General features: G+C 69.2%; 36 protein-coding genes, 1 pseudogene and 7 CRISPR repeat arrays (1 of these 44 running past the window's edge). Of the genes and pseudogenes, 9 read left to right on the top strand and 28 right to left on the bottom strand.

Annotated elements, in window-relative coordinates:
- On the bottom strand, positions 1–91 hold the start of the coding sequence (locus ACF1BN_RS36435) for a hypothetical protein (RefSeq protein WP_392335895.1). It extends 572 nt beyond the left edge of the window; the window shows 91 of its 663 coding nt (coding positions 1–91); it begins with the start codon at positions 89–91; its stop codon lies beyond the left edge, outside the window.
- A gap of 562 nt (positions 92–653) precedes the next feature.
- Between ACF1BN_RS36435 and ACF1BN_RS36430 the strand changes: the two genes are divergently transcribed.
- From ACF1BN_RS36430 to ACF1BN_RS36420, 3 genes are all read left to right on the top strand, one after another.
- Positions 654–1,001: a hypothetical protein gene (locus tag ACF1BN_RS36430; RefSeq protein WP_392335894.1), complete on the top strand. Its 348-nt coding sequence runs from the start codon at positions 654–656 to the stop codon at positions 999–1,001.
- Positions 1,002–1,972: 971 nt separating this feature from the next.
- Complete coding sequence (locus ACF1BN_RS36425; protein WP_392335893.1) at positions 1,973–2,704, top strand: RNA polymerase sigma factor; 732 nt, start codon at positions 1,973–1,975, stop codon at positions 2,702–2,704.
- Positions 2,705–2,707: 3 nt separating this feature from the next.
- Positions 2,708–3,943 carry a caspase domain-containing protein gene (locus ACF1BN_RS36420; RefSeq protein ID WP_392335892.1) on the top strand — a complete coding sequence of 412 codons (1,236 nt, stop codon included), beginning with the start codon at positions 2,708–2,710 and terminating at the stop codon, positions 3,941–3,943.
- A gap of 610 nt (positions 3,944–4,553) precedes the next feature.
- Here ACF1BN_RS36420 and ACF1BN_RS36415 read toward each other — a convergent pair.
- From ACF1BN_RS36415 to ACF1BN_RS36370, 10 genes are all read right to left on the bottom strand, one after another.
- A complete protein-coding gene (locus ACF1BN_RS36415; protein ID WP_392335891.1) occupies positions 4,554–4,694 on the bottom strand; it encodes a hypothetical protein in 141 nt (46 codons plus the stop codon).
- A 111-nt stretch (positions 4,695–4,805) separates the two neighbouring features.
- Positions 4,806–5,042: a hypothetical protein gene (locus ACF1BN_RS36410; RefSeq protein ID WP_392335890.1), complete on the bottom strand. Its 237-nt coding sequence runs from the start codon at positions 5,040–5,042 to the stop codon at positions 4,806–4,808.
- 180 nt (positions 5,043–5,222) lie between these two features.
- The gene (locus ACF1BN_RS36405; RefSeq protein WP_392335889.1) at positions 5,223–5,660 is read right to left on the bottom strand and encodes a hypothetical protein; all 438 of its coding nucleotides are present in this window, start codon (positions 5,658–5,660) and stop codon (positions 5,223–5,225) included.
- A gap of 415 nt (positions 5,661–6,075) precedes the next feature.
- The gene (locus tag ACF1BN_RS36400; protein ID WP_392335888.1) at positions 6,076–6,480 is read right to left on the bottom strand and encodes a DUF6527 family protein; all 405 of its coding nucleotides are present in this window, start codon (positions 6,478–6,480) and stop codon (positions 6,076–6,078) included.
- The gene (locus ACF1BN_RS36395; RefSeq protein WP_392335887.1) at positions 6,477–7,640 is read right to left on the bottom strand and encodes a ThiF family adenylyltransferase; all 1,164 of its coding nucleotides are present in this window, start codon (positions 7,638–7,640) and stop codon (positions 6,477–6,479) included. Before ACF1BN_RS36395 ends, ACF1BN_RS36400 begins: the two co-directional genes overlap by 4 nt.
- On the bottom strand, positions 7,615–7,875 hold the full coding sequence (locus tag ACF1BN_RS36390) for a multiubiquitin domain-containing protein (RefSeq protein WP_388070803.1): 261 nt from the start codon (positions 7,873–7,875) through the stop codon (positions 7,615–7,617). Before ACF1BN_RS36390 ends, ACF1BN_RS36395 begins: the two co-directional genes overlap by 26 nt.
- Positions 7,876–7,980: 105 nt before the next feature.
- Positions 7,981–8,265, bottom strand: a complete 285-nt coding sequence (locus tag ACF1BN_RS36385) for a DUF3892 domain-containing protein (protein WP_392335886.1) — start codon at positions 8,263–8,265, stop codon at positions 7,981–7,983.
- Positions 8,266–8,403: 138 nt separating this feature from the next.
- Complete coding sequence (locus ACF1BN_RS36380) at positions 8,404–9,429, bottom strand: ImmA/IrrE family metallo-endopeptidase (RefSeq protein ID WP_392335885.1); 1,026 nt, start codon at positions 9,427–9,429, stop codon at positions 8,404–8,406.
- Between the two features lie 23 nt (positions 9,430–9,452).
- The gene (locus tag ACF1BN_RS36375; protein ID WP_392335884.1) at positions 9,453–10,361 is read right to left on the bottom strand and encodes a hypothetical protein; all 909 of its coding nucleotides are present in this window, start codon (positions 10,359–10,361) and stop codon (positions 9,453–9,455) included.
- Between the two features lie 79 nt (positions 10,362–10,440).
- Complete coding sequence (locus tag ACF1BN_RS36370; RefSeq protein WP_392335883.1) at positions 10,441–11,391, bottom strand: hypothetical protein; 951 nt, start codon at positions 11,389–11,391, stop codon at positions 10,441–10,443.
- Between the two features lie 268 nt (positions 11,392–11,659).
- Here ACF1BN_RS36370 and ACF1BN_RS36365 point away from each other — a divergent pair, with 268 nt between their 5' ends.
- Positions 11,660–16,123 (top strand): AAA family ATPase, encoded by a 4,464-nt coding sequence (locus ACF1BN_RS36365; RefSeq protein WP_392335902.1) that lies wholly within the window; start codon positions 11,660–11,662, stop codon positions 16,121–16,123.
- A gap of 56 nt (positions 16,124–16,179) precedes the next feature.
- On the top strand, positions 16,180–16,971 hold the full coding sequence (locus tag ACF1BN_RS36360; protein WP_392335882.1) for a serine peptidase: 792 nt from the start codon (positions 16,180–16,182) through the stop codon (positions 16,969–16,971).
- Positions 16,972–17,177: 206 nt separating this feature from the next.
- On the opposite strand, the gene ACF1BN_RS36355 is transcribed toward ACF1BN_RS36360, so the two are convergent.
- Positions 17,178–19,748: a P-loop NTPase fold protein gene (locus ACF1BN_RS36355; protein ID WP_392335881.1), complete on the bottom strand. Its 2,571-nt coding sequence runs from the start codon at positions 19,746–19,748 to the stop codon at positions 17,178–17,180.
- Positions 19,749–20,498: 750 nt separating this feature from the next.
- On the opposite strand from ACF1BN_RS36355, the gene ACF1BN_RS36350 reads away from it, so the two are divergent.
- On the top strand, positions 20,499–21,383 hold the full coding sequence (locus ACF1BN_RS36350) for a protelomerase family protein (RefSeq protein ID WP_392335880.1): 885 nt from the start codon (positions 20,499–20,501) through the stop codon (positions 21,381–21,383).
- Between the two features lie 209 nt (positions 21,384–21,592).
- Here ACF1BN_RS36350 and ACF1BN_RS36345 read toward each other — a convergent pair whose 3' ends face one another.
- The 8 genes from ACF1BN_RS36345 to ACF1BN_RS36310 form a co-directional block, all read right to left on the bottom strand.
- The gene (locus tag ACF1BN_RS36345) at positions 21,593–23,545 is read right to left on the bottom strand and encodes a DUF3732 domain-containing protein (protein WP_392335879.1); all 1,953 of its coding nucleotides are present in this window, start codon (positions 23,543–23,545) and stop codon (positions 21,593–21,595) included.
- Positions 23,546–23,576: 31 nt separating this feature from the next.
- A complete protein-coding gene (locus ACF1BN_RS36340) occupies positions 23,577–24,062 on the bottom strand; it encodes a three component ABC system middle component (RefSeq protein WP_392335878.1) in 486 nt (161 codons plus the stop codon).
- Complete coding sequence (locus tag ACF1BN_RS36335; RefSeq protein WP_392335877.1) at positions 24,059–25,270, bottom strand: ABC-three component system protein; 1,212 nt, start codon at positions 25,268–25,270, stop codon at positions 24,059–24,061. Before ACF1BN_RS36335 ends, ACF1BN_RS36340 begins: the two co-directional genes overlap by 4 nt.
- A gap of 336 nt (positions 25,271–25,606) precedes the next feature.
- Entirely contained in the window at positions 25,607–27,616 is a 2,010-nt protein-coding gene (locus ACF1BN_RS36330) for a CHAT domain-containing protein (protein ID WP_392335876.1), read from the bottom strand.
- A 396-nt stretch (positions 27,617–28,012) separates the two neighbouring features.
- Positions 28,013–28,636: a hypothetical protein gene (locus ACF1BN_RS36325; RefSeq protein WP_392335875.1), complete on the bottom strand. Its 624-nt coding sequence runs from the start codon at positions 28,634–28,636 to the stop codon at positions 28,013–28,015.
- Positions 28,637–31,715: 3,079 nt separating this feature from the next.
- Positions 31,716–31,967 (bottom strand): hypothetical protein, encoded by a 252-nt coding sequence (locus ACF1BN_RS36320; RefSeq protein ID WP_392335874.1) that lies wholly within the window; start codon positions 31,965–31,967, stop codon positions 31,716–31,718.
- A 68-nt stretch (positions 31,968–32,035) separates the two neighbouring features.
- Entirely contained in the window at positions 32,036–32,404 is a 369-nt protein-coding gene (locus ACF1BN_RS36315; protein ID WP_392335873.1) for a hypothetical protein, read from the bottom strand.
- A gap of 38 nt (positions 32,405–32,442) precedes the next feature.
- Complete coding sequence (locus tag ACF1BN_RS36310; protein ID WP_391085189.1) at positions 32,443–32,634, bottom strand: type II toxin-antitoxin system Phd/YefM family antitoxin; 192 nt, start codon at positions 32,632–32,634, stop codon at positions 32,443–32,445.
- A 957-nt stretch (positions 32,635–33,591) separates the two neighbouring features.
- Positions 33,592–34,535: direct repeats of the CRISPR family, unit length 28 nt; unit sequence GGGCCATCCCCGCGTACGTGGGGAGCAG.
- A gap of 587 nt (positions 34,536–35,122) precedes the next feature.
- Positions 35,123–36,494: direct repeats of the CRISPR family, unit length 29 nt; unit sequence GGGGCCATCCCCGCGTACGCGGGGAGCAG.
- A gap of 1,939 nt (positions 36,495–38,433) precedes the next feature.
- A CRISPR array of direct repeats spans positions 38,434–39,989; the repeat unit is 29 nt; unit sequence GGGACCATCCCCGCGTGCGCGGGGAGCAG.
- Between the two features lie 627 nt (positions 39,990–40,616).
- A CRISPR array of direct repeats spans positions 40,617–42,304; the repeat unit is 28 nt; unit sequence GGGCCATCCCCGCGTGCGCGGGGAGCAG.
- Between the two features lie 426 nt (positions 42,305–42,730).
- Positions 42,731–43,611: a CRISPR direct-repeat array (repeat unit 29 nt; unit sequence GGGGCCATCCCCGCGTGCACGGGGAGCAG).
- Positions 43,612–45,749: 2,138 nt separating this feature from the next.
- A CRISPR array of direct repeats spans positions 45,750–46,961; the repeat unit is 28 nt; unit sequence GGGTCATCCCCGCGCGTGCGGGGAGCAG.
- 545 nt (positions 46,962–47,506) lie between these two features.
- On the opposite strand from ACF1BN_RS36310, the gene ACF1BN_RS36305 reads away from it, so the two are divergent.
- Together ACF1BN_RS36305 and ACF1BN_RS36300 are read left to right on the top strand one after the other, a co-directional pair.
- Positions 47,507–47,761, top strand: coding sequence for a type II toxin-antitoxin system Phd/YefM family antitoxin (locus tag ACF1BN_RS36305; protein ID WP_392335872.1), 255 nt, complete (start codon positions 47,507–47,509; stop codon positions 47,759–47,761).
- Positions 47,758–48,009: a type II toxin-antitoxin system RelE/ParE family toxin gene (locus tag ACF1BN_RS36300; protein ID WP_392335871.1), complete on the top strand. Its 252-nt coding sequence runs from the start codon at positions 47,758–47,760 to the stop codon at positions 48,007–48,009. Before ACF1BN_RS36305 ends, ACF1BN_RS36300 begins: the two co-directional genes overlap by 4 nt.
- Positions 48,010–49,608: 1,599 nt before the next feature.
- A CRISPR array of direct repeats spans positions 49,609–51,040; the repeat unit is 30 nt; unit sequence CGGGGCCATCCCCGCGCGTGCAGGGAGCAG.
- 667 nt (positions 51,041–51,707) lie between these two features.
- On the opposite strand, the gene ACF1BN_RS36295 is transcribed toward ACF1BN_RS36300, so the two are convergent.
- The 8 genes and pseudogenes from ACF1BN_RS36295 to ACF1BN_RS36260 form a co-directional block, all read right to left on the bottom strand.
- Positions 51,708–52,223 (bottom strand): hypothetical protein, encoded by a 516-nt coding sequence (locus ACF1BN_RS36295; protein WP_392335870.1) that lies wholly within the window; start codon positions 52,221–52,223, stop codon positions 51,708–51,710.
- 173 nt (positions 52,224–52,396) lie between these two features.
- Positions 52,397–53,440, bottom strand: coding sequence for a hypothetical protein (locus ACF1BN_RS36290; RefSeq protein WP_392335869.1), 1,044 nt, complete (start codon positions 53,438–53,440; stop codon positions 52,397–52,399).
- Entirely contained in the window at positions 53,361–53,813 is a 453-nt protein-coding gene (locus tag ACF1BN_RS36285) for a GNAT family N-acetyltransferase (protein ID WP_392335868.1), read from the bottom strand. The genes ACF1BN_RS36290 and ACF1BN_RS36285 overlap by 80 nt, the downstream gene beginning before the upstream one ends.
- Positions 53,814–54,301: 488 nt before the next feature.
- Positions 54,302–54,733 carry a DUF4240 domain-containing protein gene (locus ACF1BN_RS36280; RefSeq protein ID WP_392335867.1) on the bottom strand — a complete coding sequence of 144 codons (432 nt, stop codon included), beginning with the start codon at positions 54,731–54,733 and terminating at the stop codon, positions 54,302–54,304.
- A 39-nt stretch (positions 54,734–54,772) separates the two neighbouring features.
- Positions 54,773–55,590 (bottom strand): IS5 family transposase gene (locus ACF1BN_RS36275; protein WP_392335866.1). Its coding sequence is split into 2 segments (ribosomal slippage): positions 54,773–55,233 and positions 55,233–55,590, totalling 819 coding nucleotides; the frame shifts between segments, so codons are not numbered across the junction.
- Between the two features lie 73 nt (positions 55,591–55,663).
- On the bottom strand, positions 55,664–56,104 hold the full coding sequence (locus ACF1BN_RS36270) for a hypothetical protein (protein ID WP_392335865.1): 441 nt from the start codon (positions 56,102–56,104) through the stop codon (positions 55,664–55,666).
- Between the two features lie 124 nt (positions 56,105–56,228).
- Positions 56,229–56,516 (bottom strand): annotated as a pseudogene (locus tag ACF1BN_RS36265) (transposase); the annotation flags it as partial.
- Positions 56,517–56,520: 4 nt separating this feature from the next.
- Positions 56,521–57,075 carry a hypothetical protein gene (locus tag ACF1BN_RS36260; RefSeq protein WP_392335864.1) on the bottom strand — a complete coding sequence of 185 codons (555 nt, stop codon included), beginning with the start codon at positions 57,073–57,075 and terminating at the stop codon, positions 56,521–56,523.
- Positions 57,076–57,149: 74 nt separating this feature from the next.
- Here ACF1BN_RS36260 and ACF1BN_RS36255 point away from each other — a divergent pair, with 74 nt between their 5' ends.
- Positions 57,150–57,581: a hypothetical protein gene (locus tag ACF1BN_RS36255; protein ID WP_392335863.1), complete on the top strand. Its 432-nt coding sequence runs from the start codon at positions 57,150–57,152 to the stop codon at positions 57,579–57,581.
- Positions 57,582–57,671 lie beyond the last annotated feature (90 nt).

The raw sequence follows: 57,671 nt of genomic DNA, 5'->3' as shown, positions 1-57,671 counted from the left end.
CCTGCTGCATGCCGGATTCGTCGAGCCGGGTCGGGAGAAGTCCTGCGTCGCTGCAGGCGATCACATGATTCAGGGCCTTCTGGTAGGCCATGGGCTGGGCGGAGGCGAAGGTCCGTGCCAGACGCGTGCGGTGGGTACGACCGGACATCACGATCCCATCAGGCCCGCAACATCGGATACACCCCACCGCACTGTGTATCCAGCAGGCCGTGGAAGTGAAAGGTCAGATCCGAGCCGGAGTACATCACTGTGGTCCTGGCGGCGGCCGGGTTCACCCAAGGCGGTGGCCCTACGGGGTGGAATGCGCCCACAAGCGCAAAGCCAGTATGCCACCCGGCTCTTCACAGCACCGGCAAACAGCCGGCATTGCGTTGCGGCTGCGAGCCAGGCCGCGCAGCAGGCCGGCCGACGCAGGAGACGTTCACCGCCCCCGCGCCCACAGACGCGGCCGACGCGGCGCAGAAGGAAAAGGCCGTTGGTCTCGGCTGCGTCCTTCGCCTCCATGTGCCGGCTCGATGGGCGGCCCCGAGCGGCGTCTGGCACTCATCTGCGCCGTAGGGGTGACTCAAGTGGTGGAGGGCCAGGGTGGTCGGCGTGTCCATTGATGTGGAGTGCCGTTGCTCGGGCAGGGGGCTGAGCGGAAGGACAGGCGCATGTCGTACGGATACGGTGGCGGTCCCAACTGGCCGATGATCCAGGCACGGCGGCGAGCCGAGGAGGACGCGGCCCGCGCCCACAGTGCGGCAGCGGTCGGCCGTGCCACGGCTGGTCGCTGGCAGGAGGCGTTCGAGACTCTGGCCGGCACGGTTCGGGCGGCGGCCGAGCGTGGTGGTGCCGAGCACCGGGAAGGTGGCCGGTGCTGTTGTGTGGCCTGCTGGGACGCGGTCATCGCCGGCCTGGCTGCCGACGCGGAAGCCCGTACGCAGACCGCGGGAGACGCCGGATCCTTCACGTTCTCGCTCGACGACCTCTTCCACGGCGGATCTCAGCAACGTCCCTGATCTCTCCTCTCCCCCGGCCCGCTCGCGTGGCGCCTGGTCCACCGGCTGGCGGCCGTCTCGCTCCTCCGCGGCGCTGGAGTCAAAGACCGAACCCTGCGCGGCCGACAGCACAGCAGCGGGTCGCTCGGGCTCCGGTGGACTGGTCCACCGTCCGCGGGGCACCCGGCGACCCCCGCAAGCCCCCGTCCCGGCCACGTGTCCACGCTCCGCGCTGCCGCACCGAGAGCACAAGCCGCCCGCGGCATCGACTGCCGGACGGGGCCCCTGCTTCGCGCAGGGGCCCCGTCCGGCTCAGTGGAGCATGGGGGCTTCAACTGCCCTGGATCGGATTTCTGTCAGCGCTGCGAGAGGTAGACCCACGCTGCGGTCACCAACAGCCCTCCGGCCGAGGTCGCAGCGCCCTTGACCGCATGGACCGCCAGGAAGGTGCAGGCCCGCCGAAGACGGCCAGGTACCCGAGCAACCCCGGCGGGGTCCCCTTCCCGGCCGGCGGTGTCATCGGTCGGGGGCTCTTGCGGCGGTCCGGACGTAGCCGGCGAAGTCATCTCCCCGGCACCGGCGCACAGGGGGGCGGCCAGGCTGGAGTCATGAGCAGCCTCGGTCTGCGAAGGCAGATGGACGTGCTTGGTGGCCATCGTTCGCTCCTCTGGTTGGGCCGGCTGCCCGACGGCGCCGGTCGACACCTCATAAGGGCGTATCCGCACCGGAACCCACGCCGGAAAAAACTTCGCGAGTTTCGGTGGAGGCCGTGGGGTAGGGCCGTCAGATGCCCTAAGAAGGGGAACGAGAACCCGTCCATGCCACTGACCTGTCAGGCAGAGGCGCCCGTCGCACCACACCGCTTGAAGGGATCCGCCGATGTCCTGCAGTCAAACCTTCCCCCCGTCCGCGACGACCTCCGTCGTCACCTTCTCCGCCTGAATCCGCAGAGGTCGCCTACACGCTGAAGCCCCCCCGAGACTGGCAGCCCCATGCTGCCCCCCACCGCGACCGGCCCGAGCGCCGAGCAGCCGACAGCAGTCCCGCCCACGACGCCTCAAGGCCAGAAGCACGCTGATGACCTGGCCCTCATCGAGCACCTGGAGCAACTCGGATTCGAAGGGGCCGAGTTCGACGCCTTCGCCGACCGCCTGATCGGACACGGTCAGCGTGTGGTGCAGGCATGGATCAGCAACCGCAAGATCTTCTCCGAGTGCGCACGCCGGGGTATCCGGCTCGGGGATCCGCCCTCGGACTGGTCCGAGGACGAACGCGACGACATCGTCCAGGACACGATCCTCAGGGCGTTCAACCGGTTCAAGCGAAAGGCTCTGCACGCCCGCAACTGGACCCCTGAAGGAGGCGCCAGCCTGAAGACCTACTTCATCGGGACATGTGTGTATGCCTTCGCCGACGAGTACCGGTCCTGGTTGGACCGCCGCAACGCTCGACGTATGGAGATCCGCAATCTGGCACTCCAGCTCGGAGGATCCGCACCGGTCCCGGCGCACCACCGGGTCGGCGCCGTCGCCGTGGACAGGGCCGCGGCACGGGCAGCCCTCAAGGCCCTGCACGATCGCGATCCGCGACTCGCCAAGATCATCGCCCTGGAAGCCGAGGGCTACTCCCACGACGAGATCGCCACGCTCCTCGACGACGGGACAAGCCTCCGGGCCGTCGAAGGAGCCCTTTACCGCCACAGGTGCCGCATCGAGAAAGGATGAGCGTTGACCGGCCCGCGGTACGAAGCCGAAGATACGAAAGAGCAAGACGTCTTCCGTGCACTGCTCGCCCGATCATCCGTCGGTGCGGTCGGCATGTCACCGAGCCGACCGCAGCCGACTACAACTAATCGAACACAGCGGCAGGCCGGTTCCCCCGCGCCTGCTGACAGGGGCGAAGCCGATGTCGAGCTGCTCAAGCGCCGGTTCGACACGATGGTGCACCGCTACCTGTACTCGCGCGTATCCGACAGCGGCGTCTGCGCGGAGCTTGCCGAATCCGTCTTCGTCTCGGCCGCACGACAGATACACCGCGCCCACACGGCTTCCGACGCGTGGGCCGAGCTCCTCATGCGCCTGTCACGACGAGCAGCCGATCGACACGAGCGAAAGACGACAGCCGCCCCTGACAGCGTGCGTGAGCAGAGCCCCCTTGTGGTCGAGGGTGGATCCGAACGCGACACCCTGACTCAGTCCGCTTGTCCGGACCCGCAGCAGTCGCGGGCTGTCGTCGTCGGCGCCAGCAGCAGCGGCGCACCGCTGCCGGGCGTCGAAGCATCCGCGCTGAAACTGGCGGAGCAGTTCTCCCGTCTGGGAGTCCCCCACACCGTCGCCCTGACCGGAGAGGAGGCCACACCGCAGGCCACGATCACTGCCCTGCACACGGCAGCCACCCAGGCCACCGACACTTTGATCTTCTACTTCGCCGGCCACGGAACCACCGACCAGCGTGGCGACCTGTACCTGGGGGGCTCCGGTGAGGCCGCAGGCTCGATCGAGCAGCTGCCCTACTCGCGGATCCGCGACCTGCTGCGCCACAGCTGTGCGAGTCGGACTCTGGTGATCCTCGACGCGTGCGCCAGCGGCAGCGCACTCCCCCGCTTCACCGATCCACCGGAAGCAGAGCAGGCACCGTCCCACGGCCCGCAGGAGGAGTACGTCCTGACCGCCACAGGACGCGACGGATGGGCCCTGGACCGCGACCCGGCAAACCCCGGCAGTCCCTACACGGCCTTCGCTACCGCCCTGCTCCACGTCCTCAGCGACAGGGACGATGACACGAGCCCCTACCTGGACATTCCCACCCTGCACAAGTCACTAGCACATCACCTCACCCAGGAAGCTCTGCCGAAGCCGCTCCTGTTCGCACGAAGCAGCAACCCACAGCCGCTCACCCTCACCATCCAGGACACCGCGTCCACCCACCACTTTCGGTCCAGAAGACCCCAGCCGGAGCCGTGATCACGGCTCCCAGCAGGCCGGCCAGGGGTCGCCTCCGGTGCCGCCACTGGAGGCGACCCCTGGGACTTATTCACCGAGGCATCCCCTCAACCACCTCCGCAGGTCCATCTCGGCGGTGTTCCTGGCCACTGCTCCGGCGCCTTGGGGCGTCTGTCTGAGGCAGCGGACGGGCGCAGCTTGTGGGGCTCTCGTGTGCAACGGTTCCGTCAACCGACTCACGTACCGATCCTGCGGGCTGAGCGGGCTGTTACGGCCGCCCTGGTCAGCGTGAGGTCGAGAAGCGTCAATTGTTTTGCGGACCGGGGCCCGATGGTTCTGGTCTGGTGGGGGCAACGTCTCGATTACGACGTCAGTCCTCCCAGGTGTGGATCAGCGGGGCAGCGCAGCCCGGTCGACGTGCCCTGCGCTGTCCCTCACCAGGATCGGCCGTCCGTGCTCCTGCGATGTCGGGCGGGGTGTCGACGGTTTTCCGTTGCGGGCACTTGGGGCTTCCGATGTGCCTGGCCGTACCGTCTCGTGGGGGCAGGCAGAGCTGCCAGGCAGGTGCAGCATGGTCTATGCCGAGGGACGGTTGCCGGTTGGCCATGGCAGCGATACCTGACAGCATTCATCACCTGTGGGGTGAGGCCATGGCTTCCTGGCGTACCGCGCGGCGGCAGTCCTGCTGGAGGACGGCCTGGATAGCGGAGGAGCGGGGGGAGTCGGGGAGGAAGCGGGCCAGGGTGCAGCGGACCCGGGGGGGCGGGGTCATGGGCGAGCTGGTGGCCGAGGTCAGCCAGATCCGGTCGGTCGGTGGCGTGGCACCACAGGCGGGCGGCCAGGGCGCGGATCCATGAGGACGAGTGTCCTGACATGCTCGGGATCAACGGGACCAGGCGCCGTCGGCAGCGGCCTCATCGACCAGCTCCAGCAGGTGCTGCCAACCCAGGACAGAGGCGCTCTGCCGTTCGGTGTGGAACCCGACGCGGGCTCGCGGGCGTGACCTGGACTGGTCGAAGCACGAGCACGCGTCCTGGCAGGGCCCCCGCCGCCCCAGAGTTGGATCTGACGTGTCGCCCCAGCGGATCACGTAGAGCTTCGGTTCTTCCTCGTCCGTCATGGCGCCAAGATAAGGAGGTTGCTGCAAGCCGTCTCAGGATTGTCCGGACGGGAGCCCAGACGACACCCATCGCCGCGTTCGAACGTCTGACTGGGGAACCTGATGCTGCTGATGGGGAATTACGTGGAGCTCCACAGTCTCAGCACATGGGACCAGGTTCACAGGCGGGACCCAGCCTGTTCAGAGCAGGGCTTGCACTCGTTCGCCCGTGACAGTCGCCCGCGTGCGTCGTTCATCGACGAATCCGTGCCAGTGGTGGTAACCGAGGTGGAGCGTACGCTCCAAATGCTTCCGGCATTCCTCCACGGCAACCGGCCATCCCTGTGGACCGCGCTTGGCGTGCTCGGCCTGCGGAACCTTGATCCACCAGGTGTAGCAGGCGTCATTGTCGCTGCCGAAGGTTCCGTCGTCCTTGCAGCCCTCGTACACGCACCCCAGCACGGCAGCGAAATCGGCCATCGCCTTCCGGCTGTCCGACGCCAGTAGGAACCCGATTCCCTCGGAGTGGTACGGCTCGCTGATCATGGCCTCCGGGTCGTCGGCCGTGATCCACCAGACAACCCAGTCGTAGGTTGCCCATGGATCGGGTCGTTCATCGCGTCCTGTTGTCGATGCCATCAACGTCTGCCCTCTATGCTCCGTCTGATCTTTAACCGCGTGTATGCGGATATGAGGCGTAACGAGGTGGATGTGGCCCAGGGAACTGGCAGCGGTCCGGCCCGTGCCAAAGTCTCCGTCTCGCAAGGCGGGTGCCGGAGCGAGGCTCCGTCCCTGGTCGACCCACGGAGGTACGGGCCCCATCGTGATGCCGGGCGGGGTGTCAGTGGGGGAACGTAGGATCTGCCGATCCTCACGCGAGGCGCCAGAAGCCTGGAATCACGCGAAGGAGGCTACGACAGGGATTCTGGAATCGCAGTACTCTTTCGGCTTCGCTGGGCCCCAGGAAGACCCTCACTTCCATCAATAACAGGGCGGTGGAGCCAGTGGTGAGGAGCACCGCTCACGAGTGGCGACACACGAGGCCTTGGCCGTTTTATGAGTGCCAGAACCTGAGGTGACGGCGGAGTCTGGCCATGCGTCGGTGGCGCTGCTCTCCTCTGTCGTGGGCGGCCAGTAGCCGACGGTCGCGGTCCTGGTTCTGATGGATATCCGCCGGTGTGTAGCGGCTGCTCCAGCGGACGCGGCCGTCGCGGATCCAGTAGTGCGACTGGCACGGGAGGGACCAGTTACCGATCGAGGGGGTGAGGGAGACGTTCTCGCCGTCGTAGGTGAGGGACCACTGGGCCGGGGAGAGCGGCGTGACGACTTCCTGGCCGCATCCGCAGCAGCACAGGTGGCCGCAGGTGCGGTAGGCGATCGAGATGTAGAGGACCCCTGCGTCCATGGCCTGAGGGAAGGTCTCGGTGAAGACGGGGCGCAGGGTGTCGGGTGGGGTCACGGCAGGTCCTCGTTGGCGATCTCGTTGGTGATCAGTGAGTAGGTGGTGTGGGCCTCGTCGGTGGCGTCGGCGTAGATGCCGAGGGAGCGTTTCCAGCGGATGACGGCCAGGACGGCATTGAGGGCGTTGAGGTCGGCGGTCTGGATGTTGCTTGCGTAGGCGTCACGTTCGGGTGCGGGCCGGGGGATGCGCCGGCGGGCCGTGTCCCGGCGGCCGGGGAGGCTGGTGGTTATGCGGAGGAGTCCGCTGAGGTTGCCGTCGATCTCTTCGATGCCCATGCCGACGTCGATGAACGGCACGTCGTGGGCTTCGAGCCAGTCGATGACGGGCACCTTGCCGGCTGCGTCGTCGGAGGCGAGGAACACGAACGTCGCCCCGTCGAGGAGGTCGAGGTTGTCCTCGTCGAGGTACTGCGAGCATCCGGTCACGCCACGGTGCATGTGGGCGTAGACGGAGGCGAAGTGGTCGGCCTTGGAGGGGCGGGCGCGGAGGGTATCAAGGGTGGGGGCGCCGGGGGCCCGGAAGGCGTTGTGGTTGTCGAAGGTGTCGCCGTCGATGAGGAGGATGGAGTCGACCTCGGTCTTGGCGACCTGGTCGAGGATGTAGCTGCCGCTGCCGCCGAGGCCGACGATGACGATGCGCTGGCCGCGGAAGCGGCGGTTGATGGCCGTGAGGCCGGCGCGGGAGGTGGCGGTGTCGCGGTAGGCGAAGGGGCTGTCGTCGTCGATCTCCTGCCAGGCCGCGCCGGGGGTGGATGTGGTGGTGGGGTCGAGGGCGTGGGCGTGGTCGGCGACGATCCGCGTGTAGGCGGTGATCTTCGTGTACTGGTCGGGGTAGCCGCCCGGGGGCTTGCTGGAGAGCATGAAGCCGGCCTGCATGCCGTCGGTGATCGCTCTGGCGTCCGGGGTGGCAAGGGTCAGGGGGTGGCCGTGTTCGTCGCAGGGGGTGGATCCGCCGAACCAGATGCGGTGGTCGGTGCCGGAGACGAAGCGGTCTCCGGCGACGGTGACGGGGTGGGCGAGGAAGCCGCGCTCGACGGTGCGGTTCTCGGTGACGTAGGGGATGCGGACGATGATGTGGCCGGCGGCGAGGGTGATGTCGTAGCCGTCGTCGAGGAGGCGGGAGAGGTCGGGGTCACGAGCGAGAAGTGCGGTAGACATCGAAGACCATCTCCTTCTTCACTCGGACGCTGTGGCCGGCGGTGAGGCTGCCCGCGCCGTGGCCGTCGTGGCCGCGGCTGTAGCGGACGGTGTAGGTGTCCTGGTCGTTCGGCTGCTGGCCGGGGTAGGCGAGACCGACGACCTCCTCGTAGGTGATCTCTTTCGCCTCCCAGGTGTGGGGGCGGGCGTTGACGATGATCGTGACGGCCTTGGGGCCGTGATTGTCCTGGGACATGGGGTCCTCCTGGAGTGGGGAGCGCGTGTTGGGACGGGTGGGTGCCGGGGAGCCCGGCGCGCCGCTGCGGGGCGGCGCGCCGGGTGGCGGGGTGGTTGTGGTGGGTCAGCGCCTGGGGAGGGCGAGGAGGTTGTTGGTCCACACGCCGTCGGCGTGGGTCCGCAGGTACTTCTCGCCTCGGGTGGGCGTCACCACGAGCACTTCCGTGCGGCGGCCGGCTGCGTCGCTGGTGTAGGCCTTGCCGGCCTGGTTCTCGATCCAGTGGACGATCTCGGCCCGGGTGTTGTCGCCGGTGTTGCCGGTCGCCTGGTTGGTCCACCACAGGTGGGTGATGTGCTCGTGCGCGGTTCCGCCGGTGGTCAGGCGTACGGCGGTGATCTGGATAGCCATGTTGCTTGTTTCTGCCGGCGACGTTCCGACAGGCTCCGCGGCCGGCGCCCGGTTCCCGTGAGCCCCCTGGACGGGGTGCTTCACCTGGGACAGACGACGTAACTCTCGGGTAGCAGGGCGTGTGGGGCCGGCGGGGTGTCAGGAGCAGTCGAGGCAGCGGTCGCTGCCCGGAGCGAACATGGCGGGCGGGTGCACGATGAAGCAGCCGGGACAGGAGCGGCCTGGGGTGCGGGGTGGGCAGGCGCAGCGGCCGCAGTCGGGGCACTGGGGGACGCGGCAGCGCGTGCAGGCGGGGTCGAAGGAGTGGTAGTGCTCGTCGCAGTTCGCGCAGATGTAGCTGCGCGCCTGGGGGCCGGTATCGGCGGTGGGCAGGGTGAAGGAGCGCCAGGGGGCGGAGTCGGTGACGAGGACGGCGACGGTGTAGCCGTCCATGGGGGCGGTGTCGGCGTGGAGTTCGTCTCCGCGGATGCCGTCGCGGTAGCGGACTCGGGTTCGTCCTTGTGCGCGGCCGGAGCCGGCCAGGGCGCGGTCGATGACGGGGATGCCGCCTTGGAAGCTGCCGCGGCGCAGGGGCGGAAGGCCGTGGGATGCGGCGAAAGCAAGGTGCCCGGCGGGGTCGAGGAGGAGAACGTGGCCAGGAGCGGGAAGGTGCTGGGCTGCCCGCACGCAGACGGCCATGCGGGAGGCATGGCTCGCTGCCCACAGGAGGGCGATCGCGGCGGCGGTGGGTCCTTTGGCGTCCAGGTGCTGGTCGACGAGGTGTGCGGGGAGCAGGATCTGGGCGGCGAACGCGTCGCAGGCGGCGTCTTCGAGGAGGACGCCGCGGTCGGCTTCCTTGCTGAAGGGCTCCATGAGGGCGAAGCTGTTCTTCTGCAGGTGGTGGCCGAGTTCGTGCAGGGCGGTGAAGTCCCGTCGTGCGTGGCTGGCGGAGGTGGCGACGGACAAGCGGGGTGGGGGGCCGTAGTCGTACGCGCCGGCGACGCTGCAGCCTTGCGCCGTCTCGTTTTCGGGAACGTCTTTGACCGTGAGGTCGGGCCAGGTCCGCAGTTCCGCGAGGGCGCCTTGTGCCAGACGTTCGACGGCGCCGGGGTGGGCTGCTTCGAGTTCTGTGATCATGGCGGCGGCCTGGGTGCGGGCGGCGCCGGCGAGCACGTGGTTGACCACTCGGGGGTACCCCCTGTTCTTCTCTAGTTGTCCAGGAGGAGTTCGAAGTAGCGGTCGGTGCGTGCGGTCCAGTTCGGCTGGGTGCGGTTGTCGTCGCGTGCCGCGAGCGTGTAGATGCCGTAGGCGGCGCGCAGGCGGGCGGCGTGTTCGGTCTCGCCGTACTGGGTGGCGAGCTTTTTGATCTGGCTACGGCGCAGGGGCCGGTTGAGTTCGTGTACGACGGCGGGCGGCAGTGCGGGGTTGGCGTCGAGGACGCGGGCGGCGGGCTGGCCGAGGAGGGCGGCGAGCGTGGCGGCCTGTTCGGCGGTGAGGGGCTGCTGTCCCCTCCATACGTCCAGGGCGTGGGGTGGTGCGAGGTTCAGTTCGGCCGCGAGCTGCTGGACGGTGATGCCATGCTCACCAAGAACCTCGGCGAGGCCGCCCGCCCCTTGCGGCGCCCACTGCGCCGAGGCGAGAACCTCGAGACGGCCGGTGAGGACAGCGCGGTACTCGCCGGACGCTGCGGACGAGACGGCATCGCTGCCCCACCGGGCTCCGGACACGGTGTCGGCGAGCATGCGGGAGGTGAGGGTGTCAGGGCGGCTTGTCAGCTCGCTGACCTGCCGGTCCAGCACGCACCACGGAAGGGTGGCTTCCAGGCCCCACCACAGAGCCAGCGGCTGCTCCAGGGTGGTCGCCGGGGCGGGCAGGAGCAGGGTGTCGGCGTCGGCGTAGCGTTCGAAGGAGACCGGTACGGCGCGGGCGGTGTCGTCGTCACCGGTTGTGGTGATCAGGAGGAGCTGGATGGTGTCCTGCCACACCGCGCGCCAGATCTGGCCGGGGCGTGGGTCCTGTGGCGGCGTGGTGGCCGCTCGGTGGACGGCTTCGGGCACTTTCAGGTTCGCTGCGGCGGCTAGGAGCCTTTGGTAGGCAGTGGTGTGGACAGAGCTCATGCCGTCTCCCCCGTCTCCTCGGCTGTGGTCCATCAGCGCATTCTCTTCTCACTGGGTGCAGACGACGTAACTGGGGCCGTCACGGCGCGGCCTCGCCGCAGCGCCGTAGCAGAGCGGCCATGACCGCCTTCGGGTCACTGTCTGCGGACAGGGCGTGGGAAAGCATTGTCTTGAGGTTGGACCGCACCACCGCTGCGTGGCCTTGCGGGATCTCCAGTAGCTGCGCCGCGTGGTGGGCGTCCTTGTCGAGGTAGGGAAGCAGCAGGCGCTCGTTGGGTGAGAGGCGTTGCCAGATGTCCTCGGCCACTCCCTCGGACCCGGTCGGGTCAGGTGCGACGGCCGCCGCATGCCGTTCGACGGTTTCGGCGACGGTCCCTTCATCGGCGTACAGGGCGGTGAAACGGGCCGGCGCCAAAAGCTCGAACCGGGCCTCGAGGACCTTGGCGAGGTCTTCCTCCCGCACCGCTCCCTGCGCGTGCCGGAGCACGGACATCAGGATGGTCTTCAGGGCGTGGACGGTCTGCTGGGGGGTGGGGCCGGAGTGGTTCCAGCGGGTGATGCCGACGCCTCTGACTTGTGCGGCGTGGGCGATGAGATCGTCGAGGTCCCCCTGCCACACGGCTCCGTCGGCTTGGTTGGCCAGTGCCCAGCGCGGCGGGGAGCCCGAGAGCTTGCGGTAGGCGGTGTCCTCGCCCATCAGCCGGGCGATACGGCGCCGGAGCTTGCCTCGCGGTGTCTTCTTCGCCTCGTCGATGAGGAAGTGCCTGATCGACGCGAGAAACAGTCGTTCCAGTGAGGCTTCGTCGGCGGCCTGGGTGAAGCAGGCGGTCACGAACCGTTGTCCCGCCCCTTCCTGGGACAACATCGCGCCGACCACATCGTAGGCCGCGTCATCACTCCACACCGTGTGCCCCTCAGGGGGCGGAAAGCCGGTGCTATGGCGGACCTGGTGGACCAGCCTGCGCAGCAGTTCCAACGTGGCCGGTCCGAACCCGCCGTTCTGCAGCTCCTCGTACGCGCTGTCTGTCACGAGCCCCACCCCGATCCCTGCTCCCCGGCGGACATCTACGGCCGCAGGGTTTCGAGTCTGCATACACCAGCATCGCTTCCTCTGGCATGCGACACGCGCATATTTCGTATTGTTCGTGGAGGAGGGCGGCAGAGGTAAGGGCACCAGGGGTACATCCCGGCCGTGGGCCACCTTGCCTGCCTCACGTCTCCCCGTGCACTGCGGAGGAGGCGGACGAACTCATAGGATTGTCGCGGGTACAGCAAGCCGGGGGGACGCGTTGACACGAGTGCTCATTGTTGGTGTCGGGGCCTTCGACGAGAGCGGCGAACCTGGCCAGGCGGATCCTCTGGCTCCCCCGAAGACGCTCGCCCCTTTGCCCTCGGTGGGGCCGGCTGTCTCCGAGCTCGCGACGCAGCTGAGCAAGATGGCAGGGCTGAGTGTTGTCGGTGGCTCAGCATCGCTCGATCCGGACTACGAGATGCTCAGGCGGCTGTGGCGGGGTGCTCGTGGGGGGATGGAGGCGAGCGGGGCTCGTGAGGCTCTCATCGTGCACTTCGCTGGGCACGGAATCCCCGGTCCGGGCGATCAGTCGCTGTTCCTGGCCACACGCGAGACGAACCTGGACAACTATTTCTGGACCGCCGAGCAGGTGGCAACGTGGCTGGGAGAGGCCGAAGCGTTCGCGGACGGGCCGCCGGTCCTGTTCTTGCTGGACGTGTGCGGGGCCGGCCGGCCGGTGGTGCAGCAGCTTACCGAGAGGATCAGGGCAGCGGATCGTCGTGCATGGGTGATTGCCGCGTGCGCGCCTGATGAGAAGACGTACGGCGCGCGGTTCACGTCTGCGACGGGCACTGTCATGGAGCGCCTGTCCCAGGGGCGGCTCGACATCTCCCCCACGGTGAAGCATGTCCCGGTCGAGACGCTGGCCCGGGAGATCGACCGGGAGCTGGCACGTTCCGCGGCGGCTGAGGTCCTCGCCGCTCAGAGCGTCCTGCGGACCGCTCATGCCGAGGCTCGTGTGCCCGTGCCGGCGTTCTTGCTCAACCCGTCCTACCGTGCGAGTGCTGGGGACCAGTTTCTTCAGTCGGTTGAGATGGGGTTGTGGCAGTTCGCAGCGGCTGTCGACCCGGCGCTCGACCCTCTGCACTTCATCTCACGTGCCTCGGGGACACCTCAGCAGCAGGACATCGCGCAAGGATGCTTCTTCACCGGCCGGAAAGAGGAACTGGGGAAGATCAAGCAGTGGCTGGAGGGGCCCAGCGAACCGACGCTGATGGTGGTGACGGGGAGCCCTGGGTCTGGGAAATCGGCGCTGCTGGGTGTCGTTGCCTGCCTGGCTCACCCCCAGCTGCGGTCGGTAACGCACCAGGTCTCGCGGGCAGTGGATCGTGAAGTCAGACCGGAACGGAACCCTGATCTGGCTGCGGTCCACGCGCGCCAGCGAGGCACTGCGGAGGTACTGGCGTCGATCGCGGCTCAGCTTGATCTGGGTGAGGAACCGGGGCGCGGCTGGACCGCGACAGCGGTTCTTGACCGGATCACCGAGCAGCGAACCCGGCCGGTGACGGTTGTGGTGGACGCCCTTGACGAGGCATCGTCCGACTCCGCCTTGGTCGAGGTGCTGATCCAGCTTGCCCAGTCGCGCCGGCAGCGCGATGAGAAGGCCCCAGACAGGGATCGAGTCATCTGCAGGGTGCTGGTGGGGACCCGGCCGTGGTGGGACCGGTATGGGGTCTTGCTCAAGGAGCTGAAGCACAGTGACCAGCTCGTCGATCTGGATCAGGTGTCGGTCAAGCAGCGAACCCAGGAGTTGACGGACTACCTGTGCGAGATTCTCGAGACGTCCCCGTTGTACAGCGGCCCTGGCGCCCCTGAGCTGCGTGTGGCGACCGCCACCGCCGTGGCCAAGCGGCTGGGAAGGCGGCAGGAGGCGGGGTTCTTGCTTGCGTCGCTTTTCGCGCATTATCTGGTTCATCAAGACGCTGCGCCGAGTGTGGCAGAGGTGGTCCAGCGGATTCCCCTGGGCCTGCCGGACATGCTGCGGCTGCACCTGGACATCCTGCAGGCGGCGCATCCGGCGATGGCCGGGGTACTTGCTGCCGTCGCGCATGGTTACGGGCAGGGCATGCCGCTCGAGGTCATCACCGATGTCGCGAGTGCCTTCTTGGCTCCCGGAAGCAAGGCGCCGAGCCAGGACGATGTCCGCAAGGCGTTGACCGCGGCCTCTTTCTATCTTCGGTTCAGCACGGACAGTGACGGACAGCGACTGTATCGCTTCTACCATCAGAGTCTGGTCGACTATCAGCGTGAGCTCTTCGAGCGCGTGAGCAGGTCGGACATCCTCACCTCGGTTCTTGACACCCTGCCGGGGCCTGCCGATGTCGCGGCGCGCAGGTTCGGTTTGGCGCTTCCATACGTGCTGCGGCACGCCGCCCAGCACGCTGCGGACGCGGGGGCGCTCGACATGCTCCTTTCCTCTGCGTCGTTTCTCGTCCACTGCGATCCGCAGCTACTCGGCGAAGTGCCGGTCAGTCGTTCGCTGCGCGGGCTTATCACCGGGTTGATGTGCCAGACGGCGTTGTCGGTTGGGCATGAGCCGTGGCACCGTCGCACGTGGCTGCGTGCAACGGCTGCGGCGTGGGGAGAGCTGTGGCTCGTCGAAGCTTTGGATGCGCTGGAGGAGCCTACGGCGCAGCCGCCTGAGCATCGGCTGCTGCAGTTCTCCTGGGGCACGCTGGAGGTACCCGCCCCTTATTCCGATTGGTCTCCGGACTTTGTGGATGCTCTTCTCGTTCGGGGTTCTGGACGGTGGCTCGCGGTGGGATCCACGCTCGGCGGCAGCGAGGTGGAGGTGTGGGATGTGTGGACGGGCGCGTATTTGTTCTCCCTGCCTCACCCGGGGGAAGGTTTTCTGACGGCGTTGTGCGGCCACTACGGCTGGTTCGGGTCTCTGGCGGCTGTAGGCAGGTCTGACGGCTATATCGAGGTCTGGGATCTGGAGAAGGGCAGCATCCGGGCGAAGATCAGGACGGATGCCGTCCCGGTGATTGCGCTGGGAATCGTCGAGGCCGGAAACAGTGTCCGGGTCGTCGCATGCGGGGGCGGGGAGGTGACTGCTTACGGCCTGGAGGGCCACAGGGTCGCGTCCTTGGATGTGATCGGCGACTGGCTGTTGGACCTGGAAACCGATGGCGGAGTGGAGGACTTGCAGGAACCCGACATCGATATCGAAGGGTATGAATGCACTGCGGTCGCTGCGGTGTCGGTCGATGGGACGCAGATGTACGTCTCAGGAGCCAGCAACGGGTCCGTGCACGTGTGGGAGCCAGCCGGCAGAAACCTGATCCTGACCGGCGGCCGTACGCCCGTCTTCCATGTCCAGACCGCTCCTGGGCCCGACGGGCCGATAGTGGTCACAAGCGCCGACGACGGCACGCGGGTCTGGGATGTACGCACTGGTACGCACCGGCTGCTGAGTGGCGTCGGTGAGGCAGGAGCGGGAGCGATCGTGCTCGAGGGAGGCGAGAAGCCCGCCTTTGCCTACTTCGAGCCTGGCTGCGGAATCCTTGCCCGCTCACTGGACGGAGAGGACCGTATGCCTACTCTCCTGCGCACCGTTCCCAAAGAGATTTCCGGCCTCGAAGCTTTGGCGTTGGAGGGGTCGAGCATGGCGGCAGTTGCATGGGCTCTTCGCAAGGCGGGGCCCTCATCATGGCACGATGGGGTCCTGCTCTCGCAGTCCCCACATGCCCACCCGGACTCACTCATAGGCAGTGCGTCTCACGCTGCAGCAGTGGACCATGTAGCGGTCGCCAAGAAGTCCGACGGCCACGCCTCCCCGGCAGCGGCAGTCAGCGTGCAGCAGAGCGAGGGGTTCATGGCGTGGGACTCCGACACGGGAACTCTGCTGACAACAGGCTCCCGTTCAGGTATCACGGCCATTGCCGTGGGCAGCATGGACAGCACCAGAATCATTGCGTTGGCCCATGGTTTTAAATCCGATCACTGTGTCGAGCTGATCGACGCCGGCACCGGGGAGCCAGTAGGCCCACTCATCCATTGCGAGACCGTGCTGAGCCTGTCTTTCGAAGAGATCGACGGACAAATCACACTGGTGGTGAATGGGGCTGATGGCGTCTACTTCTTCAGCCCAGGCCAGGAGCAGCCGCGGGATTGGTCTCCCACACATGAAGGCAAGCACGGCAAGGTGCGCCTCTTCACCCTTTGGCGACGTGCGCAAGAGCTCCTTGCCGTCGCATCATACGAGTGGAACCCGGATGATCTAGAGGGTTTTTCTGGCATCAATCGCCTGGTGATGCACACGGCCTCCGGTGAGAGCCGCTTGCTGGCCCAAGGCGACGAGATCACCTGCCTGGCAGCCGGACTGTGGCACAGCGTCGACGTCGCCTTCACCGGTGGTGTGGAGGGGACGATCACGGTCCATTGCCTGGAGACCGGCCAGGAACTGGCGCGCTTCCACGGGCATGACGGTGAGGTGACGTCAGCTCTGTTCATAGAAGTCGAGCAGACCGCTCTCCTGGTGACCTGCGGCGCGGACAGTTACGTTCGGGTCTGGGACTGCTCTCAGCGGGGTGTGCTGCTCAACGCGACCGGCTTCCCCGATCTCATCGGCGCCCTCGACGCCAACGACGCAGGCGTCTTCGTAGGGTTCGGGGCGCGGGTAGCGTTCTTCGCCTGGACAGATCTGTACAGCGTGACGCGTTCAAACGGGGAAGCAGGGGACCGATGAGTCGGATCGTGGTGGTTCACGGAGTACGCAACTACGAGCGGGGAGTGGAACCAGACGTGGCCGCGGACAAGCTCGCGAGCCAGTGGCGGGCGCGCCTGGCGTACGGCTACGCGGACGCAGGCTTGGGCCACCTCGAGGTACCGGAGGTCAAGGCGGCCTACTATGCGCACACGCTGCGCGATCTCGAAGCTCAGAGCGTGGACGGCGGGCTTGAGGATCTGAGTCCGGTGGAGGAGCGTGCCGTGCTGGCGTGGCTCCAGGCGGTGGGTCTCCAGGAGGAGCCCACAGAGGGCCAGTCGTGGGGCGGGCTGCCCCTGCGTCAGGCGATCGATCTCGTAGCTCGCCGGCGGGGCATGACTGCCCAGGTTCTCGGCCGGATCGCAGTGGCGCTGCTGCCCGAGGTCTACAGCTACCTGGCTTCGCCTGCCCGTCGTCGCCGGGCTCGGGAGATTGTCGCTGAGACGATCAGCTCGTGTGGGGCAAAGGTCGTGGTTGCGCACTCTCTGGGGTCGGTCGTCGCCTATGAAGCCCTCCACGCTCATCCGGATCTCGGCGTCGAAGTACTGGTGACGCTCGGCTCTCCGCTGGGGCTCCCGGGAGCGGTATTCGAGATGCTGGAGCCGGCCCCTGACGCGTCACAGCGCGGGCACCGCCCTGCCGGAGTCGCCCACTGGGTCAACATCGCCGATGCCGGCGATCTCGTGGCGCTCCCCCGGCGCCTGGGCGACCGCTTCCCCGTCGACGTCCATCACGAGACGCACATGGCGGCGCTCCACTTCCACACCCTCGACACCTACCTCGGCAGCGGTCTGACCGCCGCTGCACTCGCCCCGCACTGCACCGACTGACAGCCCTCGCTCCCCTACGCACACCCCGCCGCGGGGGCGCGGCCGGGCGGCACCACGCGCAAAGAGCATGCGAGACGTGACGCCAGCGATGCCCACCAGCTCCCGGAAGTTTGCCCTGCTCATCTTCGGCTGGGCCGCACCTTCATGGCGCTTCTGACCGTTCAAAGCGTCCTCGGTGTTCAAGAATGAGGAGCGGGACTCGCCCCTCAGGAACCGTGGACCAGGCATTCACGTTCCCACGGCCGGCGAATGACGTTGCTGGGGCTCATCGGGAGGGACCACGCTTTGCGGATGGCCTCGATCAGCGGGCGGCTGCTGTAGGGGGAGACGGCCAGTTCCTGGCGTGCGTGGGCCAGTCGTTCCGGGTTGCCGTCGGGTCCGCGCTGGGCTGCCTGCCGGGTCCGGCGTGCGAGGCCGTCCTCGGCGAAGATGTCGAGGAGTGTGAGGGAGAAGTAGGTGTAGGCGGATGCTTCGTCGATGAGCTGGCGTGCCTCGTCGGCGAGCTCCTGTCCGGGTGCCTGCGTGGCGTCGCCGGTTTGGTAGAAGGCGAACTGCTGCAGAGCGCTGCGTAGTTCGCCTTCGGTGCAGGGGCAGGGTTCGCGAAGCAGCGCAACCAGGGTCCGGAAAGAGTTGAGGACATTGCCGGTGCCCGGGGTCCACTGCTGCTTGCTGAGCAGGGTGCGGAAGCCTGCGAGTGTTTCTGAGAGTTCTTCGAGGATGAGCAGGCGGGCGATGCGGACCAGCTCGCCGGATCTGGTCTTGTCTTTCATGTCCATGATGCGGCGTCCGTAGCGGATGAGGTCACGCGGGATGCCTCCGGCCAGTGTGTGGGTGAGCAGGGCATATGGGCCGGTTAGCTCGGCTCGTTTGTCGAGCAGTGTGCGTGATTCCTCGAGGGTTGCGGGCTGGACGTGGACGATGTCGTCCAGGGAGCTGTCGGTGACGTCTCGGTGGGGCAGTCCTCGGCGGACGAACGCTGCGCCCACGTCTTCGGCCACGGCGAGGACGTAGTGGACGTGTTCCACGCCGAAGATGGCTTTGATCTCGGCGAGGAAGGCCAGTACGTGGGTGTCGGTTCCCAGTCGGTCCAGCTCGTCGATCGCGATCACGACGCTCTGGTCGCGCTCTTCGAACTCTGCGGCAATGCGGGCCAGGAGGTCCCTGAACTCCTGGACTACTTCGGGGAAGTTCGGCGGGAGCGTGGCCACTGATGTGGTGTGGCTGGTTCCCAGGGTCAGGAATTGTGGCGTGGCTGCGGTCAGGGCGGTGGAGGCTGACAGCTGGGTCTGGAGGCGGAAGAGATGGCTACGGCACCTGGTGACCAGGTGCCGCTCGGCCGGCTTCGGCGCCCAGTGCCGGCCCTGCAGGAGAAGAACTCCGGTGATCACCTCGGCCAGGTGCAGCGCGTTATGCGGGGACGCAAGAACCCCTTGCATGTCCGGAGCTCGCAGGGCGTACAGCAGGCCCGCCCAGCCGGTCATCCCGGCGAGGATGCCCAGCAGCACCCGCGGGCGGATATCCCAGCCGCGTACCTCGAACTGCGGGGCGAAGTCAGCAGCGGCGGAGAACAGCAGCCAAAGGAGACCTGAGACGACGATCGGAGCAGCCGCGACGGCGACCGCGGTCTCGAGATGCTGAGCGATCCAGGCATCCCGCCCCACTCCGACCAGCGCAGTCACGATCAAGGCGAGGCCTGCAACGGATGCAACGGCCCGCCACGTGCCGCGGGCCACGTCCCGAATCCATTCGGAGTTGCGGGCACGCCACCACGCCACGCCCAGCAGAGCGATGGTGACGCCGGTGCCGGCCGCGGCGTGGCCTTGCCAGATCCCGGCTGCGTCATCGATTCGTTCTTCCGTGAACCGCCGGGCTTCCTGGAGGAACGGCACGTGCTCGTCCACCCTCTTGCGGACGGCTGCACCGACTCCCAGGGCGACAGCCGCGGCCGCCGGAAGCGCGAAGGCCGCCCACTTGAGCAGCTGAGCGCCGCGTGAACGGGCACGGCGCAGGAAACGCTTGAGCGGCGACAGCTGTACCAGGGGAGGAACCGTGTGACCGTGATGCCGCATGTATTTCTCGCACAGGTCCACGGACAGGGACAGCAAGAACTCGTGGGGTGTGTAGCTCGCGGGGGCCTGGGCGAGGAGGCCAAAGTCGGCCCGGTCGACGGTCGTTTCGAGGAGCGTGGACTTCCCTGCTCCGCGCGGCCCGCAGACGGCGATAGTGCCGGAGTCCATGTGGCTGAGCTTGCGGGTGAGGGTCTGCAGTGCCGCGTTGTCGATCCGGTAGGCCCGGCTCCGGGACGACCTCAGCCCGTCGAAGGAATCGGACACCAGGAGGGAATCGGGGTCGTCACCCAGCAGAGCGCGCGTCGTGCGCCACACCGCCGGCTCGATGCGTTGCCCCGTCGTCTCGCCCCACTGTGCCGCCTCGATGCCCAGCGTGAGCCTGGCGATTCCCCATCTCAAGCAGAGCCATACCACCCGCAGGCACCCGGCGACGTAGAGACCGGCCGGTCCGCCCCGGGCGCGGGGCCCTGCCGCGAAGACGGCCAGAACGAAAGCGGCGGCCAGTAGTCCGACCGGTCCGAAGACTGCCGCGGCGAGAGTCAGAAGGGTCACGAGCAAGAGAGAGACAGCTGCCCAGGAGTACTGCTGATGCGCCTGACGAAAGCGCTCACGATGCCGGTCGCGGTCCTCGATAGCCGATTCGAGCACGGCCCGGGAAGCCGTCGGCAGCGTCCGGTCCATCACTTCGCTGCGGCACATCTGCTGCATCACCGCATCGCGCGTCGCTCTTGGCCGGTGACCCAGAAGCCTCGCGATACGCGGGACCTCAAGACAGGCCAGGACACAACGCTGATAGATCAACTCGACGTCGGCGTCATGAAAATCCCAAGCCCATCCGGCCCAACGACGCACAGAAGACGGTAACGGCACCCTCGATCTCCTCCCCCGGCGGTGACATGCCGAAGCAGGCTAGCGGTTGCCCGCACCCATCGAGGCTCCCGAAAGCTTGCCCGTCCTGCGCGATCGGGCCGGCACGTCACGGTCACCGAGGCAGAGCGTCAGCTTGTGCGCGTTCGTCTCGCCGCACATGGCGCGGAGGGTGTCCAGGGCGAGGATGCCGTCCGCCCAGTCGAGGAGTCCTCGGTTGATTTGCCGTCTTGGAGGGTGGCGAGGTCGTGCCCGCTCTGACTGCGGTCTCTTTCCGCCGACCCAGACACGCTGTCGTCGGCATCGCCGTCGGCATGGAAGCGGTGGGGCAGACAGTCATGCGGCTGTCGCGACTCCGATCCGCGCAACACATCGAACCCATGTCCACTGGGCAGAGCTGCGCCTGAGTCTGGAGCGGTTCCGCGTCGGGCGGCGTCGACGACCAGTTTCTGCCCCGCTGCGGCCCGATAGGTTGGCCCACGCCCGTACCGGCGAGGATGTCCGCCAATGCATGAGCGTCCTTGCCTGTTGCCGGCTTGATACACACCGGTCGGGGCTGTCGCCAAGAGACCGCGATCTGAAGGGCCTTGCATGATCACTCCGGCTGACAGGGAGCGGATCGACCGCTTCGTGGCAAAGATCCGTGACGCCGGCTCCGACGGCCCAAGGATGGATACGGCTGTGCTCGCCGAACTGTCGGACATCGACCAGCGGATCAATCCGGAGACCGGCGAGCTCTATGCCATGACCACGACCCGCAGCCTGATCACCGGCTACCGGAACGTGCTCAAAGCCGAACTGGGCGAGGATGCCCCCGTCCTGGAGAAGTTCAAGCTCTCAGATGCCCACGTGGCACAGTACCGCCGGCACCAGCGGGAGCAGCGCGAGGAGCGGCACCGCAATCAGCGGCCGTTGAACGGACAGGAGCACATCGAGCGGGCTGTGGCGTTGGTGAGCTACAACGCGAAGGTCCGGTGGTCCAACGCGGCGGCCATCGCCGGCGTCGTGGCTCTGACCGGCCGCCGTCCTTACGAGGTCGGCTGTGTGGGCGGTTTCGAACCTGTCTCCGCTGACGTAGTGCAGGTCATGTTCAGCGAGCAGACCAAGACCCGTGAGACCGAGCGCGCCGGCTCCCCCTACTCCATCCCTGTGCTCGCAGAGCGGGACCTCGTCCTTGAGACTGTGGCTCGCATCCGCGAGGTGGTCGATCCCGCCCTGGACAACAAGACCTACTCGCAGCGCTTCGGCAAAGAGGTCGGCATCGTCTCCAAGCGCACCTTCACCGATGCCGAGGGACAGCCGATCACTCCGCGAGAACTGCGCCAGGCGTACGCCGCCGTCGCCTACTGCAAGTTCGCCCGCCCGAACATCTCCGCGGTGCAGTTCTACAACGACATCCTCGGACACCAGAGTGACATGGATGCCACCTTGTCCTACTTCGACTTCTACCTCAGCGACAGCATCGAATCGCAGTGAGTTCCTGGCCTTTCCCGGGCAACCCGGGGCACAGCACAGCGCGCCACGGCCCGGCGGCAAGAGCTTGCTGAGCGTGGCCGTGGCGAGGACGGAGCGCATCCCGTGGACGTGATGCGGCGTCGTCGCCCTGAGGACGGCGGGGTTGCCGGCGCAGGCGCAGGCAACCCCGTGAGCGGATGGACTGCTTACGGGCTGACGCGGGTGTGTCGTCAGTCGTCGAGCCAGTCCAGCGGGATCAGAGCGGTGCGGTTGCCTTCGGCGTCGGGGCGCCAGTTGCCGATCACGGCGTCCTGGAACCAGCCTTCGGGCAGGTTCGCGTGGTCGCAGACGATGATCTGGAAAGCTCCCTGGTTGAGCTGTACGACGTCGTTGAGGAGTTGGAAGTAGGCGGTGACGGTGGCCCAGTCAGCGTCCTGGATGGTGGATGCGTCGCGGGGCTTTTCCGGGAAGAACGCCTGCGTGGGCTGGTCGAGCATGAGAAAGCCGGGAACGGGCCGGTTGTTGCGGCGCAGGTAAGTGTGCAGCGCGAGGTGGGCGACCAGGTGGTAGCCGATGTGGTTCTTGGCGCTGCCGATGCGGGTGAGGGGCAGTCGTCCGGCCGGTCGCCTGAGAACGACGTTGAGGAGCTTGAGGCTGATCCCTACTTCGGTGGCGTCCGCTGCACCTCCGAGATTGAGGCGCTTGGCCCAAGCGGTCATGCCGATGGCGATGTCGGCGAGACGGCGCTCGGTTTCGGCCGTGACGTCGTCTTCGTCGACGAGCTGCTCCAGGGTGGCGGCGTTCTCCTGGGCAAGGACGAGGTTGTGACGCAGCCGGGTGATGTCGCTGTCTGTGCCTGTGCGGGTGAGTGCTTCGGAGATGCGGCCTTGGATGTGCGCGACACGGATGTTGTGTTCCTGCAGGTTGCGCAGGCGTTCGTCGCTCGCGAGGAGTTCTTTGAGCTGGGCTCCGTTGAGCCTGAGGCGTTCGGTGACGCCGGTACGTTCGGCCAGCAGGGCACGTCGGTGTTCTTCGCGGACAGGCTGGAGTGTCTGTGCCTGTGCGAGTTCTTTTGCGAGGTGGTTGGTCAGTTCGGAGATGTCCTGCGCGGTGGGGTCTGGGTGTTCCAGGGGTTGGGTGCACAGGGGACAGATGCTGGTGTCGTGCTGGCGCTCAGGGCCCAGGAGGCCGAGAGTTTTGAGACGGTCGAGCTGGAGGTGGAGTTCACCGGTGAAGGCTCGGCCCTGCTGCTGCCAGCGGTCGACGGCGGCCAGGGCGTCGTCGAATTCCTGCAGCTGTTCACGCAGGGCGCGGCGTTCGTCGGCGAGTTCTTGGCGCCGGTCGCGCAGTTCCAGGGGGGCTGCGGTCTGGGGGGCTGCGGCCAGGGCCTGGTGGAGAAGGTCGAGGACCTGGGACGCGTCGGGGGCTGCGGGCACATCTGTGAGGAGACCTTCGGTCTCCGCCAGGCGAACGAGGGCGAGGCCGTTGGCGTCCATGGCTTGCTGATGGCGCAGGGAGTCGTCGAGTTTGCGTTGTGCTGCGCGTTGGGCTCGCTGGGCTTCGCCGAGGCGGTGACGGCGCAGGGACTGTTCAGGGCCGGCCGCGCCGAGGAAGTACGGCAGGGTGTCCTTGAGAGCCTGGGCCATGCCGGATTCCGTCTGGCGGTGGAACAGGGCCGTCTGGTCGGCGATCTCGTTCTGGCTTTGGAAGCAGAGCAGGGCTGCTTGGGCGATGGAGACGTCGAAGGCACTGCGCGCGGCGCCGGTGGGCGGCTGGAAGTGAAAGTCCTCGATGCCGAGGCGGCCACTGAGTTCGCTGCGCAGGACCGCGACGTTGGAGTTGTTGAGGAGTTCGTCGGGTCGGGGAAGGTCGAGAGTGGCGTCGCCGGTGCGGGTGAAGGCGTGGTGGGTGGAGGCTCCGGTCGGGCGGGGCCGGCCCAAAACCATGCGCGAACCGTCGGCGAAGGTGACCAGGAGGGCGTACCAGCCGACGGTCTGGTCGATCAGGTCGTCGGGCAGGTTGGGTGCACGGCGCCCGAGGCAGTAGTCGACGATGGTGAGGACCTCGGACTTACCGGTCTCCGACTCGCCGGTGAGGATGTTGAGCGCCCCGGGGCGGAACCGCAGGACCCTTGGGGGTTTCCTGCCGTCTCGGTGGTACAGGGCCAGGGCGAGCAGCTGCATGACGGTTCTGGGGCTCCTTTGGCGGGGCGGGTCAGGGTCGGACGCCGAGGGCGGTGAAGGCTCGGGTGGGGTCGGTTACGGCGAGCCAGCGGCCGATGAGTGCGGCTGCGCGGGCGCAGTCGGCGACCTCCTCGCCGGGGGCGGCGGAGGCGGGCTTGGGAGCGCGGGGGCAGATCAGTCCGGCCGGAGTGACGTCTATGGCGTGGTGGCGCATGGCGGTGCGCAGGCTGGTGCGGGTGTAGGCGGTCAGTGCCGCGGCGCGTTCAGCGAAGGCGGCCTGGAGGCGTGGGTGTTCGTTGGCCCAGGCGGTGAGCGTGACCGTGGAGTTGCCCGGCAGGGAGTTGCGGGTGTCGGTGGGCAGCACGAGAGGCAGGATCAAGAACGTGTTGGGCCAGGGCAGAGGGCGCTCCGCCTTTTTCGAGGCGGCGTTGACGGCGCTGGCCAGGAGGTAGGCGCCGAAGGCGGGGTTGAACAGCGCCTGTGCCTCCGACACGTTGCGGTGGGAGTCCGTCGTCACTGTTCCTGCGTTTCGTCGGGGTTTTTGCAACGGTTCTTGTAGTCGGGGTGCCAGCCCAGTTGGCGGTCTGGGTGTGCGGTGGCGGCCTGGTCGGACAGGCCGTGGGCGCTTCCTGTTCCGATCCAGGGTGCGGTGACACTGCCGGGGCGCAGGGGGGTGTCGGCGACGCGGTCCATGGTGGCGTCCAGGATTTCCTGGCCGATGGACTGGCGTTCCTCCTCGCTCACGTCGTCGTGCAGGCGCCGGGTGCGGCGGCGGAAGGCGGTCTCCCACTCGTAATGGAGTTCGCTTTCGTATTCGTCGATCCGCTCCGGAGTGATCTTGAAGGTGCGAAGCCACTCGGAGCGCTGTGCGCGTGCGTAGTGGTAGTCGCGCAGGTGCATGGCGACTTCGGCGTCGGGCAGGCCGATCCATCGCATCTGGGTGACGACCATACGGTCGCTGTAGCCGGCGATCTCCGCTTCGGTGAGGTTGCGCAGCGTCTCGGCGATGGGCAGGTTCTTGCCGATGTAGCGGCCGGTGACCTCGTCGCGGCGGCACATGAGTTCCTGGGCGCTGACGGAGGCGCGCATGCGCTGAGGGTTCTTGCGTTCCAGCAGCTTGACCGCCATGCCGTACCACCACCCTTTGATCTCCTCGAGGGCGGCCTGAGCGTGGTCGCTCGGCGTGATCCCCAGTTCTTTGGCCAGCCTAGGGTCCAGGTCTGACATCACAGGGGCAGCGTCGTTGACGGTGATGGCTCTGACGAGTTCCTGACGTCGGGCTGGGGTGAGGTTCAGGAACAGTTCGCGGTTCTTGGCGGTGGTGTCGGGCCCTTTGTCGTCGCCGGCGACCTGTTCCATGCGCTGCAGTGCCTTGGCCTCGTCTCGTTCGGGGCCGGCGCTGAGGTAGCGGAAGAAGGTGTCCGCGGGTGCGGTCTGGGTCGAGACCAGCCGCAGAATGGGCATGGCGGCGTCTGAGGGGTCGGAGAGATGTTTGAGGGCGTCGATCCAGGACGCGACGGAGCGCCAGAAGTCTTTGCCGGTCTCGCTCAGAGGGCCGGCCGCTTCACGGTGTTTGGCTTGCAGCAGTTCTTGTGGTGTCTGGTCGGGGTCGAGGAACTCGATGTCGTCGAGGAGTTCCATGCGGACTTCGACGGTGGGGTCCTGCCAGCTGCGGCGGGCGAGCTCGAGCAGGGCGAGCTCGCACTGGTAGAGGTATCCGGTCATCTGCCCTGCCGCCGAATGAGACCCTGCTCGCGCCACGTTCCCCACTACTGATCGTGCCTGTCCGAGCGGCGCGGGTCCCACCCCATGCGACCGGTCGACCACACCGGGGACGCTGTTTTTCAGCGTCTGCTCATGCTGGTGTGATGCGCTGTGCCACTCCCCTGCAGCACAAAGTAGCACCGCTGGGTGAGGCGCTGTCGGGTTCTTGCGGATCGTTCTCTGCTCGTACGGCCCGCGTGGATGAGCCGAAGCGGTCGCTCTTCGACGGCGGGTCTGCCGGTGCCGGCGTCGGTCTGTGTCTCTTCCTCCCGCCGGATCGGCGGGGGGGGGAAAGAGTCAGGCTTGGGAACTTCCGCCGGGGCGGGCTTGTTCCATCAGTAGCTGTGGTGGTGTGAGGTGGATGCGGTCGGGACGGCCGGCGAAGACGTAGAACAGCGACTCGGGGACGTAACCGGGCCTGCGGAACCAGTTACGTACGCGGTCGCCTTGGCCCTGCTCGTCAGCGATCTCGCCCAGGACGTGTTCGGTGTCGTCGTAGACGTGCGGCGGTCGGATACGGCCGGTGGCCCGGTTACTCATGAACTCAACGAGTACGGGGAGGCCGTCGACAGTGGTGCGAGTTGCCCATTTTTTGAGGCTGGGGCTTGCGTCAATGATGTCGTTGACTGCGTTCGACGTCTGCACGTGATGCCACACGTCCAGGATGGTGGAGAACTGTCCGGGCTTGGTGTTCTCTTTGGCGAGATACACCATGAAGCGGACCATCAGCATGGCGTTGCGTCCGACATCGACTGGGACTTGTGTACCGAGGACCGCCAGGGCGCCTTCTCGTAGGAGGAGGTCTGTGATGGACACGGCGCCTGTGCCGCGGGGGGCGACGTGGCAAGCGCTGAGGATGACCACTGGTGGCATACGGTCGAGCCCGAGGTCCAAGTGCGGCTCGTCCCCGATGACAAGTGCGGCCATGTTGCCGGCCATCGTTCCGTGCGCGCTGATGATGAGAACGTCGGGGCGATGTCTGGCTACGGACCGCTGGAGAGCTGCAAGAGTGGGGGTCTCGGCCTGGGTGATGGTGAGTGTGGCCGAGTTCGGTGCGGCGGTCTCACAAGCGGTGTCCCATCCCTGTCTCGACATCCGTCCGACCGGGTCGCTGACTGGGATGCACTCGGCCACCAGGACGTTGATAGTGCCGTCCAGGCCGATAGCCGGCGGGGCGGAGAGCTGCTGCTGCATCATTCTGGTCAGTGGTTGCAACGGCCTGTAGGTGACGGGCAGGCGTGCACACAGCGGGGCGCTGTCTCCGGGCATGGTCAGCAGACCGAGAGGGAAGTCCGAGAAGACCGCCAGGTACGAGGCGTGCCGGATCGCGGCCTTCAGCTCCGCGGTCCACAGTGGCTGGGCAGCTTCGTTGAGTCGGGTGAACAGGCGTTTTACAGCGGCGCTGTTGTGGCGGGTGTGGAAATGTCGTTCGAGTTCAGCAAGGATGGTGAAAGCGTCCGAAGGCATGGTGGGCAGCATGAGGCCCAGACCGCTGCTCGCGACGGACTGGTGGGTCACTGCGAACTCAATGGCTGCTCGTTCGACCATGTGATCGGGGCGTTCGTGGAGCGTGGCCGACCATGTGTCCTCCGGGCTGACGGCGGGTTGGGGTTTTGTCCGGCGTCGGATCTCGCTGTCGTAGGCCACACGGGCATAGGCCGGTGCAGTACCGGGCAGGCCCAGCGCAAGGGGGACCCGCAGTCGATCGGCTTCTTCCTCGAGTGTCTGGCGAAAGCGGTGGCCAGCTTCACTGTGGGATGCCCCCTCCCGTTCCAGGCGTGCCAATGCGGCCAAGAACTCCTGGCCGCGGAGAGCTTGCGCGAACGCTTCACGCATGTTCGTGTCCTGGGTGACCGACTCTGCAGTGGGCCACCCCATCTGTCGGGCCAGCCTTCGGTGAGGCAGAGTGAGAGGGGCCAGATCCAGACGATGGGTGAGGGCCACCTCCCCCGGCAGCCTGGGAAGGTCGGGGATGAAGTGCTCATGGATGGCCTTCCACTGAGCGGCGAGGGTGGCGTCGGACAGCTGGGAGTAGGGGGTCGTCGGCAGCGCGAACCCAAGCGCCGAAGCCCGCTGCCGGGCCTCGTCCAGCAGCTCGTCCGGGCAGATGGTGACCACGGGATGGTGGTGCTGCAGATGCTCGCCGAGGACGTCCTCTTCGAAGCAGTCGATCGGCACCATCAGGATGTGGTGCTCGAGACGTAGGTTCTGGGCTGCCTTGAGTATCCAGATATCGACGTCGATGAGGTCCGGGAGAGAAGCGGGGAGGTGCAGGCAGTACCAGAGGCCGGGCAGCGCAGCGGCCACCGTTTTGGCCAGTCCGTGAGGGACGGTCGACTCCGCAACCTCCGGCCGCTCGAACAGAACGGGCCTGTAGGCCGACTGGTCCTGAGCTCGGCCCTCCGCCGCTCCCGGGGCGAACGGGACCACGTACAAAGGGGGCTTTTCGAACGGTGAGGGCATCGTCGGAGAACCTCGCTGCAGCAGTCGTGGAGCTGCTCAACCTACTGCTTGAAGCGTTGCCTTGACCTGAACTTCCAACAGGACCGTCACTCCCCGCGCTCCTGTGAAGTTCTGCGCCAGCAGGCGAGTTGCGTGCTGGTCAAGCGACCGTACACGCCAGGAATGACCGCTGGCGGATAGGACACCGGCCGGCCGGAACGGATCCACGCCCCAGGGTCGCGCAGTTCCTTCCGAGGTAGTTCAGACCATCTCCCTGATGATCGCGGCGAGGCGCTCGATGGCCTCCTCGCTGTGGTGGCGGGCCACCATGAAGCCGAGGATGGAGGCGCTGTCCACGCCATCGGCAACCAGCTCCTGCGCCAGGCGCGCAGCGTGATCGGCGCCCGGCCCGCGAGTCCACCCGTTGTTGCCGTAGGTGTGGATGTCTTCCAGAAGGTTCTGCTGGACCGGATTCCACGTCTTGGGTGTCAGCTGCCCATCGACGAGATTCACCGCCTGCGTTTCCATCGCCCACCCCCTCAAGGGGTCGGCTCGGTACTCGACAACTGCAAGAGCGCCCCCACGGGCGTATGGGACCGCGCGGTACATATCACGATAGCGAGGCAGGTAAGCAAGGACAGCCCGCCGATGCCCGCTGGGCCTGCTGCCGCGGTCCGTGACAGTGTCACTGGCCGTGGCGAGCCTCCTAATGGCATCGGGACCGAGAGTCCACTGCCGCTTGGTCTGGGTGACCAGTACAGGCCTGGCGTGCAGGGCTTCGGCTTGCTGCAGCACCCACAAGGCGGCCAGTTCGGCGGCGACGTCCGGGCTGCGAGCGGGATCGTCGTCCGGCACCCACGCCGCGGTGTATGTCGGCTCCGTCATGCCCTCGACGTTAGCTCCGCCCCATGACGACCTGGCGGCCCCGACACACCTTTCCTCGCCCTGGAGTCGACCGCTACTGTTGTCAGAAGTGGGACAAAATAGCACTCCAGCCGCCGGCGCGGAACCAACCATCACACCCTCTCCCCCATGGATACCGGGCCGAACTGCAGGACACGCGGTTCGGACTCTGGAACACGTGCCAGATGCTCCGGCGAAGCTGACAGGCCCTGCAGTCGCGGGCCACGCTCGGATGTAAATCTTGCAGCGACCGCCACCCGAGCTTCTGAGCGTGAACCGTTCGCAGGAGAAGTTCAGCAAGGGGCCGGCACCACTGCACACCCCCGCGCGTTCAAGCTCACCCTAAAGCAGACAAAAGCCGCCCTGCTTAACAGAGGATGACCACCTTCACCGGCGGCTCATCCCGGCTGCGCAGCGTGCGCTCTACGTGAGCAGCGCAACCCCGGCCAACACCCAGAGAGAGGAAAGCGCAGGCCGGTCCGTCTACGAGCCACACGAGCTGCGGCCGGGCAAAGCGCCTACAGCAACCGATACACACGAAGACGCGCTCATCGAAGTGAGCAATTCCCCGCTCAGAGCAGGCCGCACTGCGCACCTTGAACCGAGCCGCGACACTGCGTCACGCCAAAGGCGCTGCGCCGCTGCGCGGCGCTGGGCTGGCTGCGTGGGGGCGGGCACCTTCGGTGACCGCGGGGTGGTGGGGGTGGTGTGGCGGGTGCGGGTGTGGGGTGGGGGGTTGTTTGTGGTGGGGCGCCCGCCTGCGGCGGGGTGTGGTGCTGGTAAGTGGGTTGGTTTGGTTGGTGGTTGATGGTGTGTTGGGTGGGGTGGGGTGTGCGGCCCCTGCGGGGCCGGGGGTGTGTGCCGGCCTGCTGTCGTGCTCGTGCGGTGTCTCTTCGAGGGTGGCGGGGTCGTGCTCCAGGGGGCCAAGGGTCGCCGTCTAGGGTGTCACTGTGAGTGACAGATAGGGAGGGAAGCTTGAAATAGTTGTCTAGACCTGTATCGAATAATCCCAAACTACTGCATATGCCTGCCAACTATCAGATAGCTGCCTGCGTCTGAGGAACACGTGAAAAGCCGTCAGCACACCTCCTGGCGGACCGTCAACGCCCCATGCGGAAAGCACATCAAGACGAACCGTCACCCACCGCCCCTCCGAAGACGAACACCGCCACAGGGGCGCACCGACAGGGTGTTGTGTGCCGGGGCGCGGCCCGGGCGGGGCCTGCTGGCGGGGCAGGCCTCGTGAGCTCGAGCGGGCAGGGGCCATGCGCCGGCGACCGGGAAGGAGGGCAAAGGGGGAGCAGCCCTTCGCGCACATGCGGAAAGCGCATGCGCGACAGGGGTCATCCCTCATACGGAAACCGCATCCCCCCTTGCCCACACCTCTCGGGGAGCAGCTCGGGCCCTGTCCCGGCCCCGCCGCGCGGGGACAGGGGCGGTAGGCGTCACGGCCGGTGTTCCCGAGCTGCCCGCGGGCCGGGGGCGGAAGGTGGATGCCGCCACCGTGGACAGCAGCGCCGGCTCGACCAGGACTTCCCCGACACGCGATGCCGACCGGACGAGGAATCCCTCCCCCGGGCCCAGCCAGCGCCGGGGGGGGAGAGCCACGACCGAAACACCCTCCCCCACAGCTCTCAGCACACCCCACCACCAGGGAAAACAGCCTGAGAGACTCCCAGCACCCCCCACACTCACCACCACGCCGCTCAGAGACAGCCCCCGCCGGCTCCCGCACCACCAGAAGCCCTCACAGACAACAGACTGGTGCGCGGGCAAGGCGGGCGGGCACGGCAAGCGGAGCGCCTGGGAAGGCGCAGCGTCGGGTTCGCGCCCTTCGCCGAAACAGAACCAGCCCACCACGCGATCCGGGACAGACAGCGGCAGGAGGAGAAACAACATGCCGCGGCTGCAGGAACCCCCACCCGACCAACCACACCCGCATGCGCTTTCCGCATACGGCATACCCAACCCGGCCCTATGCGGAAAATGCATCACCCACACGACCGAACCGGGAACCGCCTCCCCCACCGCCGAGACCACCCCGCTCGGGCGGGGAACAGGGCCTCGCCGGCGACCACAACGACAGCCCTGAGAGCCATCCCGGGCCGGGAGGAGCGGCCGGCCGGCGACTCCTCCCCGTACTGCAGAGGGCCACCCCTACCCACACAGGGAACAAAAGGTCAGGACCGGTTCGAACCCCAACCGGCTCCGGAACCACCCCCACACAGCGCGCGACAGCCACAGAAAGTGGCCGGCGCCGGCCGACGGGCGGCTCGCCCGTCACACAAACCCTGACCGGACGAAAGACAAGACGCCCACGTTCAGCCCCAGCACCATCCCCACGCGAGCGGAGAGCAGCCGGTGGACCTGGGCGACACGAGGGCGGTCGGAGGGACCATCCCCGCGCGGGCGGGGAGCAGCAGGCGCTGGCCGACGCCACGACCGGGCGGGACCATCCCCGCAGACGCGGGGAGCCGCATTCGCCCGGTTCGGTGCCGTACCGATACGCAGGTCCACCCCCGCTCAAGTAGGGAGCATCGGACCGTGACCTCCTTGGTCACGGCCTGATGGGACCATCCCCACACGGACGAGGAGCAGGATCCTCTCGGAGGTCAGGATGCCTTGGGGCCGGGGCCATCCCCGCGCGGGCGGGGAGCAGGCCGATCGCGAGCCCTGGACCCTCACCCCCCAGGGGCCATCCCCCGCGGACGGAGAGCAGGTGTCGCCAAGCGAGAGGCGCGTCGTGATGGCGGGACCATCCCCACACGGGCGGGGAGCAGGGTGCAATCGTCCTCTTCCTCGCCGGCGACCTGGGTCCATCACCGTAGACACGGGAAGCAGCCCCGGTCCTGTTCGACGAGCCGGCCGACCCTTGGACCCCGAGCAGAGGCCGGGCAGGGGCATCAATCACGCGGTCCCGGGACCATCCCCGCGGAGGCGGGGAGCAGCGTGCCCTGGGTAAAGGCCACGAGCGCGTGAGCGGGTCCATCCCTGGGTGCGCGGGACTGTTGGGTCCTGGTCGTCGGACGCAGGGCTCGGGCCTGCGGCAGCGGGGGCGGGTTCAGGCCCAGAATGCGTCGGTGACGGTGATCTGGGGCTCGGCATGGCGCCGGATGAAGGTGTAGACGAGCCAGCCCCGGCCACCGGCGACGTCCGCGATGTGCGGCCCGCCCGGGCGGGTGGACGCCAGCGGCCGGACGGTGATCCAGTGCGGGAGCGCGGCGTCGGCATCGATACCGCGGTAGTAGGGGTCGGGGGCGGTGATCAGTTCGGCACGGGCGGCAAGGAACAACTGCCGGCCATCAGCGGGCATGGAGTCGAAGGTTTGGCGGGCCTCTACCGTCCAGTCCATCTGCCACGGCGGGACCGGCGGGTCGTGCGTCACTCCCCCGGCTCCGCCTCTGCCGCCGCACGCCGCAGACGGCTGTACTCCGCCAGCAGGGCCGCCGACTCCCGAGGATCCTCAGCCTTCCCCGCACGGGCCTCGAGATCGCTCAGATGCGCCTCCAGAAGAGGATCGCGGGCGATCGCGTACTGGGTCCACCACAACCGCATGAACGCCGGCACCGGAGTCAGACTGAAAGCATCCCCGATCGCACGCCGCCAGTGGGACTCGAAATCCGGCAGCAGATGCGGAGCATGCTCCGAGATCGCCAGACGCAGAGCCTGAGGACTGCGTTCCGGCATCGGCGGGATTCGACGCGGGTCCTCCCCGCCGGGACCGTCGAAATGGACGGGTTGCGCTGTCATGACGAAAGAATCTCCCAGATCCGCACGGCCGGTCCTGCTCAGGCCACGTCCCGGCCGCCGGCACCGGCCGACGCCCGCTCCTCCAGCAGCCGGTAACGCTCGAACCACTCCGCCGGCACCAGATAAGCCAGCGTCTTACCCTTCCGCGTGATCGCCGCAGCCTCACCCGCGATCCGCGTACGATCCAAAATCTCCCCCATACCCTTACGCAGATCAATCGTCGAATACACCCTCGGCTCCATACCCACCACCCTACCCCCAACTATCACAGTTGCCATACTTCAGGGCCCCCTCCCAACCCCGCACCACACCCCAAGCCCACACACACGAATCCAGGACGAGCGGACAGCGGACCGCTCGCCCGGCAGCCAGCCGTCGATGGAGCCATCTCCGCAGGTGCGGAGAGCAGACCGGTGCGGGACTCGTCGGCGACCGGGAGGAGGAACCATCCCCGCGCGTACGGGGAGCAGCTTCCCGGGGCTCTGACCTTCCGGGACGGCGGGGGGCCATCCTGACGCGCGCGGGGAGCACAAGAACAGCAAGGCGGCGCCGATGCTCCGCCCGGGCATCCATCCCCGCGGGCGTGGGGAGCAGCTCCCTGACCTGCAGTTCTACCCCACGTCAGCCCCCTCCCGCGCAACCTTCGCCGAAACAGACAAACGGCCCCAGGGGTCCAGAGAACCAACCGTGGTGAGCACCCTGGTGAGCGACCCCGGACATGGTGAGTTCGGTGGTGAGCCCCATGGTGAGCACCCCCGAGCACCGGTGTCCTCGGCGACGATCGACCACCGTGACCTTTCCCCACTCACCACACCCACCGACCACAACACCCGCACCGCTCGCAGAGGGCCATCCCCACGCGAGCGGGGAGCAGCTCGTCTGCGGCCCGCACACTGCCGAGCAGGAGGGTCCATCCCCGCACGAGCGGAAAGCAGTCAACCCGCGAGGCGGCCGCAGCGCTGTCGTTGGGACCATCCCCGCGCGGGCGGGGAGCAACGACCTGACCTGCAGTTCTACCCGACGGCGAACCACTCCCAAGCAACTTCAACCGAAACAGACAAACCACCCGCCCCTCCCCCGCCGGGGAACAGCGACCCAAGCGACCGAGACCCGAACACCCCAGACACGAAAGGAGCGGTCGGAGCGAGTGGGCCGCTGATGTCGACCTCGGCGTCGCGGTCCGCCAGGGGTCCATCCCCGCGGGTGCGGGGAGCAGATCGAGCGGCTGCCCTCGGCCGCCGAGGAAGGGGGGCCATCCCCGCGTGCGCGGGGAGCAGTCCTCCGGCACCGGCCGGCGGTCGCGCTTGGTGGGGCCGTCCCCGCGTGCGCGGGGAGCAGATCGAGTCCCACCTCGCCCAGATCCCCGGCCTGGGGCCATCCCCGCGTACGTGGGGAGCAGAACTCGCTGCTGATCAGGTAGCCCAGAGACGGGGGGCCATCCCCGCGTACGTGGGGAGCAGCACCACCAGTTGCGCGGCCGGTTGCGCCACCGGGGGCCATCCCCGCGTACGTGGGGAGCAGGTGTAGTCGTAGTCCTTGACCAGCGGGGTGCCGGGGCCATCCCCGCGTACGTGGGGAGCAGTTGATCACACCCCGGCCGGCCTCGCGCCCCGACGGGCCATCCCCGCGTACGTGGGGAGCAGCGGGGCCGGAAGGGTTCCGGTCCCGGTCCCGGAGGGCCATCCCCGCGTACGTGGGGAGCAGCGAGGATGGCCGAGGCGAGATCAGCGCCGGACGGGGCCATCCCCGCGTACGTGGGGAGCAGCACGATTCGGAGGCGAGCGAGAGGGTTCCCTGGGGGCCATCCCCGCGTACGTGGGGAGCAGGCGCTCCCCAACGTCCGCGTGCGGGTGCAGCAGGGGCCATCCCCGCGTACGTGGGGAGCAGGACGGCGCACCGAGGATGCCCACCCGGTCCCAGGGGCCATCCCCGCGTACGTGGGGAGCAGGACATGGTGGCGAGCATGGCGGCCACGGCCCTGGGGCCATCCCCGCGTACGTGGGGAGCAGGGCGGCGGCCGGTTCGGTGGCCGGCGTGCCGCGGGGCCATCCCCGCGTACGTGGGGAGCAGGCGATCTTGCGGAGGTTGGCCTCCCACGCCTCGGGGCCATCCCCGCGTACGTGGGGAGCAGTCTTCCTGACCAGCAGTTCTACACGACACCGGACTGCTCCCAAGCAACTTTCACCGAAACAGACAAACCACCCAACGCCCCTCCCCCGCCCCCCGCCGGCGTCGAACAGCGACCCGAGCGACCGAACACCACAACACTCCGCGCGTGCGGGGAGCCGTCTGGGCATGCGGCCGTCCGGCGACGGCTTAGATGGGCCATCCCCGCGCGTGCGGGGAGCAGGGCGGCGACACCGCCCCGTGCGGGCACGGCCGGGGGCCATCCCCACGCGGGCGGGGAGCAGGTGACCGGGTCGACGTCTACGCACCGGACGTTGGGACCATCCCCACACGAGCGGGGAGCAGTTCACCGGGGTCAGTGCGGGGGCGGGGTCCGGAGAACCACCCGTGATGAGCCCCGTGGTGAGCAACCCCGGGCATGGCAAGTTCGTTGGCAAACACGGTGGTGAGTACCGCCGAGCCGGGTGACGAACGACCATGACGACCTCTCCCCCACTCACCACACCCACCGACCACCACTCGCAGAAGCTTTGCCGTCCCCCCGCACGCGCGGAGCAGGACCCCGACCGGCCGAGGGAGGTCGTGGCCCCGGGACCATCCCCCGCGCCTACGGAGAGCAGGGCTCTGGCGAATCTGCGCAGGCCGTAACCGCGGGACCATCCCCCGCGCGTACGGGAAGCAGCACGGCCGAGTCGTACAGCCACTCCCACGCGCGGGGCCATCCCCGCGCGTGCGGGGAGCAGGGCGGCGGCAAGTCGTCGCTGGGCCTGCTGAAGGGGCCATCCCAACGGGCGCGGGAAGCAGACGGCGATGAGCTCGGCGCGGGCGCGGTCGACGGGGCCATCCCCGCGCGGGCGGGGAGCAGTTCGGCGCCCACGAGTTCGCCGCGGAGAACGCGGGTCCATCCCCGCGTACGCGGGGAGCAGCCCGTGAACACTCATGCGGGGCTGCTCGCGGAGGGACCATCCCCGCAGGCGCGGGGAGCAGTGCGTGTACCTGCTGCGCAGCACGCCCGTTCTGGGACCATCCCCGCGCGAGCGGGGAGCAGGAACAAGGCGGCGTCCTGGAGGGGCTCCAACACGGGGCCATCCCCGCACGCGCGGGGAGCAGCCGCCGGCGTCATCCAAGGCGTACCGGTCGACGGGACCATCCCCGCAGGCGCAGGGAGCAGGACGGCCAGGACCTCCGCATCTTCAACGAGCGGGGACCATCCCCGCGCGGGCGGGGAGCAGCTGGTCTTGGTGCGGTCGTGCGGCACGTCGTTGGGACCATCCCCGCGGGCGCGGGGAGCAGCGCTCCTACGAGGACGACCTGGCCGACTCGGCGGGACCATCCCCGCGCGAGCGGGGAGCAGGGGGACGACGAAGCCGGGTCCCCAGGACTGTCGGGACCATCCCCGCGGGCGCGGGGAGCAGTCACCCAGGCCGCCTGGCGCGCCGCCGGCGTCTGGACCATCCCCGCGGGCGCGGGGAGCAGCCGTCGACAGCTTGTGTTCCGGAACTTTTATGGGGACCATCCCCGCGGGCGCGGGGAGCAGAACGTGCCCAGGGGGACGAGCTCTTCGCCCCCGGACCATCCCCGCGGGCGCGGGGAGCAGGTCATGTTCGGCGGCTCGGACTTCGATCACTGAGGGCCATCCCCGCGTACGCGGGGAGCAGACACGGCGCATCGCGCCGATGTGCCGCCGGTAGGGGCCATCCCCGCGTACGCGGGGAGCAGGCCCAGGGCAACCCCGGACACCTAGGTAAAGGGGGGCCATCCCCGCGTACGCGGGGAGCAGACAGAGATCGAGGAGACGCCGACCGAGCTGCCGGGGCCATCCCCGCGTACGCGGGGAGCAGCCCGGACGACTCGTGAGAACGACGCCCTGGTCGGGGCCATCCCCGCGTACGCGGGGAGCAGTGCCGCTATCAGGGGGGTGCACGAGATGGCGGGGGGCCATCCCCGCGTACGCGGGGAGCAGACTTCCTGACCTGCAGTTCTACCCGACACCGGGGCGCTCTCAAGCACCTTTCACCGAACCAGACAAAACGGCCCCAGAGGTCCAGAGAACCACCCGTGGTGAGCAGCCCCGGGCACGGTGAGCACGATGGTGAGTAACCAAGCTGACCGCTCCCCCACTCACCACACCCACCGACAGCGACTCAAGCGACCGAAGAACCAACACCACCCCACCAGACCCCGGCCTCCAACACCCACACCCACACCCACACCCAAAGGGCCATGGATCCATCCCCGCAAGCGCGGGGAGCATACGGGCGCCTGGTACGGCGGGTTGTACATGAGGGGGCCATCCCCGCGCGGGCGAGGAGCAGGCGGTCAGACCCGAGCCGGACGTCTGGGCGAGGGGACCACCCCCGCGTGCGCGGGGAGCAGTGGGTGCGCCAGACGCGGCATCGGACGATGTCGGGACCATCCCCGCGTGCGCGGGGAGCAGAGCATCGCCCTCACGTTGCACGTGCCGGTGCAGGGACCATCCCCGCGTGCGCGGGGAGCAGAGCCGGCGGTTGCGTCACCGGTTGCACCACCGGGGACCATCCCCACGCGTGCAGGGAGCAGACGGCGGTGCCGATGTCGTAGCCGGGGCCGGGGCCGGGGGGCCATCCCCACGCGGGGCGGGAAGCAGCTTGGTCATGGTCTGAGGGGTGCGCTCAACCGGGGGCCATCCCCGCGCGGGCGGGGAGCAGAGCGACTGGGTGGTGACCACTACCGGGATGTCGGGACCATCCCCGCGCCGGGCGGGGAGCAGGAGGACGGGGGCTGGCACGTGACCAACTCCGAGGGGCCATCCCCCGCGGGCGAGGAGCAGCGTTGGTGTGGACCGTAGCGGATCATGCCGCAGGGGCCATCCCCGCGTGCGCGGGGAGCAGCTGGAGCGGGACCGGGTGCCGAACCTGCCGCTGGGGCCATCCCCGCGCGGGCGGGGAGCAGGTGTTGCAGCCGTCCCCGGCGTCGAGGCCGGCGGGGCCATCCCCGCCGGCGCGGGGAGCAGGTGGCCTTCACGGACGCCTCGTCGGCCTTGCGGGGGCCATCCCCGCGGGCGCGGGGAGCAGGACGTCGGCGTGCTCCTGGTCGTGGGTCACCAGGGGCCATCCCCACGCGGGCGGGGACAGGGCCGGCCCCCCGAAGCGGCGAAGAACCCCACAAGACCACCCCCGCGTACGCGGGGAGCAGCTGTACTACGGGACCCGGCACTCGCCTACCTGGGGCCATCCCCGCGTACACGGGAGCAGTACCGAGACCTCGTGCCCGAGCCCCCCGGCCTGGGACCATCCCCGCGCGGGCGGGAGCAGTACACACAGACGGTCGTGATCGTCCGGGCCCCGGGGCCATCCCCGCGTGCGCGGGGAGCAGCGCACCGAAGAAGCGGCGCGGCCGGCCCCCGGGGGGCCATCCCCGCGTGCGCGGGGAGCAGTTGAGCTCGACGACGTCCTGCATGCCGAGCCCGGGGCCATCCCCGCGTGCGCGGGGAGCAGGTCGGCGCGACGGCGTTGCCCTTGTAGTCGCGGGGGCCATCCCCGCGTGCGCGGGGATCAGGGGGACTTGACCAGTCGGGACCTGCGGCCCGGAGGGCCATCCCCGCGTGCACGGGGATCAGTCACTCGATTTGCGGAGGGCGTCATCCCGGCCGGGGCCATCCCCGCGTGCACGGGGATCAGTCGATCTCACGGGGCGTGGCCCTTCCTCGGCTGGGGCCATCCCCGCGTGCACGGGGATCAGACTTCCTGACCAGCAGTTCTACCTGACGACTACACGCTCCCAAGCAACTTTCACCGAAACAGACAAAACACCCACTCCTCCCCCGCCGGCACCGAACAGCGACCCAAGCGGCCAAGCCCCGAACACCCCCGACACATAAGGAACGGTCGGGGCGAGTGGGCCGCTGACATCGACGTCAGGGGCCATCCCCGAGCGCGGGGAGCAGGCCCACAGCGCGACACCGACCTCGCCCGCCACGGGGCCATCCCCGCGCGGGCGGGGAGCAGTTCCTGCCGGCACAGGGCGCAGCGGCCGTCGTGGGGCTATCCCCGCGCGGGTGGGGAGCAGCAGGTGACGTTGAGCATCCGGAACGCGCCGTCGGGGCCATCCCCGCGCGCGGGGAGCAGCCCGCCGTGGCCGATCCGGCGCCGTACACCCCGGGGCCATCCCCGCGGGCGCGGGGAGCAGCCTTCCAGCGTGCCTTCCAGGGGGCAAAGCTGGGGGCCATCCCCGCGGGCGCGGGGAGCAGGCGTAGGACGGTTCCACGAAGTTCCACGAAGTTCCACGAAGTGGGGCCATCCCCGCGTGCGCGGGGAGCAGCACGCCTCGTCATCCAGGGTGCCGGAGCGCAGGGGCCATCCCCGCGTGCGCGGGAAGCAGATCAACGGTTCGACCGGGCGTCCGACCCGCGAGGGGCCATCCCCGCAGGCGCGGGAAGCAGACCACCGAGGAGGCAACCGTGACGACTCCGTCGGGGCCATCCCCGCAGGCGCGGGGAGCAGCTCGTCGGGCTGACCATCTTCCTGCTGGCCGCGGGGCCATCCCCGCGTGCGCGGGGAGCAGAAGATCTTCGCGTTGTGCGCGACGCGGATCTCGGGGCCATCCCCGCGGGCGCGGGGAGCAGTCTTCGGCCTCAACGAGCAGGAGTGGGGGTGCCGGGGCATCCCCGCGGGCGCGGGGAGCAGAGCCGACTCTCCAACGGCCAGCGGCAGTTCCAGGGGGCATCCCCGCGGACGCGGGGAGCAGGAGAACTCAGGCGCCAGGCGGGGGAGCGAGCCGGGGACCATCCCCGCGTGCGGGGGGAGCAGCAACCGTCGAACCGCGCGCGCTTGGCCCCTCGGGGACCATCCCCGCGTGCGCGGGGAGCAGCCGATCCCTGGGGATCAGGTGTACGAGGCGTGGGGACCATCCCCGCGTGCGCGGGGAGCAGCCTGGTGGCGAAGGGGGTGCACGAAATGGCGGGGGACCATCCCCGCGTGCGCGGGGAGCAGGTCCTTCGTGACGGTCTTCATCACCTCCTTCAGGGACCATCCCCGCGTGCGCGGGGAGCAGCGATCCTCGACAGCTACAAGCAGGGCAAGCGGAGGACCATCCCCGCGTGCGCGGGGAGCAGCCGCCGCCGACGACGTAGCCGACCCGGACCCAGGGACCATCCCCGCGTGCGCGGGGAGCAGGAGACGTCCTTCCAGCCGCTGGTGAAGGCGTTGGGACCATCCCCGCGTGCGCGGGGAGCAGGTGTCGGGGTACTTCACCGCGTCGGGGTACGTGGGACCATCCCCGCGTGCGCGGGGAGCAGCCGCACCTTGAGTGGGACGCCTTCCTCAACCGGGGACCATCCCCGCGTGCGCGGGGAGCAGATCGGCAACCACCCCGCCGGCTACGGCGTGATGGGACCATCCCCGCGTGCGCGGGGAGCAGTGCACTTCACGGTTCCCACTTCACGGTTCACGGGGACCATCCCCGCGTGCGCGGGGAGCAGACTTCCTGACCTGCAATTCTGCACGCTGCCGGACCGCTCCCAAGCAACTTTCACCGAAACAGACAAACCACCCACTTCTCCCCCGCCGGCACCGAACAGCGACCCAAGCGACCGAGACCCGAACACCCCAGACACAAAAGGAACGGTCAGGACGGGAGAGCCGCTGATGTCGACGTCGAGGACAATCCCCGCGTACCCGGCGGGACAGACCCAGCGGACGACCGTGATAGCGGATCCGGTGGGACCATCCCCGCGCGGGCGAGGACCAGGAGGAACAGGCCCGGTGCCTCACGCCCGGGGCGCGGCCATCCCCGCGCGGGCGAGGACCAGGAGGAGCCCGGTGCCTCACGCCCGGGGCGCGGCCATCCCCGCGCGGGCAGAGAGCAGCCGCCCGCCGCCGGCCACCTGTCCGGCCCTGGAGGGCCATCCCCGCACGTACGGGAAGCAGGGCGGAATCAACAGGGACCGCAGTCGCGGCAAGGGACCATCCCCGCGAGCGCGGGGAGCAGGCGACCCTGGACTTGTTGTCGCCCTTGATCTTGGGACCATCCCCGCGGGTGCGGGGAGCAGCTGACCTGCCTGGGCTGGGCTGGGCTGGGCTGGGCTGGGTGGGGTGGGGTGGGGAGCGGGGCCATCCCCACCGCGCCGGCAGGGAGCAGGCTCGACGACCAGGCCGTGGATGTGGAGCCCTGGTGCCATCCCCGCAGGCGCCGGGAGCAGCCGGTCTCGATGACCTCGTACAGGGCCGGGCGGGCAGGGACCATCCCCGCGGGCGGAGAGCAGGACCAGCTGGCCGCCCTGTGGGAGCCGAACCGGGGACCATCCCCGCGCGCACGGGGAGCAGGGCGCAGTCGGACCGTGGCACGGCTGCGGCCGGGGGCCATCCCCGCGCGTGCGGGGAGCAGGCCGTGCGGGCGAGCAGGAGGTTCGGGTCGTGGGGGCCATCCCCGCGAGCGCGGGGAGCAGCCGACGCCCGGCGATCAGGTGTACGAGTGCTGGGGGGCATCCCCGCGTACGCAGGGAGCAGCGCCCACGTTTCGTGCGGGAAGCCGACCAGCTGGGACCATCCCCGCGTGCACGGGGAGCAGGCCGTCATCGCCGCCGACAGGCCCATGGTCGCGGGGCCATCCCCGCACGGGCGGGGAGCAGCTCGGCGAGATCTTCCTCCCCTACCTCACCGCGGGGCCATCCCCGCGCGTGCGGGGAGCAGGCGTCGAGCTTTTTGAGGTCGGCGTCGAGGTTGGGGCCATCCCCGCGCGTGCGGGGAGCAGGGCCATCGCCGGCCGACGGGGGCCCGGAGCGAGGGGCCATCCCCGCGCGTGCGGGGAACGGCGGCGGAGGTGGCGCGGGCCGCCTTGGTGCCGGGGGCCATCCCCGCGCGTGCGGGGAGCAGGGCCATCGCCGGCCGACGGGGGCCCGGAGCGAGGGGCCATCCCCGCGCGTGCGGGGAACGGCGGCGGAGGTGGCGCGGGCCGCCTTGGTGCCGGGGGCCATCCCCGCGCGTGCGGGGAGCAGCGTGTACAAGGTCGACAGCGCGCTGCCCGGCCGGGGCCATCCCCGCACGCGCGGGGAGCAGTGGATCGCTCCGACGGAGTGGCGGGAAGTTGAGGGGCCATCCCCGCGCGTGCGGGGAGCAGATAGCAGATGATGACCGACCCGTACGGGGTCTCCCACCGGGGGCCATCCCCGCGCGTGCGGGGAGCAGCCGCCTCCCGTGTCCAGCGGCTTCGCCCACCGGGGGCCATCCCCGCGCGTGCGGGGAGCAGCAGCAGAGCAGGGTGGGCACGCGGTAGTGCCTGGGGCCATCCCCGCGGGCGCGGGGAGCAGCGCCCGCCACCGTGCTCGCCCCCACCGCGCCGGGGGCCATCCCCGCGTGCGCGGGGAGCAGTTCATCTCCCTCGACGAGCAGCAGCAGCGGCTGGGGCCATCCCCGCGTGCGCGGGGAGCAGAACAGGAAGTAGGCACGCACTGTGCGTGCATCGGGGCCATCCCCGCGTGCGCGGGGAGCAGAGCCCGTTGTTGTCGACCCGCATCCGGACGGAGGGGCCATCCCCGCGTGCGCGGGGAGCAGTCCGAAACAAATGGCAACTCTCACCACTTGCCAGGGCCATCCCCGCGTGCGCGGGGAGCAGCATCTGCACGTCGCTGGGGAAGTTCGCTTCACCGGGCCATCCCCGCGTGCGCGGGGAGCAGAGCAGGGTGATGAGGCTGATGATGGTGTCGAGGGGGCCATCCCCGCGTGCGCGGGGAGCAGGGAGTCGGATGAGTTCGGCGCGGCGGGCGGATGGGGCCATCCCCGCGTGCGCGGGGAGCAGACTTCCTGACCAGCAGTTCTACCCGACGACGGCGCGTTCCCAAGCAACTTTCACCGAAACAGACAAACCGCCCAACGGCCCTCCCCCGCCGGCGCCGAACAGCGACCCAAGCGACCGAACACCACAACACCCCGCGCGAGCGGGGAGCAGTCTGGTCATACGGCCGTCCAGCGACGCCCTAGGTGGGCCATCCCCGCACGCGCGGGGAGCAGGGGCGGGATCACCCGCAGGTCCCATCCGGCACGGGGCCATCCTCGCGGCTGCGGGGAGCAGCGGTAGAGCGAGCCCTTGATGGGCACGGCCTTGGGGCCATCCCCACGGGCGCGGGGAGCAGGACGTCGGCGTGCTCCTGGTGGTGGGTCACCAGGGGCCATCCCCACGCGGGCGGGGACAGGGCCGGCCCCCCGAAGCGGCGAAGAACCCCACAAGACCACCCCCGCGTACGCGGGGAGCAGACCGGGCTGGAGGTCGGGTGCACTCGGGTCGAGGGGCCATCCCCGCGGGCGCGGGGAGCAGCTTCACCTCAAGCCGCGCGAGGACGACGGCGAAGGGCCATCCCCGCAGGCGCGGGGAGCAGGCCGGCATCAGCACCGCCAACGCCCAGAAGGTGGGGCCATCCCCGCACGTGCAGGGACCAGAGGTCGGTGAGGGTGCGGAGTCGGGTCTGGCGGGGGCCATCCCCGCGTGCACGGGGAGCAGGGTCAGACGAACTTCCCGGCGGACATCCAGATGGGGCCATCCCCGCGTGCACGGGGAGCAGGCGACCCGCACGGAGACGAGGCCGCGCGCGCCGGGGCCATCCCCGCGTGCACGGGGAGCAGGCGACCCGCACGGAGACGAGGCCGCGCGCCGGGGCCATCCCCGCGTGCACGGGGAGCAGGCGACCCGCACGGAGACGAGGCCGCGCGCGCCGGGGCCATCCCCGCGTGCACGGGGAGCAGGGCCTTGACGAGAAGTACGGCCTTGACCGCGAGGGGCCATCCCCGCGTGCACGGGGAGCAGCCCGAGACGGCGAGCGATGTGACGATCCAGGTGGGGCCATCCCCGCGTGCACGGGGAGCAGAGGAGGTCGTGGACGCGGCGACGTGGAAGGTCGGGGCCATCCCCGCGTGCACGGGGAGCAGGGTCGTGTCGGTCGTGGATACGATGGTGCCTGGGGGCCATCCCCGCGTGCACGGGGAGCAGGACTACTGGTCGCCCGCAGTCGTCCGGCACTGGGGGCCATCCCCGCGTGCACGGGGAGCAGATCGAGGGCCAGGAGAACGTCGCATCGCAGGCGGGGCCATCCCCGCGTGCACGGGGAGCAGTCTTCCTGACCTGCAATTCTGCACGCTGCCGGCCCGCTCCCAAGCAACTTTCACCGAAACAGACAAACCACCCAACGGCCCTCCCCCTCCCCCGCCGGCGCCGAACAGCGACCCAAGCGACCGAACACCACAACACCCCGCGCGTCCAGGGAGCAACACCGGCCGGAGAACGCCTTCCAGGTGTCGCCAGGAACATCCCCACGGGCACGGGAAGCAGGGTGAGGAAGAGGCGCGCAACCGGGGCCGACGCCGGACCATCCCCACGTGCACGGGAAGCAGGGATGCCGACCGCCGCACTTTCCACACGGCGGACCATCCCCGCGAGCGCGGGGAGCAGCTGCTCGAACTCCCGAGTCCGACGTGAGCCTGCGATCATCCCCGCGCGAGCGAGGAGCAGACGTACTTGTTCAGCGCCGGCCGTTCTTGGCGAAACCATCCCCGCGCGGGCGGGGAGCAGCTGATCCCGGTCGAGGCGTTACTCGCGGCCGGGGGACGATCCCCGCGCGGGCTGGGATCAGCTCGTCCTGTCGGCCTTCGCCCCCATCGTGCCGGGGCCATCCCCGCGCGTGCGGGGAGCAGGCACTGCACCAAAGGGCGACCGAGCCCGGCCCGGGGCCATCCCCGCGCGTGCGGGGAGCAGCCACCAGGAACCACGCCACGGTGGACGTGTCGGGGACCATCCCCACATGCGCGGGGAGCAGCCTGTCACCGACACCGGTGCCAGGGCAGCCTGGGACCATCCCCGCGTGCGCGGGGAGCAGACTCGGGTCGGCCGGCTGGTCGTCCCGGCCGCGGGACCATCCCCGCGGGCGCGGGGAGCAGGGCACCGCCCCGGCCACGGTTGGCGTGCACAGGGGACCATCCCCGCGGGCGCGGGGATCAGCCGGACGGCGAACGGCCCCCCTCCATCTTCGGAGGACCATCCCCGCGGGCGCGGGGATCAGCAGGAGTGGACCGCTCAGCCATTTCCGGGGCAGGGACCATCCCCGCGGGCGCGGGGAGCAGGGATCACAGTTACCACCAGGGAACAGTTTGTTGGGGCCATCCCCGCGGGCGCGGGGAGCAGGAGTGGGGCACGAACCTGAAGGGCAGCCCCGCGGGGCCATCCCCGCGGGCGCGGGGAGCAGCCGATCCCTGGGGATCAGGTGTACGAGGCGTGGGGGCCATCCCCGCGGGCGCGGGGAGCAGTGGAGAGGGGTGGACATGACCGAGACCTATCCGGGGCCATCCCCGCGGGCGCGGGGAGCAGCTGATCGGCTCCATCGCGACCGTCGGAATGGCGGGGCCATCCCCGCGGGCGCGGGGAGCAGGCAGCACGCGAAGCGGCCCCGCCTCCCGGGGGGGGCCATCCCCGCGGGCGCGGGGAGCAGCCAGCACGGACTCGGCGACCGAGTTCTGCACGGGGGCCATCCCCGCGGGCGCGGGGAGCAGCAGCTTCGGGGAGCGGTCCCGCTCGCGCCGCAGGGGCCATCCCCGCGGGCGCGGGGAGCAGGAGAAGTCGGACTTCGCCTTGGTGGAGGTGTGGGGGCCATCCCCGCGGGCGCGGGGAGCAGAGTGCATCGCCGCCGAGCTGACCGACGCCGACGGGGCCATCCCCGCGGGCGCGGGGAGCAGCTGACCGGCCAGGACGGCGAGGGGCGCAGCCTGGGGCCATCCCCGCGGGCGCGGGGAGCAGTCGCCGCAGATCATGTGTCCGGGCTCGAGCGGGGGGGCCATCCCCGCGGGCGCGGGGAGCAGGCCGCCCCGATCAGCCCGCCGATCCCGGCCTGGGGGCCATCCCCGCGGGCGCGGGGAGCAGCCTTCATGACCTGCAATTCTGCCCACTGCCGGCCCGCTCCCAAGCAACTTTCACCGAAACAGACAAAACACCCGAGCTGCCGGGCCGGATCGATGAGAACCCCTGGCAAGCACCGTGGTAAGCGGCAACAAGCATGGTGAGCATGGTGGTGAGCCAGCCACAGCCAGGAGACAGGCGAGCAGAGACAGGACCCGCAGCGACCCAAGCGACTCAACACCCCACACAACCCACCCGACAGGCGGAGAGCAGCGCAACGCGCTCGGTGCACGACGTCGAGGCGGAACCATCCCTACGCAAGCGGAGAGGGAATGGGCGACAGCGCCGGCACCAATGCCGGCTGGAAGTCACCCCCGCGGGCTCGGGGAGCAGTAGACGGTGGCTCGCCGGTCCACACACCGTCGGGGCCATCCCCGCGGGCGCGAGGAGCAGACGCTTCGTCATGCCGCCCACTCCTTCGCCCAGGGACCATCCCTGCGTGCACGGGGAGCAGCGCTCGATCTTCGCGGACACCTTCCGGCTGCGGGGGCCATCCCCGCGTGCACGGGGAGCAGCAAGTCCGGCTCGGGTGGCGAACGTCATGGGCGGGGCCATCCCCGCGTGCACGGGGAGCAGTCCGGGCCCGGCGCCGGGTGCTCCGGCCGCTCGGGGCCATCCCCGCGTACGCGGGGAGCAGCTGCTCGAACTCCCCGAGTCCGACGTGGACCTGGGATCATCCTCCGCGGGCGCGGGGAACAACGGTCGGGCTGCGCAACGGTAAGCAAGGGCCTGGGAACATCCCCCGCGAACGCGGGGACAGACCGGCACCGCGAAGCGGGGAGCAGAGCAGGTGCAGACGGGTGACGTGCTCGTGCAGGGGACCATCCCCGCGCGTGCGGGGAGCAGGTCCTGTGGCTAAGGAGGGGGCCCGTGGGCCGGGGTCATCCCCGCGCGGGCGGGGAGCAGCCGGCCGACATGACGTCCATCCTGGCCCGCGCGGGGTCATCTCCGCGCGTGCGGGGAGCAGCCACACCTCGGGGGCGCCGCTGACGGCCATGGCGGGTCATCCCCGCGCGTGCGGGGAGCAGTTGTTCCTGCTCGCGGGGGTGTCCGGCGGTGTGGGGTCATCCCCGCGCGTGCCGGGAGCAGGCCGTGTAGGCGATGCTGCCGAGTTGCAGACAGGGGTCATCCCCGCGCGTGCGGGGAGCAGGATGTTCGGCGCCTGGCGGGTGTTGGCGAGCTGGGGTCATCCCCGCGCGTGCGGGGAGCAGCAGCGTGCCCAGCCGCTTCTCCAGCACCGCGGAGGGTCATCCCCGCGCGTGCGGGGAGCAGCGGAGTCGCCGTAGCCCCACGAGATCGCCCGGGGGGTCATCCCCGCGCGTGCGGGGAGCAGCGGTGCTTCGCCCAGTCCTGCGGCCCCTGGTGGGGGTCATCCCCGCGCGTGCGGGGAGCAGGGTCAGCGCCGGGGCGCCTGCTGGGAGAGGTGGGGGTCATCCCCGCGCGTGCGGGGAGCAGGGTCAGCGCCGGGGCGCCTGCTGGGAGAGGTGGGGGTCATCCCCGCGCGTGCGGGGAGCAGACTTCCTGACCTGCAATTCTGCACGCTGCAGGACCGCTTCCAAGCAACTTTCACCGAAACAGACAAGGCGGCCCCAGGGGTCCAGAGAACCACCCATGGTGAGCACCCTGGTGAGCAATCCCGGACATGGTGAGTTCGGTGGTGAGCCCCATGGTGAGCACCACCCCCGAGCGTGGTGACCTCGGTGACGATCGACCACTGTGACCTCTCCCCCATTCACCACACCCACCGACCACAACCGCTGCCGAGCAGGAGGGTCCATCCCCGCAGGCGCGGGGAGCGGATCGGTGTCCACTCCGTCTTCGGGGCGTTCCTGGGTCCATCCCTGCAGGGGGCGGGGAGCAGGTCTCGGAGGAGATCGGGATGCTGTAGCCAGGAGGACCGTCCCTGCGCGAGTGGGGCACTGGCGCCACCTCTCCATGGGGTGCCGGTCGGGACCGTTTCCGCGCGTGGCAGTGACAGCCGGAGGGCTCGGGGCGGGAAAGAGAGCTGTCCGTTCGACCATTCGATCCCACCAAAAACCGCAAGAAGTGTACACTTCTGTCATGAGTGAGACTCTGCCGATCACCGAAGCGCGAGCGAAGTTCGGCTCGCTGGTCCGCCGGGCGTCCCACGCCCGCGAACGCATCACCATCACCGACCACGGCCAGCCCGCGGCCGTACTCATCAACCCCCAGGAGCTCGCCGACCTCGAGGACGAGCTCGCCCTGGCCCGCTACCGGCAACGGCAGTCCGACGGCGCCGCCACGGCCGTCCCCCATGACGACGTCCGCGCCCGGCTCGGCCTGCAGAGCGCGTGACCTACACGATCGTCTGGGACGAGGCCGCCATCAACGCGGCCGCCCACTTCCTCAAAGACGACCCCGAAGGCCTCCGGCAACTCATGGACGCCGTCGACCTCCTCACCGACCAGCCCCGCCCCCAAGGCACAACCCCCTACGGCTCCCCCGACCTACGCCGCATGCACGCCGGCCGCTACCGAGTCCTCTACGAAATCACCGACACCACCGTCACCATCGTGATCATCCACATCGGCCGCCTCGGCTGACACACCCAACACACACCAAAAACCGCACCCGCACCCGCACCCGCACCCGCACCGACAGAACCATCCCGCAAACGCGGGAAGCAACCCGCGCCATGAACACGCCGCCCACGGGCGGAGACAGATCAAGACGTGGAGCCCCTGCAACCGACAGCAGGACCCCCACGGGCGCGGGGAGCAGCTCGGGCCCCCGCTCCGCGATGGCGCCGGACAGGGACCATCCCCGCGCGAGCGGGGAGCAGCCACTCATCCAGCTCGTAGCCGACAACCGCGCGGGTACATCCCCACGGAGGCGGGGAGCAGTTGCTTGGGGAGCCATACCCGCAGACGCGGGGAGCACCTCGTCGTCAGCCCGGGCCCGCCGACACCCAGAGGCCATCCCCGCGCGAGCGGGGAGCAGTTCTTCGTGATCTCGTGGCGGAGGACCTGGTAGGGGCCATCCCCGCGCGGGCGGGGAGCAGCGTCGGCGAGTACCCCCACCGCGTCCCGTACGGGGCCCATCCCCGCGCGAGCGGGGAGCAGTCCTTGTACAGGTAGCGGGCCGCGTCTCCCGGGGGACCATCCCCGCGCGAGCGGGGAGCAGCACCGACTACAGACGGAGTGGGGGCCGGATCTGGGACCATCCCCGCGCGAGCGGGGAGCAGGACCTCGACCACACCCTGGTCGTCCGCGAGGTCGGGCCATCCCCGCGAACGCGGGGACAGACCGGCACCGCGTAGCAGTGGCAGTTGTCGTGGGGATCATCCCCGCGCGTGCCGGGAGCAGTCAGCGAGCGGGGAGCAGTAGGCGAGCGGGGAGCAGTACGACGTCGCGGACATGTCCTCCCCCTCCAGGGGCCATCCCCGCGTGCACGGGGAGCAGATCCTTTAGCGTCTCGTCCACGGATTCCCCCTGGGGCCATCCCCGCGTGCACGGGGAGCCGGCCCGCGTCGGCAGCGCCGGCCGCCGCTCGGTGGGGCCATCCCCGCAGGCGCAGGGAGCAGGACTGGACGGCGTCGCGGATGCGCTTGGCGTAGGGACAGTCCCCGCGTGCGGAGGGAGCAGCGTGGGCGGGTGGCCGGTCGGGACGGTGCAGGTGAGCCATCCCCGCGCGGGCGGGGAGCAGACCTTGTACGGGCCGGCGAACATCGCAGCCTCGGGACCATCCCTGCGCGAGCGGGGAGCAGCTCCCGTCGACCTTGGCGTTGTGGTCCGCCAGGGGACCATCCCCGCAGACGCGGGGAACAGCGTCCCTTCGACGCCCATTCGAGAGCGCGCGCGGGGCCATCCCCGCGCGTACGGGGAGCAGGCCGCCGAGCTCCGCGCCGCACCGAACCACGGGCAGCCTGCTCCCCGCACGGGCGGGGAGCAGAAGGCCGGCCAGGAATCGAGGTCCTGGTGGTCGGGACCATCCCCGCGCGGGCAGGGAGCAGCCCGCCTGGGGCAGCAGCCGCCCCTGGTACGGGGGAACATCCCCGCGCGAGCGGGGAGCAGTAGACGAGTCCGCCGGTGGAGTCCTGGGTCAGGGGACCATCCCCGCGCGGGCGGGAAGCAGCCTCCTTGACGGCCTTGAAGACGCGCATGGGAGCAGATCGTCATCGCCGCCCTGTGCGTCGCCCTCACGGGGCCATCCCCGCGTGCACGGGGAGCAGGTGGTGCTCTTCATGAGGAAGTCGCCGAAGGAGGGGCCATCCCCGCGTGCACGGGGAGCAGGCGATCTGGGACAGGGGCACGACGGTGCCCGCAGGGCCATCCCCGCGTGCACGGGGAGCAGGCGTGCAGGCCCGTGAAGACGCCGCCGTTCGGGGGGCCATCCCCGCAGACGCGGGGAGCAGTACGACGGGCCTGGGGTGATCGCCGGGATCTCGGGACCATCCCCGCAGACGCGGGGAGCAGTCGAGCCCCTTGATCACGCCGCGCCCGGCTTCGGGACCATCCCCGCGTACGCGGGGAGCAGAGCTCGCGCCACACGGCGTCGAGGGACTTGGAGGGACCATCCCCGCGTACGCGGGGAGCAGACGAACGGCTACCTGGCCGATCTCTGGGTGGAGGGACCATCCCCGCGCGGGCGGGGAGCAGGCTCCCTTGGTCTCGTACGTCTCGGACGTGGCGGGACCATCCCCGCGGGCGCGGGGAGCAGAGTGCCGAGGCTGCGGTCCGCCCCTTCTCCGTGGGACCATCCCCGCGGGCGCGGGGAGCAGGTACTCGACAGCCTGTTCCGCGGCGCCTCGCAGGGACCATCCCCGCGTACGCGGGGAGCAGGTGACGGCCAGGAGGGCGACGTCCTCGGCGGAGGGGCCATCCCCGCGTACGCGGGGAGCAGGAGGGGTTGTGCGGAGAGTACCGGCCGTCGCAAGGACCATCCCCGCCTACGCGGGGAGCAGGAGTCGCGCGACGCCTGCCGACGGGCCGCCCTGGGGCCATCCCCGCGCGTGCAGGGAGCAGGCTGCGGACCTCAACGCCGACATCTGGAAGGCGGGGCCATCCCCGAACGTGCGGGGAGCAGCGGACGGCGAGCGTCCCGCCGTCCCCGTCGTGGGGGCCATCCCCGCGTACGCGGGGAGCAGCCCATCCTCCTCAAGGTCGCCCACCGCGCCCGGGGGCCATCCCCACGCGTGCAGGGAGCAGACCCTGGCTCGCCGGATCTCCACCACGTAGTCGGGGCCATCCCCGCGTGCACAGGGAGCAGGCGTGGCTGAGCTCGCCGGAGGCCGCAGAGGCGGGGCCATCCCCGCGTGCGCGGGGAGCAGTGGGCGGTCGCGTACTCCGGCAGGGGCCGGGCGGGCCCATCCCCGCGCGGGCGGGGAGCAGTACCTGCCGGCACAGGGCGCAGCGGCCGTCGTGGGGCCATCCCCGCGCGCGCAGGGAGCAGAGCAGGAGGGCTCGTACCGGGTGCTGCACCTCGGGGCCATCCCCGCGCGTGCAGGGAGCAGGGACTTCCGCTCCGGGCGGGACTTTCCGTACCGGGGCCATCCCCGCGCGTGCAGGGAGCAGTCCAGTTCCTTGTCCGTGATGTATGCGGGCAGGGGGCCATCCCCGCGCGTGCAGGGAGCAGACTTCCTGACCTGCAGTTCTACCCGACGCCGGCCGACTCCTAAGCAACTTTCACCGAAACAGACAAAACGGCCCCAGAGGTCCAGAGAACCACCCGTGGTGAGCAACCCCGGGCACGGTGAGCACGATGGTGAGTAACCAAGCTGCCCGCTCCCCCACTCACCACACCCACCGACAGCGACTCAAGCGACCGAAAAACCAACACCACCCCACCAGACCCCGGCCTCCATGTAGATGAGGGGACCATCCCCGCGCGTGCGGGGAGCAGCGGCCTCCGAGGAGAGCCCGTCCGTCTCGTACTGGGCGACCGGCCCGAGACGGGTGGAGCGGGAAGGAAGGGGCGGCCCGGTGGTACTGCTCCCAGAGCGCGCTGGGCACCGGGCCTCGCCCGCGCACGCCATATCGGCGCGGGCTATGCCCGACCCTATCCACTGGTTCATGGCCCCGTGACTGTGGTCAGCGAGGCAAGGACGGGACAGGCTCCGAGGTGCCCGTGTGTCGAGAAGTGACCCACATGATGACTCTCGCAGGTCAGAGGCCCGTGGTGAGTGCGGTGGTGAGCCTGGTGGTGAGTGGGGTCCAAGAGCGCAGGGCGGATGACGGCCGGCTTCGAGGGAGGGAAGAGCGGCGGGGTGCTCGAAGCGTGCGCGCCGCGGTGCGGGATGTCCTCAGGGGCGTCCGACCCATGCCTGATGGTGGGACGCGACGTGCAGTCCTTCGCGCAGTCGGCCGCGTAGGACGCCGACGCGGGTTCGGCCCTCCACGACCTGCAGCCCGCTGCTCGACGGGTCCAGGAGACGCCGGTCGATCAGGAGCGGCGGGCGCAGCCACGTTCCGTGCTCTTCCCACTGGCGGCCGACCTCTGGTGGCCGGACCTTGACCCAGTGCACTGGATTCTCGGCGAACTCCTCGATGCAGCCGGCGTCGGTCGCCCCGGTCGGCATCTCGTGGAAGTCCGCGGCCGGGACCGTCTCGAGCCGCCACTGGATCGCGCGCAGGTCGATGCTGCCGTAGTCGTTCACGAAGGCGGGGTTGTCACCGAAGTCGTAGAGGAACTGTTCGAGCACATCGTCCGGCCACCGCAGTGTGGCCACCATCGGGTCGGCGTGGAAGCGGTCGTAGTCGTAGCTGAGACCGCCGGCTCGGCGGCGGGCCATCAGCGGGCCGAGGTCTTTCAGCTTCATACCGCCAGGTGTACCGCAGATTCCCGGAAGTGGCCCCCTGCCCTGGATCAGCCGCCCGTCGGCAGGGGCCGTGACTGCGGGGGCCGCGATGTCATGGACGGTGCGACCCCAAGCCGGGCCCCGAGGATGTCATGTCCGATCCTTCGGGGCCCGTGGTGGTGCTGGAGCGGCCTCTACACGAGCGCGGCGAGGGCCTGCTCAGCCATCTGGATGCCCTGGGTTGCCGCCATGGTGGTGGTGGCCGCCAGGAGGTGCTCCTTGAGCTGGATGGCGAACTGACGCAGGCGGCCCGGTTCGGGATTGCCAGAGGTCGCCTCGGTGTGGAGCTCCTGGGCGACGCGCTCCAGCTCCACGCGGTCGTCGTCGGACAAACCCAGGATGGGACTGACCTGGCCGACGTACCCGGCGAGCTGGACGAACAACGTCGGGTCGACGCCGTCGATGTTGTTCTGCGTGAAGTGCTGCTGCTCGCCAATGATGACGCCCTTGGCGTTCGGCATGAAGTTGTTGTACGTGGTGCCGGGGCGGGGCTGGTTCACGTGGTCCTGCACGCTTCCTCCTGCCAGAGCGCAGCTGACGCCCTGGGGTGTGATGGCGACCATAGACGGGTCGGTGCCAATGTGTTCAATGAGGTTGTGCTCTGCGAGGTGGGCGAGCGCCTGGTGCAGGTCGGTCCCGCTGATCTCGGTTCCCGCGAAGTAGGAGCCGGGGGTCGCGAGGAACAGGGCCGGGTTGACGGGCGTCTGATCGCTGGCGGTGTCGAACAGCCACCGCAGCAGTGCGTCGATCGCGTGGCGAATCCGGGCGACGCGGTCCTTCTGAAGGTCCTTGAGTTCGCGCACCGCGACGCGGCCGGCATCGGTCAGGCAGACGTGGGTCGTGGTCTCCATGGCACGGAGGATCTCCACCAGGCCGTGCTGGTCGAGCTGGAGAGCCAGGATGGCCGGGTCGTCGTCCTCCAGCCCAAGTTCTTCGGGGAAGGCGGTGACGTCGGTGTACCTCGACGGGTTCTGCTTCTCGCGGTCGTCCAGCCACAGCAGCAGGCGGGCCAGGTAACCAGCCACCTCTCCAGGCACCCCACTAGAGGCGGCTTCGATCTGCGTGGAGACGCGAGGAGGGTTCCGTCGTTGAGCGCGCTCAAGGCTCTTGTTGGTCTCCTTGACCAAGTCCCTGGCCCACTTGTCGATCTCGCGCTTGTTGATGCCATTGCGGGCCACATTGCCCTCCTGTCCCAGGTACCTCAGCCAAGGGTACGGACCGGGTCCGACAACGGGCCCTCCGTTTAACGGGACGCCGAGCAGAATGCCCATCGCCATGCGGGCCGGAGAGCCGGTTCAGGCCGTGGTCTCCAGCGCGTAGACCTCGTAGGCGACGGTTCCGTCGTCGGTGTGCCGATCGGACGTGCCAACGCGGGGTGAACCCCGCCTTGGCCAGGACGCGGCCGGAGGCGGGGCTGTCGGGGTGGTGCATGGCCTCCAGCCGGGTCAGGCCGGTGGTGGTGAAGGCGGCGGAGACGACGTGGTTGGCGGCCTGGGTGGCATAGCCGTTGCCCCAGCTGCCCTCTCGGATGATGTAGCTGATGGTGCCCATGGCCGGGGTTCGTCGGCGCAGGGCGATCAGCAGGAACCATCCCCGCGGGCGCGGGGAGCAGCTCCCATCCACGAGGACTGGAGGTCACCTGTGGGGGCGTCCCGGTCCCCGGCATCGCGAAGAAGCTGGTCATCAAGACGGGGAAGAACGCGGACAAGAACCCCTCGGTCGCCTCGCTCTACCGGGCACTCGCCGCAACCGAGGAAACCGCGGCGAACGACGGCCTGCCACGCGCTCCAGGCCCGACCGCATCCGCTGGCCCGAGGACCCGCTCACCCCACCGAGGCCTGAACACCCCCATCTCCCCGCGCCCCCTTCGGGGCGGGTGCTCGAGGAACGCCCCACCGAGTAAGCGCCTCCGGCCCCGTACGGAGGGGGCGTACCTCGTGCACCCTCCGGCCGTCGTCCGGGCAGACGGCGTCCACGAAGAAACTCACCTCTCTTAAGACGTCGTTTCTTATGGTGCAGGCAGGAGCGACTGCGTTCGCCTATGTGGTGGTCCACCCGGCTGTGTTGGAGTAGGACTCGTAGCTGTAGCGGGTGCTGCGGTCCCATTCGTCACCGGTGAGGTGCTTGTACGCGTTGTCGGGTACGTAGAGCAGGGCTTCGGCCCAGACGAGGTCGCTGGCGTACGGCATGAACTGCTCTGGGTCTCGAAGTACGCGCTCAAACTCCTCACGGCCGGCCGCGACGACCGCAGCCCGGGTGTAGAGGAACTGATCGCTCGACAGGCCATCGCCGTTCTCCTTGCGGTCCAGCCTGTACAGGGCCCAGGAGAGCTGCTCGGCGAAGCCGACCACGTCAGATACAGGGCCGTTCGTCAGGCAGGCGGTCAGGGCAGCGGCAAGCTCATCACCCTCAGGATCGGGGACAGAAGGACTGCACGCTTCGATGAGCTGCCAGAAGGCGTTCTCGTTCATGTCGGAGAGCATGGCGGAGGGGTGTGACAGATCGGGGTGTCAGGTGCTTGCCCTGGCTAGTCGGCGGTAGCCGATGAGGGCTGCGGCTACGCCGACGAAGGCGAGGAAATGCTCGGCCTTGCGTTCGTAGCGACGGTGGAGGCGTCGGCAGCCAGCCAGCCAGGACACGGTTCTCTCGACGACCCACCGATGTCGGCCCAGCCTCGTGGAGGATTCGACGCCTCTGCGGGCGATGCGGTGGCGGATGCCCCGCGAGCGGAGCCATCGGCGCAGGTGGTCGTAGTCGTATCCCTTGTCCGCGTGCAGTTTCGCCGGCCTTCGGCGCCGGGGCCCGCGGCGGGATCGGATGGGTGGGATGCCGCGCACGAGCGGCTCCAGGCCCTGGCTGTCGTGCATGTTCGCGCCGGAGATGCCCAGGGACAGCGGCAGCCCGTTCCTGTCACAGATCAGGTGGATTTTCGATCCCAACTTGCCGCGGTCGGTCGGATTCGGTCCCGTCAGTGGCCCCCTTTTGCGGCCCGCACACTGACCGAGTCGATCGCGCACCGCGACCAGTCGAGCTCGCCCCGTGCCCCGAGTTCGTCGAGGATCACGCGGTAGAGCCTGGCCCAGACCCGGTCCCGGCTCCACTGGGCGAACCGGCGGTAGACCGTGGGCCACGCCGGGCCGAACACCGGCGGCAGCTGCCGCCAGGTGCAGCCCGACGTTGCCACGAAGATGATCGCCGCCAGCGCCTCACGGTCACCCGCCCGGCGCCGGCCGCCGCCCTGCGGACGTATCACCTCAGTCGGTGGTACCACCCGCCTGAACAGCACCCACAACTCGTCCGGCACCAGTCGCTCCACGAGATCCGTCATGCACGGATCAACGAACGATCACACCATAAGAAACGACGTCTAAGAGAGGTGAGTTTGCGGCCAGTATGGGGCTTCAGCGGAGCCGGACGCAGAGCGGCTGACCGAGGCGGAACTGGATGCAGATCTTGGTGCCCTTCGGGTACTGAGGCCCGGTCCGGCCGTCGCGGCCCCACCCGGTCTCCACGAACGACGTGTCCGCGCGGGGGCGCTTGGCCTTCTTCCAGCCGGTCGCGGCCGTCAGTTTGCCGCCGGGCCGCTGGTAGAGCCACCGGGCCGACGCCGCTCGCCCTTCCGTCTCCATCGAGGCGTACACCCAGCCGACGCCGCGCTTCTTCGCCCCCTTCTTGTGCCAGTGCTTGACCACGATGCCGGGCATGCACCGGCCCGGTCCCAGCTCCGTTGTGCGGCAGTCGGCCTGGCGGTCGTACTGGTACGACGCTGCTGCGGGGGCCGGGGCGGCGCCCGTGGCCACCAGGAGCAGCGCGAGCGCTGCCGATGCTGCGGTACTGATCAATCGCTTCATGATCAGACAACCGGCCAGCGCCCATGCGGGGGACGCCCTCACCGCGCACACCACACCCCCGAGTGAGCCGAGGGGCGGGGCGCCAGGGGCCTGCCCCTCGCCGCCGGGCCGGTACGGATCGCTGCAGGTGGACCACGCAGGTCTGCACGATCGTCTTCGACCGGACGGTCACGACCGCGTCGGGCAGCCCCTGCAGTCCGTCGCAGTCCAGCATGAGGACGTCGTTCGCGCCGCGGTTCTTGATCTCTGTGAGGATGTGCATCCAGCACTTGGCACCCTCGCCGCCGTCGCCGGCCCACAGCCCGAGGATGTCCCGTCGGCCCTCGGTCGTGACGGCCAGGGCAAGGTAGGTGGGCCGGATCGCCACGGTGCCGTCGTGGACCTTCATGTGGGTGGCGTCGATGAGGTCAGGTCCAGCCGGCGGCCTTGAGAACGGCGGACGCGACAGCCGCGAGCGGTACGTGGGTCGTGTCGATGGTGAAGTCAGCTACGTCAGCCTCAACGAGGATCTGGTCGAGCTGGCCGGCGCGTTCCAGGTGCCAGGACAGGGACTCGAGGTCGCTGTCGGCTTCATGGCGGCGCCGTAGCCGGCTGTGCACGACGGGAAGGTCCGCTGTCAGGCGACACACCGTGAGCGGCATGCCGATGGAAGTTTGATAGCGGTCGCGGTCTGCCCTGTTCTCGGCCACCCCGGCCAGGACGAGCCGCCGCACACCAACATCGAGGTAATTGGCGCTCAGGGCTCGCAGGTTGCGCAGCAGCAGACCGGAGTTGAACAGGTCGTCGTGCGGGGCGGGCCACACCTGGCACAGGCGATCCAGGTCCATGACGGCGTGTGGCACACCGACGTCAGACAGGAGATCGCCCAGCAGGTCGGCAGCCGAAGTCTTGCCGACCCCGACGGTTCCGGTGATCAGCAGCGCACGCGGCTCTGCCTCGTGCGCATGGTCGTCGTGGTTCATACTGCCCGCTTTGCTCTGGTCCCGTCTGAATTGCGCATTATGGCCAAGATCGCGGATTCGAGCACCAGGTTTTGGTGACGGGCACCGTAGCGCAGCTCGCCGCGGCCTGGCAGGTCGTCAGCCCTCTCGACACCACAACCTGGCAGTGGATCCTGGCCATCGCCCTGTCCTACTGTTTCGCGCTCATCTACGAAGACGTACGAGACATGGAAGGAGACCGCGCGATCGGTCGCCGAACCCCCGCGCTCCTGGTGGGCCCATGGCCCATCCGCATCTGGTTCTCCGCCCTCATGGCCGGCATCCCACCGCTGCTGCACTTCCTACTCTTCGCCCCCATAGGCGCCGCCGCGTGGCGGATCGTCCTGTGCGACACCATGCTGGCCGCCGTGTGCTGGACCGCCGCCGTACGGGCCCTGCTCCTGCGCCACACCGCCGCCGACCGCACCACCTACCAGCTGTACGTCCTGTCCTACATCATCGCCCTGGCGACCGGCCCCATCCTCTAGTAGTGCTTTGTTAGGTGGTGTCGTAGGGCTGCCATGGGACGGTCTGTCGGCAGGTGGGGCAGGTGCCGGTCCAGGTGGCGATGAGGTGTT

The organism is Streptomyces sp. NPDC014861, from assembly GCF_043081625.1.
GTDB lineage: Bacteria > Actinomycetota > Actinomycetes > Streptomycetales > Streptomycetaceae > Streptomyces.
Note: the sequence above shows the minus strand (reverse complement) of the source record. Positions and strands in the feature narration are given on the sequence as shown.

Bases quoted from the DNA above. Each gene is read 5' to 3' on its own strand.
- ACF1BN_RS36430 (WP_392335894.1), top strand. From the start codon at position 654: ATGTCGTACGGATACGGTGGCGGTCCCAACTGGCCGATGATCCAGGCA.
- ACF1BN_RS36425 (WP_392335893.1), top strand. From the start codon at position 1,973: ATGCTGCCCCCCACCGCGACCGGCCCGAGCGCCGAGCAGCCGACAGCA.
- ACF1BN_RS36415 (WP_392335891.1), bottom strand. From the start codon at position 4,694: ATGACCCCGCCCCCCCGGGTCCGCTGCACCCTGGCCCGCTTCCTCCCC.
- ACF1BN_RS36410 (WP_392335890.1), bottom strand. From the start codon at position 5,042: ATGACGGACGAGGAAGAACCGAAGCTCTACGTGATCCGCTGGGGCGAC.
- ACF1BN_RS36405 (WP_392335889.1), bottom strand. From the start codon at position 5,660: ATGGCATCGACAACAGGACGCGATGAACGACCCGATCCATGGGCAACC.
- ACF1BN_RS36395 (WP_392335887.1), bottom strand. From the start codon at position 7,640: ATGTCTACCGCACTTCTCGCTCGTGACCCCGACCTCTCCCGCCTCCTC.
- ACF1BN_RS36390 (WP_388070803.1), bottom strand. From the start codon at position 7,875: ATGTCCCAGGACAATCACGGCCCCAAGGCCGTCACGATCATCGTCAAC.
- ACF1BN_RS36385 (WP_392335886.1), bottom strand. From the start codon at position 8,265: ATGGCTATCCAGATCACCGCCGTACGCCTGACCACCGGCGGAACCGCG.
- ACF1BN_RS36375 (WP_392335884.1), bottom strand. From the start codon at position 10,361: ATGAGCTCTGTCCACACCACTGCCTACCAAAGGCTCCTAGCCGCCGCA.
- ACF1BN_RS36355 (WP_392335881.1), bottom strand. From the start codon at position 19,748: ATGCAGCAGATGTGCCGCAGCGAAGTGATGGACCGGACGCTGCCGACG.
- ACF1BN_RS36350 (WP_392335880.1), top strand. From the start codon at position 20,499: ATGATCACTCCGGCTGACAGGGAGCGGATCGACCGCTTCGTGGCAAAG.
- ACF1BN_RS36345 (WP_392335879.1), bottom strand. From the start codon at position 23,545: ATGCAGCTGCTCGCCCTGGCCCTGTACCACCGAGACGGCAGGAAACCC.
- ACF1BN_RS36335 (WP_392335877.1), bottom strand. From the start codon at position 25,270: ATGACCGGATACCTCTACCAGTGCGAGCTCGCCCTGCTCGAGCTCGCC.
- ACF1BN_RS36325 (WP_392335875.1), bottom strand. From the start codon at position 28,636: ATGACGGAGCCGACATACACCGCGGCGTGGGTGCCGGACGACGATCCC.
- ACF1BN_RS36320 (WP_392335874.1), bottom strand. From the start codon at position 31,967: ATGCCCGCTGATGGCCGGCAGTTGTTCCTTGCCGCCCGTGCCGAACTG.
- ACF1BN_RS36315 (WP_392335873.1), bottom strand. From the start codon at position 32,404: ATGACAGCGCAACCCGTCCATTTCGACGGTCCCGGCGGGGAGGACCCG.
- ACF1BN_RS36305 (WP_392335872.1), top strand. From the start codon at position 47,507: ATGAGTGAGACTCTGCCGATCACCGAAGCGCGAGCGAAGTTCGGCTCG.
- ACF1BN_RS36295 (WP_392335870.1), bottom strand. From the start codon at position 52,223: ATGAAGCTGAAAGACCTCGGCCCGCTGATGGCCCGCCGCCGAGCCGGC.
- ACF1BN_RS36285 (WP_392335868.1), bottom strand. From the start codon at position 53,813: ATGGGCACCATCAGCTACATCATCCGAGAGGGCAGCTGGGGCAACGGC.
- ACF1BN_RS36280 (WP_392335867.1), bottom strand. From the start codon at position 54,733: ATGAACGAGAACGCCTTCTGGCAGCTCATCGAAGCGTGCAGTCCTTCT.
- ACF1BN_RS36260 (WP_392335864.1), bottom strand. From the start codon at position 57,075: ATGAACCACGACGACCATGCGCACGAGGCAGAGCCGCGTGCGCTGCTG.